General features: G+C 72.1%; 44 protein-coding genes and 1 pseudogene (1 of these 45 running past the window's edge). 17 read left to right on the top strand and 28 right to left on the bottom strand.

The window, feature by feature from the left end:
* The 7 genes from E1262_RS10795 to E1262_RS10765 all read right to left on the bottom strand — a co-directional run.
* Window positions 1-3149: the 5' portion of a ThuA domain-containing protein gene (locus tag E1262_RS10795; protein WP_132103141.1), read on the bottom strand. The gene continues 2878 nt to the left of window position 1, outside the view; the window shows 3149 of its 6027 coding nt (coding positions 1-3149); the start codon lies at window positions 3147-3149; its stop codon lies beyond the left edge, outside the window.
* An 85-nt stretch (window positions 3150-3234) separates the two neighbouring features.
* On the bottom strand, window positions 3235-4098 hold the full coding sequence (locus tag E1262_RS10790) for a sugar phosphate isomerase/epimerase family protein (RefSeq protein WP_132103140.1): 864 nt from the start codon (window positions 4096-4098) through the stop codon (window positions 3235-3237).
* 88 nt (window positions 4099-4186) lie between these two features.
* Window positions 4187-5416, bottom strand: coding sequence for a substrate-binding domain-containing protein (locus tag E1262_RS10785; RefSeq protein ID WP_132103139.1), 1230 nt, complete (start codon window positions 5414-5416; stop codon window positions 4187-4189).
* 69 nt (window positions 5417-5485) lie between these two features.
* Window positions 5486-6538 (bottom strand): ABC transporter permease, encoded by a 1053-nt coding sequence (locus tag E1262_RS10780; protein ID WP_132103138.1) that lies wholly within the window; start codon window positions 6536-6538, stop codon window positions 5486-5488.
* Window positions 6535-7752: an ABC transporter permease gene (locus tag E1262_RS10775; protein WP_132103137.1), complete on the bottom strand. Its 1218-nt coding sequence runs from the start codon at window positions 7750-7752 to the stop codon at window positions 6535-6537. The genes E1262_RS10780 and E1262_RS10775 overlap by 4 nt, the downstream gene beginning before the upstream one ends.
* Window positions 7749-9296, bottom strand: a complete 1548-nt coding sequence (locus tag E1262_RS10770; protein WP_132103136.1) for a sugar ABC transporter ATP-binding protein — start codon at window positions 9294-9296, stop codon at window positions 7749-7751. The genes E1262_RS10775 and E1262_RS10770 overlap by 4 nt, the downstream gene beginning before the upstream one ends.
* Window positions 9293-10435, bottom strand: coding sequence for a Gfo/Idh/MocA family protein (locus E1262_RS10765; RefSeq protein ID WP_132103135.1), 1143 nt, complete (start codon window positions 10433-10435; stop codon window positions 9293-9295). Before E1262_RS10765 ends, E1262_RS10770 begins: the two co-directional genes overlap by 4 nt.
* Before the next feature lie 111 nt (window positions 10436-10546).
* Between E1262_RS10765 and E1262_RS10760 the strand changes: the two genes are divergently transcribed.
* On the top strand, window positions 10547-11782 hold the full coding sequence (locus E1262_RS10760; protein ID WP_203453752.1) for an ROK family transcriptional regulator: 1236 nt from the start codon (window positions 10547-10549) through the stop codon (window positions 11780-11782).
* An 18-nt stretch (window positions 11783-11800) separates the two neighbouring features.
* Here E1262_RS10760 and E1262_RS10755 read toward each other — a convergent pair whose 3' ends face one another.
* The 5 genes from E1262_RS10755 to E1262_RS30290 all read right to left on the bottom strand — a co-directional run bounded on the left by E1262_RS10755 (window position 11801) and on the right by E1262_RS30290 (window position 15980).
* Window positions 11801-12436 (bottom strand): FMN reductase, encoded by a 636-nt coding sequence (locus tag E1262_RS10755; RefSeq protein ID WP_132103134.1) that lies wholly within the window; start codon window positions 12434-12436, stop codon window positions 11801-11803.
* Window positions 12433-13599, bottom strand: a complete 1167-nt coding sequence (locus E1262_RS10750; RefSeq protein ID WP_132103133.1) for an LLM class flavin-dependent oxidoreductase — start codon at window positions 13597-13599, stop codon at window positions 12433-12435. The genes E1262_RS10755 and E1262_RS10750 overlap by 4 nt, the downstream gene beginning before the upstream one ends.
* A 98-nt stretch (window positions 13600-13697) precedes the next feature.
* A complete protein-coding gene (xylB, locus tag E1262_RS10745) occupies window positions 13698-15086 on the bottom strand; it encodes a xylulokinase (RefSeq protein WP_132103132.1) in 1389 nt (462 codons plus the stop codon).
* A 50-nt stretch (window positions 15087-15136) separates the two neighbouring features.
* Entirely contained in the window at window positions 15137-15787 is a 651-nt protein-coding gene (locus E1262_RS10740; RefSeq protein ID WP_132103131.1) for a DsbA family oxidoreductase, read from the bottom strand.
* Between the two features lie 52 nt (window positions 15788-15839).
* A complete protein-coding gene (locus E1262_RS30290; protein WP_162605860.1) occupies window positions 15840-15980 on the bottom strand; it encodes a hypothetical protein in 141 nt (46 codons plus the stop codon).
* Between the two features lie 66 nt (window positions 15981-16046).
* Here E1262_RS30290 and E1262_RS10735 point away from each other — a divergent pair, with 66 nt between their 5' ends.
* Window positions 16047-16718 carry an RraA family protein gene (locus E1262_RS10735; RefSeq protein WP_132103130.1) on the top strand — a complete coding sequence of 224 codons (672 nt, stop codon included), beginning with the start codon at window positions 16047-16049 and terminating at the stop codon, window positions 16716-16718.
* Between the two features lie 123 nt (window positions 16719-16841).
* Window positions 16842-17183 carry a hypothetical protein gene (locus E1262_RS10730; RefSeq protein WP_132103129.1) on the top strand — a complete coding sequence of 114 codons (342 nt, stop codon included), beginning with the start codon at window positions 16842-16844 and terminating at the stop codon, window positions 17181-17183.
* A 21-nt stretch (window positions 17184-17204) separates the two neighbouring features.
* Here E1262_RS10730 and dnaG read toward each other — a convergent pair whose 3' ends face one another.
* Entirely contained in the window at window positions 17205-19139 is a 1935-nt protein-coding gene (gene dnaG / locus E1262_RS10725; RefSeq protein WP_132103128.1) for a DNA primase, read from the bottom strand.
* A 71-nt stretch (window positions 19140-19210) separates the two neighbouring features.
* On the opposite strand from dnaG, the gene E1262_RS10720 reads away from it, so the two are divergent.
* Window positions 19211-20011, top strand: coding sequence for an Fpg/Nei family DNA glycosylase (locus E1262_RS10720; protein WP_132103127.1), 801 nt, complete (start codon window positions 19211-19213; stop codon window positions 20009-20011).
* Window positions 20012-20043: 32 nt separating this feature from the next.
* On the opposite strand, the gene E1262_RS10715 is transcribed toward E1262_RS10720, so the two are convergent.
* Window positions 20044-21270 (bottom strand): deoxyguanosinetriphosphate triphosphohydrolase, encoded by a 1227-nt coding sequence (locus tag E1262_RS10715; protein ID WP_132103126.1) that lies wholly within the window; start codon window positions 21268-21270, stop codon window positions 20044-20046.
* Between the two features lie 80 nt (window positions 21271-21350).
* On the opposite strand from E1262_RS10715, the gene lhgO reads away from it, so the two are divergent.
* Window positions 21351-22556: an L-2-hydroxyglutarate oxidase gene (lhgO, locus tag E1262_RS10710; RefSeq protein WP_132103125.1), complete on the top strand. Its 1206-nt coding sequence runs from the start codon at window positions 21351-21353 to the stop codon at window positions 22554-22556.
* 200 nt (window positions 22557-22756) lie between these two features.
* Here the strand turns inward: lhgO and E1262_RS10705 are convergent, their stop codons facing one another.
* The 7 genes from E1262_RS10705 to dusB form a co-directional block, all read right to left on the bottom strand.
* Entirely contained in the window at window positions 22757-23485 is a 729-nt protein-coding gene (locus tag E1262_RS10705) for an LPXTG cell wall anchor domain-containing protein (RefSeq protein ID WP_132103124.1), read from the bottom strand.
* Window positions 23486-23642: 157 nt separating this feature from the next.
* Complete coding sequence (locus tag E1262_RS10700) at window positions 23643-24404, bottom strand: LPXTG cell wall anchor domain-containing protein (protein WP_162605859.1); 762 nt, start codon at window positions 24402-24404, stop codon at window positions 23643-23645.
* 136 nt (window positions 24405-24540) lie between these two features.
* Window positions 24541-27249, bottom strand: a complete 2709-nt coding sequence (gene ppdK / locus E1262_RS10695) for a pyruvate, phosphate dikinase (RefSeq protein ID WP_132103122.1) — start codon at window positions 27247-27249, stop codon at window positions 24541-24543.
* 227 nt (window positions 27250-27476) lie between these two features.
* Window positions 27477-27725 (bottom strand): hypothetical protein, encoded by a 249-nt coding sequence (locus E1262_RS10690; protein WP_132103121.1) that lies wholly within the window; start codon window positions 27723-27725, stop codon window positions 27477-27479.
* A 161-nt stretch (window positions 27726-27886) separates the two neighbouring features.
* Window positions 27887-29383 (bottom strand): glucoamylase family protein, encoded by a 1497-nt coding sequence (locus E1262_RS10685; protein WP_132103120.1) that lies wholly within the window; start codon window positions 29381-29383, stop codon window positions 27887-27889.
* A 31-nt stretch (window positions 29384-29414) separates the two neighbouring features.
* Window positions 29415-33758, bottom strand: a complete 4344-nt coding sequence (locus tag E1262_RS10680; RefSeq protein ID WP_132103119.1) for a ThuA domain-containing protein — start codon at window positions 33756-33758, stop codon at window positions 29415-29417.
* Between the two features lie 359 nt (window positions 33759-34117).
* A complete protein-coding gene (dusB, locus tag E1262_RS10675; protein ID WP_132103118.1) occupies window positions 34118-35260 on the bottom strand; it encodes a tRNA dihydrouridine synthase DusB in 1143 nt (380 codons plus the stop codon).
* A 65-nt stretch (window positions 35261-35325) separates the two neighbouring features.
* Here dusB and E1262_RS10670 point away from each other — a divergent pair, with 65 nt between their 5' ends.
* The gene (locus tag E1262_RS10670) at window positions 35326-36225 is read left to right on the top strand and encodes an ABC transporter ATP-binding protein (protein ID WP_132103117.1); all 900 of its coding nucleotides are present in this window, start codon (window positions 35326-35328) and stop codon (window positions 36223-36225) included.
* Window positions 36222-37058 carry an ABC transporter permease subunit gene (locus tag E1262_RS10665; protein WP_132103116.1) on the top strand — a complete coding sequence of 279 codons (837 nt, stop codon included), beginning with the start codon at window positions 36222-36224 and terminating at the stop codon, window positions 37056-37058. The genes E1262_RS10670 and E1262_RS10665 overlap by 4 nt, the downstream gene beginning before the upstream one ends.
* A gap of 9 nt (window positions 37059-37067) precedes the next feature.
* On the opposite strand, the gene E1262_RS10660 is transcribed toward E1262_RS10665, so the two are convergent.
* The 3 genes and pseudogenes from E1262_RS10660 to E1262_RS32035 form a co-directional block, all read right to left on the bottom strand.
* Window positions 37068-38447 carry a glycine--tRNA ligase gene (locus E1262_RS10660; RefSeq protein ID WP_132103115.1) on the bottom strand — a complete coding sequence of 460 codons (1380 nt, stop codon included), beginning with the start codon at window positions 38445-38447 and terminating at the stop codon, window positions 37068-37070.
* Window positions 38448-38481: 34 nt separating this feature from the next.
* Window positions 38482-39708, bottom strand: coding sequence for a YibE/F family protein (locus E1262_RS10655; RefSeq protein ID WP_132103114.1), 1227 nt, complete (start codon window positions 39706-39708; stop codon window positions 38482-38484).
* Between the two features lie 149 nt (window positions 39709-39857).
* Window positions 39858-40130: pseudogene (locus E1262_RS32035) on the bottom strand (antibiotic biosynthesis monooxygenase family protein); the annotation flags it as partial.
* A gap of 110 nt (window positions 40131-40240) precedes the next feature.
* On the opposite strand from E1262_RS32035, the gene E1262_RS10645 reads away from it, so the two are divergent.
* The 5 genes from E1262_RS10645 to E1262_RS10625 all read left to right on the top strand — a co-directional run bounded on the left by E1262_RS10645 (window position 40241) and on the right by E1262_RS10625 (window position 45128).
* On the top strand, window positions 40241-40651 hold the full coding sequence (locus tag E1262_RS10645; protein ID WP_132103112.1) for a DUF6703 family protein: 411 nt from the start codon (window positions 40241-40243) through the stop codon (window positions 40649-40651).
* A gap of 98 nt (window positions 40652-40749) precedes the next feature.
* The gene (locus E1262_RS10640; protein ID WP_132103111.1) at window positions 40750-41790 is read left to right on the top strand and encodes an iron ABC transporter substrate-binding protein; all 1041 of its coding nucleotides are present in this window, start codon (window positions 40750-40752) and stop codon (window positions 41788-41790) included.
* Between the two features lie 118 nt (window positions 41791-41908).
* Window positions 41909-43378, top strand: coding sequence for an ABC transporter permease (locus tag E1262_RS10635; protein WP_132103186.1), 1470 nt, complete (start codon window positions 41909-41911; stop codon window positions 43376-43378).
* On the top strand, window positions 43375-44427 hold the full coding sequence (locus E1262_RS10630; RefSeq protein WP_132103110.1) for an ABC transporter ATP-binding protein: 1053 nt from the start codon (window positions 43375-43377) through the stop codon (window positions 44425-44427). The genes E1262_RS10635 and E1262_RS10630 overlap by 4 nt, the downstream gene beginning before the upstream one ends.
* Before the next feature lie 5 nt (window positions 44428-44432).
* Entirely contained in the window at window positions 44433-45128 is a 696-nt protein-coding gene (locus tag E1262_RS10625) for a DUF3626 domain-containing protein (RefSeq protein ID WP_203453749.1), read from the top strand.
* A 180-nt stretch (window positions 45129-45308) separates the two neighbouring features.
* Here the strand turns inward: E1262_RS10625 and E1262_RS31695 are convergent, their stop codons facing one another.
* The 3 genes from E1262_RS31695 to E1262_RS10610 all read right to left on the bottom strand — a co-directional run bounded on the left by E1262_RS31695 (window position 45309) and on the right by E1262_RS10610 (window position 51862).
* Window positions 45309-47888, bottom strand: a complete 2580-nt coding sequence (locus E1262_RS31695; protein WP_132103184.1) for an AMP-binding protein — start codon at window positions 47886-47888, stop codon at window positions 45309-45311.
* Between the two features lie 220 nt (window positions 47889-48108).
* Window positions 48109-51192 (bottom strand): exo-alpha-sialidase, encoded by a 3084-nt coding sequence (locus E1262_RS10615; protein WP_132103109.1) that lies wholly within the window; start codon window positions 51190-51192, stop codon window positions 48109-48111.
* A 259-nt stretch (window positions 51193-51451) separates the two neighbouring features.
* Window positions 51452-51862 carry a Fur family transcriptional regulator gene (locus E1262_RS10610; protein WP_238992896.1) on the bottom strand — a complete coding sequence of 137 codons (411 nt, stop codon included), beginning with the start codon at window positions 51860-51862 and terminating at the stop codon, window positions 51452-51454.
* A gap of 144 nt (window positions 51863-52006) precedes the next feature.
* On the opposite strand from E1262_RS10610, the gene E1262_RS10605 reads away from it, so the two are divergent.
* The 5 genes from E1262_RS10605 to E1262_RS10585 all read left to right on the top strand — a co-directional run bounded on the left by E1262_RS10605 (window position 52007) and on the right by E1262_RS10585 (window position 56899).
* Entirely contained in the window at window positions 52007-53020 is a 1014-nt protein-coding gene (locus tag E1262_RS10605; RefSeq protein ID WP_132103107.1) for a metal ABC transporter substrate-binding protein, read from the top strand.
* Between the two features lie 13 nt (window positions 53021-53033).
* Complete coding sequence (locus E1262_RS10600; RefSeq protein WP_132103106.1) at window positions 53034-53789, top strand: metal ABC transporter ATP-binding protein; 756 nt, start codon at window positions 53034-53036, stop codon at window positions 53787-53789.
* A complete protein-coding gene (locus E1262_RS10595) occupies window positions 53786-54775 on the top strand; it encodes a metal ABC transporter permease (RefSeq protein WP_132103105.1) in 990 nt (329 codons plus the stop codon). The genes E1262_RS10600 and E1262_RS10595 overlap by 4 nt, the downstream gene beginning before the upstream one ends.
* A 37-nt stretch (window positions 54776-54812) precedes the next feature.
* Window positions 54813-56057 carry an RNA polymerase sigma factor gene (locus tag E1262_RS10590; protein WP_132103104.1) on the top strand — a complete coding sequence of 415 codons (1245 nt, stop codon included), beginning with the start codon at window positions 54813-54815 and terminating at the stop codon, window positions 56055-56057.
* Window positions 56058-56440: 383 nt separating this feature from the next.
* Window positions 56441-56899: a MarR family winged helix-turn-helix transcriptional regulator gene (locus tag E1262_RS10585; RefSeq protein WP_132103103.1), complete on the top strand. Its 459-nt coding sequence runs from the start codon at window positions 56441-56443 to the stop codon at window positions 56897-56899.
* 11 nt (window positions 56900-56910) lie between these two features.
* On the opposite strand, the gene E1262_RS10580 is transcribed toward E1262_RS10585, so the two are convergent.
* The coding region (locus E1262_RS10580; RefSeq protein ID WP_203453747.1) for an isoprenyl transferase at window positions 56911-57671 on the bottom strand (761 nt) is incomplete at its 5' end.

The raw sequence follows: 57671 nt of genomic DNA, 5'->3' as shown, positions 1-57671 counted from the left end.
GTGGTCGCCGCACCCTTGCCGTCGGCCTCGACGAAGTTCAGCCGCCGCTCGCCGGCACCCGGGAACACCGCGTAGAGCGTGAAGCTCTCGCCCGGGTCGTCCACGTCGACCACCACGTCGGCGTACGCGCCGGCTCCCGTCGCCGGCACCTGGCCGGTGCCGAGCAGCGGGCCGTCGGGTGCGTCGCGGCGCAGCTCGATCGGGCCGCCGGCCACCGACGACGCCCGCAGGACGAGCGCGTCGACGTTCAGGAGGTTGACCGGGTCGAACGACGCCCAGGCGCCGTTCTGGCCGGCGATCGCGGTGCCGTGCCCCTCGATGTCACGCGACGAGCCGGTGGTGATCCCCTCGGCGTCGTCGTAGAACTCGGCCTCGCGCTGCCGCGGGAACAGCAGCGACGTGTCCTCGCCGGTCAGCGGCGGGATGCCGCCGCCGGCGCCGCCGTCGGTGTAGCGGGCGTTGAGGATGTAGAAGACATTCATGTCCTCGCTGTGCCCGCCGCCGAGCGCCGTCTCCAGCGAGCCGGTCCGCCCACTGAGCGGTTCGGCCGGGTGCGGGTGGTCGTCGTGGCCGAGGGCCGGCTGGATGACGACGTCCTCGTCGGCGATCTCGGTGTCCTCGACGTCGGTGACCTCGACGTTCCACTCGACGGTGTCGCCGAAGTCGAAGAACGCGCCGTCCGGCGGCAGGTCGAAGTCCACCTCCGGGCGGGTGTTGCCGACGGTGATCGGCACGGTGGTCGTGCCGGTCTTGCCGTGCGGGTCGGTCACCGTGAGGCGGGCGTTGTAGACGCCGTTCTCGGTGTAGGTGAACGACGCCTCGGGCTCGGTGGAGTCGACGGTGCCGTCGTCGGTGAAGTCCCACGCGTAGGTGAGCGCCTCGTTCTCCGGATCGCTGCTGCCAGAGCCGTCCAGCTGGACGGTCAGCGGTGCGTGGCCGGAGTCGGGCGTCGCCGTCGCGTGCGCCACCGGCGAGCGCGAGCCGGACACGTAGTCGACGCGGTACAGCCCGGAGTTCGGGTTGTCGCGGCCGAAGCCGCCGCCCCAGTCGAGCACGTACAGCGAGCCGTCGGGACCGAACGTGGAGTCGATCGGCGCCATCCACTGCTCACCGGGCAGGAACGGGTTGATCTTCTCCAAAGCACCCGACTGCTCGTTGAGGTCGATGGAGTACATCTTGTTCTTGGACCACTCGTAGAAGAACGGCTTGCCGTCGTAGTACTCCGGGAACTTCGTGTCCGACTCCAGCGCCGGGTCGAAGTCGTAGAACGGGCCGCCCATCGGCGCCAGCCCGCCGCCGGCCGGGATGACCGCCGGGACCGACGAGGTCTGATAGCCGTACCACATCGCCGGCTGCTGAGCCGGCGGCAGCTGCGTCAGGCCAGTGTTGCGGACGGAGTCGTTGACCGGGTTGGCGCAGTCGAAGTAGTCGCCGACCGTCACCGGGTTGGTGCGGTAGTCGACGTCGCGGTACGGCTCGTTCGGGCCGATGCACAGCGGCCAGCCGTAGAAGCCGGGCTCCTTGATGAGGTTCCACTCGACCATGCCGGCCGGGCCGCGGTTCGCGTTCGCCTGGCTGTTGTCCGGGGCGTAGTCGGCGACGCCGAGCGCGCCGGTCTCCGGGTCGATGGAGAACCGGAACGGGTTGCGGAAGCCCATCGCGTAGATCTCCGGGCGGGTGCCCTCGGTCCCCGGCGGGAACATGTTGCCCTCGGGGATCGTGTAGCCGCCGTCCGGCTGCGGGGTGATGCGCAGCACCTTGCCGCGCAGGTCGTTGGTGTTCGCCGACGTCGCACGGGCGTCGTGGAAGGTGCCGTCGCGTTCGGACAGCGGTGCGTAGCCGCCCGACGGCTCGGAGTGCGGGTTCACGTCGTCGCCGACGCCGAGGTACAAGTTGCCGTTCGCGTCGAACTCCAGGCCGCCGCCGGTGTGGCCGGGCTCGTCCGGGAGCCGGCGGGCCGGCACCTCGAGGATGACCTCCTCCGACGCGGGGTCGATCTGCGAGTTCGGGCCGACGGTGAACCGCGACAGCGTGCTGATGAAGTTCGCCGGGTCGGAGTCGTTGGCGCTGGCCTTCGAGTGGTAGACGTACAGGTGCCCGTTCTGCTCGAAGTCCGGGTGCAGTGCGATGCCCAGCAGGCCGTCCTCGCCACCGGAGTAGACCGGGATGGTGATGGCGGTCGACGTGGTCTGGGTGGCCGGGTCATAGACGCGGATCTCCCCGCGGACCAGCTCGGTGAAGAAGACGCGGCCGTCCGGTGCGACGTCCATCGCGAACGGCGCGCTGGTGTTCTGGTCCAGCGGCACCCGCTCGAACTGCTCCCACACCGTGCCGCCGCAGTCGCCCTCGGCGACGCCGGCGGCCCACTGCACACCGCCGACGATGTGCTGGACGAAGTCCGCCTCCTGCGTGTAGTGGGCACCGAAGTGGCCCATCGCCGTCACCCAGGCGCGGCCGCCGTCGTACGGCTTGCACCACGAGATCGGGTGGTCGTAGCCCATGGCGTTGCTGCCCGGGTTGTACGTCGTCTCGTCCATGGTCGCCAGCACGTGCGCCGTGCCGCGGACGTTGGTCGAGAAGTTGTACCACTCGTCCGCGCGCTGCCATCGCTGCGGCAGGTGCGTCGTCGACGGGTGGGTCTGGTCCTCGACTCGGACCGTGCCGGGCAGGCCCGGGCTGGTGCCGGTGGCCGCGTGGCCGGGCATCAGGGACCCGATGAGGGTGTCCCACCAGGCGTAGTTGCCGCGCATGTCCGCGGCGTTGTGGATGGCGACGATGCCGCCGCCGGCCTGCTGGTAGCGCTCCATGGCGGCCTTCTCCTCGGCCGTCCACGGGTCGCCGGACGCCTGGAACATGACCAGCGCGTCGAAGTGGGCGAGGTCCTCGTCGTTGAATATCGAGGAGTCCTCGGTGTGCTCGGAGGTGATGCCGGCGGCCTCGAACGCCGCCTGCAGCACGGGCACACCCTGCGTGATCGCCTCGGTGTGCCGGAACTGGGTGGTCTTGGTGAAGATGAGGACGTGTGCCGCCTCGCCGTGCTCACCTTCGTGAGCCGACGACGGTAACGCGGTGAGTAGTGGTATCGCTAACAACGCGGCGAGCGGCACGGCCAGGAGCCGGGCCCATCGCTGGCGTAGAGCCACGAACATCAGGGGTTCCTCCAGGGAAAGAGCGACGATGCTTCTCGAAACCCCGCGGCGTGCCGGCGCCGGCGGTCGTACGTGTGTGGTTGGTTCAGGCGTGCTGCGGTACCACTCCCCTCAGGAAGGACAGGCCGTCGACGGCGATCGCGTCCTGGCTCGCGGCCAGCGGCCGCCAGATGGAGGCCGCCGTGGCGATCGTCGCGTTGTCGGCGGTGAAGGACTCGATGACCAGCGGGCCGGTGTAGCCCGCCGCATCCAGCGCGGCGACGATGCCGGGCCAGTCGAGGTGGTCCGCACCCGGCGCGCCGCGGTCGTTGGCGCACACCTGGACGTGTGCGATGCGGCCGGCCGCCCGCCCGATCGCGCCGGTGATGGACTGCTCTTCGATGTTCATGTGGTAGACGTCCAACGCGAGGCCGATGCCGTCGGCCGGCAGCCCCTCGAGCGCCTCGAGCGCCTGGTCGACTGTGTTGATCAGGCTGGTCTCGTACCGATTCAGGGGTTCGACGGCTACGGTGACGCCGGCGGCCCGGGCATGCTCGACCACCGGGCCGAGGCCGTCGCGCAGCTCGGCGTACCGGGCGGCGCGCTCGGCCGGGGTCATCCGCCAGGTCCGCCCGACCGACGCGTACGCCGGCCCGGCGATGGCCGGCGCGCCCACCGTCGCGGCGACGTCGACGACGTGCCGCAGGTAGTCACGGGTGCGGGCGACGGTGTCCGGGTCCGTCTCGACCAGCTCGCGGCCGTCGCCCATCACCAGGGCGACCGCCGCCGACAGGCCGTGGTCGCCGAGGACCTTCGCCGCCCGCGCGGGGTCCCAGTCACCGGGGTTCTCGACCGGCAGCTCGACGACATCGAACCCCCAGCCGCTGATCCGCGGCGCCAGCTCGGCCAGTGCGGCGTCGGTGAGCGGCGACGTCCACACCCAGGTGTTGACCCCGAAGCGTCGGGTCATCGATCGGAGCTCCTCTCCCCGCCGTGCCCGCCGACCGTGGGCTGCGGCTCCACGGTCGGCGGGTGGCGGTGTCAGGCCGGACGATGTGTCAGCGGTCCTGCCACGCCGACGGGAAGCCGGGCAGGTCCTCGCCGCCGAACTTCGCGTAGTGCAGGCTGGGCATGTCGGCGTTGCGGTCGAGGAAGTCGTCGCGGTCCTCCTCGGTGATCGGGTCCTGCGGGAGCACCCACTCCGAGGGCACCTGCTCGCCGGCCCAGATCATCGTCGCGGCGAGGATCGGCGTGCGCCACTGGAAGTTCGAGTAGACCGGCGCGATCGCCGTCATGCCGGTCTCCTGCCACTTGCGCAGGAAGCTCAGCTCGTCCTCGCCGACCATGACCGGGTAGTCGTTGCCGGTGTCCTCGAACGCCTCGACGGCCGCGACGGCGCCGTCACCGGCGTCCATCCAGATGCCGTCCACCTCGCCACGCTGCAGGTACTGCGTGACGATGTTCTTGATCTCCGCGCCGTCGCCGCCGGTGAACTCGTCACCGAGCACCTCCAGCTCGCTGTCGGCGAAGATCTCCTGCGCCGCCGCCCACCGGTTCTCCAGCACGTCCACACCCGGCAGGATGCGCAGCGCCAGCACCGTCGAGCCCGGCTCCAGGTTCTCGGCCAGGAACTCCGCGCCGTCGGCGCCGTAGGCGTAGCCGCCGATCGGGTGGATGAACGTCACCATGCAGTCGGTGTTGACGCCGCGGTCGAACACGATGACCGGCACGCCGCTCGCGCAGGCCGCCTCGACCGCGGGGGTGAGGGTGGCCGTCGTCGACGGCGAGATGATGATCGCGTTGCAGTCGCCGGCGTCGATGAACGCCTGGATGTCGGAGATCTGCTTGTTGTCGTCGTCGGCGGCGTCGGATACTCGAAATTCACCGATCTCGCCGGCCGCTTGCAGCACCTCGACCTGCTGCTGCATGGTGATCCAGCCGGTGACCCGCCACGGGTTGCTGACCGAGGCGTTGGAGAAGCAGAGCGTGTTGCCGTCCTGCGCGTACTGCGCGGTGTCGACGTACTCCGGCTCGATCGCCTGCAGCCACGGGGTGGCCGGATCGCCTTCCGGCTCGACGTCGCGCTGGGCCAGCTGACGGTCGAAGTCGGCACGGACGAAGAACTCGCCGTCGGCCGTCTCCTCGTCCTCGCCCTCGGCGCCCGGCTGCTCGCTGGCGGCCGCCGTCTCGTCGGGCGCCGCCGTGTCGGACGGCTCGTCGGTCGTGCAGGCCGCTAGCAGCAGCGCTGCGGCCGCCGACGCCGCCAGTAGAGCGCGCGTTGTGCGCATCGTTCCCCCTCCTTGGGTGACGATCACAGTGACATTGCCGCCTCGGCTGAGAAGCGTGCCTCGGCGGAGTCAGGCTTCGTTCGGTTGCGGTTGGGACGGGACTTCCTGGTGGTGACGGGGACGCGCCCTCTCACGGGCCGCATAGGCGACGGCCGCGATGATGATCACGCCTTGCACCGCCGGCCGGATGGTCGACGGCATGCTGAGCTGGTTGAACAGGACGAACAGGGCCTCGAGGGTGAGCGCGCCGGCCATCGCCGCGACGACTGAGCCGCGGCCGCCGCCGAGCACGACACCACCCAGCACCACCGCTGTGATCGCGGTGAACTCCAGACCCTGGCCCACCTGGGCCGTGACACCGGCGTAGCCGCCGATGAGAATCGCGGCGAGCGTCGCCAGCACACTGGAGACGACGAACGCCAGCGTGCGCACCCGCCAGACCCGGACGCCGGAGAATCCCGCGGCGCGCTCGTTGTCGCCGGTGGCGACCAACGTGCGGCCGTACGAGCTGCGCATGACCGCCACGGCGACGATGACGACCCCGACGAGGATCATCAGCGCCCATGGCAGTTGCCGCACGACCGCCATGTCGATGCCGCCGCGCCCGGGCTGGCGGAACGCCTCGGACAGGGCGCCGGTGGGAGCGCCGCCGGTCCACAACCGGATCGCGCCGTAGAGCACCAGCATCATGCCGAGCGTCGTGATGAACGACTGCACCTTGAGCAGCGTCGTGATCAGCCCGTTGACCAGGCCGACGAGGATGCCGAAACCGACCATCAGCAGGATGACGGGGACCGTGCGGCCCTCCTCGCCGTCGATGAGCGCAGCGGCGATGACCACCTGAGCGCCCACCAGCGACCCGACCGACAGGTCGAACTCGCCGGACACGATGACGAAGTACTGGCCGATGGCCAGGATCATCAGCGGCGCGGCCTGCTTGAGAAACGCCATCAGCGATGGCGGCTCGGCGAAGCTCGGGTTCACGATGAAGATGGCCGCGAACACGACGATCAGCAGGGCGAACACGGTGGCGCTGCCGCCGCCGAAGACCCGGGAGAGCAGGTCGCCGGCGCGGGAGCCGGCGCTGCGCTGCGGCGTGGGCCGCGGAGCCGTGACGGTCATCGCGCACCTCCGGTTCCGTCGAGGTGTCGGGCCGGACGATGGCCCTGCTGATCTGCGGGTCCGCTGTCAGCTGCGACCGACGGCTCGCGGGAGCCTCCGGCCCCCGGTCGCCGGTCGGTGTCGTCCGGCCCTCCGGGGCGGTCGAGCTCGGGTGCCGGCTGGTCGGGTCTGGGCTCGGGTGGCGCGGAGCCGCCGCTGCCGCCGTCACCCCCGAACCTGATGCGGCTGGCCTTCCGGTCGATCTGCCGGCGGGCGTAGATGGCGACGGCGGCGACGATGATGGTGCCGCGCAGCACGTCCTTGAAGAACGGGTCGACCGCGAGGATGTTGAAGACGGTGTCCAGCACGGCCAGGATCAGCACGCCGGCGATCGTCCCGCCGATGCCGCCGCGGCCGCCCATCAGCAGCGTCCCGCCGAGCACCACGGCCGCGATCGACTCCAGGTCGTAGCCGGAGTTGTAGACCAGCGCGCTGCCGGTGCCGAACCGGGCGGCGATGAGCAGGCCCGCGATGCCTGCGGCGATCGAGCAGAGCACATGCGCGGTGACCAGCACCCGGCCGGTGCGGACGCCGGACAGCCGCGCGACGTCCGCGCTGCCGCCGACGGCGAACATGTGGTAGCCGGTGCGGGTCTTGCGCAGGAACAGGATGCCAGCGACCGCGACGGCCAGCATGACCAGCGTCGACACCGGCACCGGGCCGATGCGGCTGAAGCCGAACTGCTGGAACGAGCTCGGCACCTCACCGGCCGGGCCCTGGTACTCGGTGTCGAGGTAGCCCTTGATGATGAGGCCGACGCCGAGGGTCGCGATGAACGGGTTGACCTTCAGCACCGTCACGATGAGGCCGTTGCACAGGCCGATCGCGCCGGCCACGAGCAGCACGGCACCGATCGCCAGCGGCACCCGGGCGGGGTCGCCGTTCATCGTCGTCGCGGCGATCAGGCTGCTCAGCGCCATGACGTAGCCGACGGACAGGTCCAGCGACCGGCACAGGATCACCAGCGTCTGCCCGATCGCGACGAACCCGAGCAGGCTGGACCGGCTCAGGATGTCACGGGTGTTGGCGATGCTGAACAGGTTCTGGTCGTCCAGCGCCACGAGAACGGCGCCGATGACGGTGACCCCGACCAGCGCCAGCCACACCAGCTCGGTGGCGCCCAGCCGGCGGCGGGTGGTCCGGCCGGTGCCGGCGACGGCGACTGCCCGGCTCATGGCTGCGCCCCTTCGGCGTCGTGGCCCGTGGCAAGAGCCATCACGGTCTCCTCGCCAATGTCCCCAGGGCCGCCGGTCAATTCACCCGCGATGCGGCCGTCCCGGAGGACGACGATGCGGTCGGCCATCCCGAGCACCTCGGGCAGCTCGGACGAGATCATCAGGATCGCCACGCCCTGCGCGGACAGCTCGCGCATCAGCGTGTAGACCCGCTCCTTCGCGCCGACGTCGATGCCGCGGGTGGGCTCGTCGAGCACGATCACCTTCGGTTCGGTGGCCAGCCACTTGGCCAGCACGACCTTCTGCTGGTTGCCGCCGGACAGGAACCGCACCTCCTGGCTGCTGCCTTGCGAGACCAGTTCCAGCGACGACAGGATGCCGGGGATCTTGCGGGCCCGCTGCGACGCGCGGCGCGGCAGGACGGCGTCGAGCACCAGCCGGGCGTTCGCGCCGATCGTCTGGTTGAGCACCAGGCCCTCACCCTTGCGGTCCTCGGTGACCAGCGCCAGACCCGCCCGCACCGCCTGCCGCGGCGTCCGCGCGGTGAGCGGGCGGCCGTCCAGGTTGACCGTTCCGCGGGTGAACCGGTCGACGCCGAACAGGGCGTGCGCGATCTCGGTGCGCCCGCTGCCCTGCAGCCCGGCCAGCGCGACGATCTCGCCGCCGCGGACCCGCAGGTCGATGCCGTCGAGCTGCTCGTTGCCGCCGCCCTGGATCTCCAGGCGGACGTCACCGGGCTCGGTGCCGGGCAGTTTGTCGGGGAAGAAGCTGGAGATCGGCCGGCCGACCATCCTGCGCACCAGCTCGTCGGAGGTGATGTCCGCGGTCGGGACGGTGCCGACCAGCGTGCCGTCCTTGAGGATGGTGACCCGATCGGAGAGGTCGAAGATCTCCTTGAGCCGGTGCGAGACGTAGAGGATGGCGACACCGCGCTCCTTCAGCTTCGCGACGAGGCGGTAGAGCAACTCAACCTCCTCGTCGGCCAGCGCGGCGGTGGGCTCGTCCATCGAGATGATCCGCGCGTCGTAGGACAGCGCCTTGACGATCTCGACGATCTGCTGGCCGGCCACCGACAGCGAGCTGACCCGGGTCTCCGGCCGCAGCCAGGTCAGACCGAGGTCGTCCAGCAACGCGGCGGTGTCGGCGTTCATCCGGCCGGCATCGACCAGCCGGTTGCGGCGCGGCTCACGGCCGAGGAACACGTTCTCGGCGACCGTCCGCTCCGGCAGCAGGTTGAACTCCTGGAAGACGGTCGACACGCCGGCCTGCTGGGCCTGCAGGGGGTGCTCGAACCTGACCTGGGTGCCGTCGAGCTCGACGGTGCCGCCGTCGGCCTGGTAGACGCCGGCGAGGATCTTCATCAGCGTCGACTTGCCGGCGCCGTTCTCGCCGATCAGTGCATGCACCTCGCCCGCGCGCAGGTCGAGGTCGACGCCGTGCAGGACCTGGACGCCGAGGAACGACTTCTCGATGCCGCTCATCCGCAGCAGCGTCGTGGCGGGGCCCGCTAGCGCGGCGCCCGCGGGGCTCGGCTCGGCGGTCATTCCGGCACCTCCACCCATTCGCGCTCGCGGGCCGACGTCATGACGGCCTCGGCCAGCCGGGCCGCGCGCAGGCCGTCGTCGAACGTAGGCAGGCCGTCGGGGACATCGCCGCCGATGGCCTCCTGCGTGTCCGCGACGAACGCGTCGAAGCAGTCCTGGTAGCCCTGCGGGTGTCCGGCCGGGACCCGCGCGTACCGGGCGGCCGGCGAGCTGAGCGTCTCAGGGTCGCGAACCAGCTGGCTGCTGCGCTCGCGGCCGCCCCACCACAGCTGCTCCGGATTCTCCTGGTCGAAGGCGAGCGAGCCGCGGGAGCCGGACACCTCCAGCAGCAGCCGGTTCTTGCGCCCGGCCGACACCTGACTGACGACGACCGAGCCGATCGCGCCGCTCCCCGTGGCGAACTGGACGATCACGACGTCCTCGGTGGTGACGTCGCGCAGCGTCTCGACCCCGCGTAGCTTGTTCACCGTCGACGACTGCGCCGAGAGCCGGGCGATCCGCTCCCCCGTCACGAACTCCATCAGGTCGCACCAGTGCGAGCCGATATCGCCGAAGGCGCGGGTCGGGCCGCCGAGGTGCGGGTCGACCCGCCAGTTGTCGTCGGTCGGGTGGAGGAGCCAGTCCTGCAGGTAGCTGCCGTGGGCAACGAAGATGGTGCCGACCTCGCCGGCGCGGACCCGCTCGCGGGCCTCACGGACCATCGGGTGGAAGCGGTAGACGAACGGGACCGCGGCCACCCGGCCGGCCTCCCGCGCGGCGGCCGTCATCGCCTCTGCGGCGGGGGTGGACGTCGCCAGCGGCTTCTCGCACACGACGTGCTTGCCGGCGGCGAGCGCGGCGAGCACGACGGGCTCATGCAGGTGGTTGGGGGTGCACACGTGCACGATGTCGACATCGTCACGGTCGAGCAGCTGGTCGAGGTTCGCGTAGACCGCATCGGCCTGCAGCTCGCCCTGCGCCGCCGCGGCGCGCTCCGGGCTGGAGCCCACGGCTCCGACCACCCGGCCGCCGGCCACCTGGACGGCTCGCGCGTGCACACGACCCATGAAGCCGGTCCCGACGATCGCCGCCCGGTATCCCGCCGCGGAAACGGGTTCTTCGCTGCCGGCCTCGCGGTCTGTGATCGGAGTCACTGCCATGGCAGAGGAACTTAGAGGCACTTTTGCATGTACGTCAAGCAAAAGTTGCACGGCTGTTACCGCATCTGCGGATGTTGCACAGAAGGAAGTCTGGTGTGTTTCACTAGTGTCATGCTCGAAGGCGTAGGCGTTACGACGTCACGGCCGGCATACGTCCAGCCAGACGGCACGTCGATGTACTCGGCGGGGTCGCTGTTCCAGCTGCTGCGCGACGGCCGGCCGCGCACGCGCGCCGAGCTCGCGGCCGAGACCGGATTGGCCCGCTCGACGGTCACGCAGCGCGTCGACGCCCTGCTGGCGAGCAACCTCATCGGACCGGCCGACAAGGCCGCCTCCACCGGCGGCCGGCCGCCCACCCGGTTCGCGTTCAACCCCAACGCGCGGTACGTGCTGGCCGCCGACATCGGCGCCACGCACGCTCGGCTGGCCCTCACCGACCTCGCCGCCGAAGTGCTCGCGCAGTCCGCCGACGACCTGCTGGTAGCCGCCGGCCCCGAGATCGTCCTCGACTGGGTCGACCGCGTCGGTCACGACCTCATCCGCCAGGCCGGACGCGACCCCCGCGACCTGCTGGGTGTCGGCATCGGCCTGCCCGGCCCCGTCGAGCACTCCACTGGTCGCCCGGTCAGCCCGCCGATCATGCCCGGCTGGGACGGCTTCGACGTGCAGGGCTACTTGCAGGACCGGTTCGGCGCGGTCGCGCTGGTCGACAACGACGTGAACATCATGGCGCTGGGCGAGCACAATGTGGCGTGGAGCGACGCGCCGCACATGATGTTCGTCAAGGTCGCGACCGGTATCGGCAGCGGCCTGATCAGCGACGGCCGGCTGCACCGCGGCGCACAGGGCGCCGCCGGCGACATGGGGCACCTCCAGCTGCCGCACGGCACCGACGTCGTCTGCCGCTGCGGCAACACCGGCTGCCTCGAGGCCGTCGCCAGCGGCGCGGCCATCGCCGCCAAACTGGCCGCCCGCGGCATCGAGGCCTCCACCAGCTTCGACGTCGTTGCGCTCGCCCGCGGCGGCAACATCGAGGCGCTGCAGCTGCTGCGTCAGGCCGGCCGCGACATCGGCGAGGTGCTGGCGGCCGCGGTGAGCCTGTTCAACCCTTCGGTCATCGTCATCGGCGGGTCGCTCTCGCAGGCCGGCGAGCACCTCATCGCCGGCGTCCGCGAGATCGTCTACCGGCGGTCGCTGCCGCTGGCCACCCAGGATCTGCGGATCGTCCAGTCCAGCACCGGCGACCGCGCCGGCATCATCGGCGCGGCCGTCATGGTCATCGACCACGCGCTGGCACCCGCGCAGGTCGACCTGCTGATGTCTGCCGCGCCCGCGGCGATGAGCTGAGGGTCGCGCCGCCGGGCGTCAGTTCTCGGCCAGGAGCTGCTCGAACGGCGTCGGCACCGCGAACGGGTCGGCCGTCTGACGAGGCTCGCGGCCGGTCACCAGCTCGGCGAACTCGCGCGCGCCCCGCTCGATCCGCCGCGTCAGCCCCGTCGGCGCGCCGTCGCCGTCGCCGGCGTCCTCCGCACCCCAGTCGGACGTCGCCGCGTACACCGCTGTCGGCACGACGATCGCGTGGAGGTAGGTGAACAGCGGCCGCATCGCGTGCTCCAGCGCCAGCGAGTGCCGCTCCGTCCCGCCGGTCGCGCCGAGCAGCACGGACATCCCCTCGAGTGCGTCGGCGTCGACCACGTCGAAGAACGTCTTGAACAGGCCGCTGTAGGAGGCGGTGAAGATCGGCGACACCGCGATCAGCCCGTCGGCCGTCGTCACCGCCTTGATCGCCTGTTCCAGCGAGGCGCTCGGAAACCCGCTGAGCAGGTGGTTGGTGAGGTCGTGCGCGTGCTCGCGCAGTTCGACGACGCGCAGGTCGACGTCGACGTCGCGGGCGGCGAACTGGCGGCCGGCCGCGTCGGCGATCCGGTCGGCCAGCAGCCGCGTCGACGACGGCTGGCGCAGCCCCGCCGACACGACCGCGATGCGGCGCGAGGTCGTCATCGGGCGGCCTCCGCGTTCTCCGTCGCCGCCACGTTCTCGGCCGTCCGGCCGGTGACGTCGTCGTCGGCGTGCACGGTCGCGTCGCGCGCTCCGCCGGCCGCCGCGACCAGCGACGCGTGCGTCGGCGCATCGGGGATGTGCTCCGGCCGGCCGATCGCCATCTCGCGGCGCAGCACCGGCACGACCTCGGTGCCGAGGATCTCGATCTGCTCGAGGACGATGTCCAGCGGCAGGCCCGCGTGGTCCATGAGGAACAGCTGGCGCTGGTAGTGGCCGACGTGGTCGCGCATGGCCGCGTACCGGTCGATGACCTGCTGCGGGCTGCCGACCGTCAGCGGAGTCTGGTCCATGAACTCCTCCAACGAGGGGCCGTGACCATACACCGGCGCGACGTCGAAGTAGGGCCGGAACTCGCGGATCGCGTCCTGCGAGTTCGGCCGCATGAACACCTGCCCGCCGAGCCCGACGATGGCGGTGTCGGCCGGGCCGTGGCCGTAGTGCTCGAAGCGGCGGCGGTAGAGGCCGACCATCTGCTTCGTGTGCGACATCGGCCAGAAGATGTTGTTGTGGAAGAAGCCGTCGCCGTAGTAGGCGGCCTGCTCCGCGATCTCCGGACTGCGGATCGAGCCGTGCCACACGAAGGGCGGGACGCCGTCCAGCGGCCGCGGGGTCGACGTGAAGCCCTGCAGCGGGGTGCGCAACCGGCCCTGCCAGTCGACGACGTCCTCGCGCCACAGCCGGTGCAGCAGCGCGTAGTTCTCGACGGCCAGCGCGATGCCGTCGCGGATGTCCTTGCCGAACCACGGATAGACCGGGCCGGTGTTGCCGCGGCCCATCATCAGGTCGACCCGGCCGTCGGTGAGGTGCTGCAGCTTGGCGTAGTTCTCCGCGATGAGCACGGGGTCGGTGGTCGTGATCAGCGTCGTGGCGGTCGAGAGGATGATCCGCTCGGTCTGCGCGCCGATGTAGGCCAGCGTCGTCGTCGGCGCTGAGGCGATGAACGGCGGGTTGTGGTGCTCGCCGGTCGCGAAGACGTCGAGGCCGACGTCCTCGGCCTTCTTGGCGATCGCGACGGTCGCCTTGATCCGCTCGTGCTCGGTGGGCGTGCGCCCCGTGGTGGGATCGGTGGTCACGTCCCCCACCGTGAAGATCCCGAACTGCATCTCGCGTCACTCCCTCTCGCCGACTGTTGACGTGTCAACCAAACTATCCGCCACAACCGGCCGGTGTGTGCCCGTATTCCAGGGTCGCACGCCCCGGATCAGCCGTGCAGTCGTGTGCGAGCGTCCGCGTAGGCCTCGCGAACGCGGGCGCTGCCGCCGTCGCCGCTCGGCTCGACCGTCGCCTCGACCTCGAGCGGCCAAGCGGGCGGCGTGGCGGCGCCGGACAGCGCCCAGGCGGCCTGCCGGGCGGCGCCGAGCGCGACGTACTCCCCCGGCGCCGGCACGACGACGGGCGTGCCGAACACCTCGGGGGCGACGGTCCGGACGGCGGCGGACTTGGCCGCGCCGCCGATCAGCAGCACGCGGCGGACGGTGACGCCTTGCGCGGCCAGCGCGTCGACTCCGTCGGCGAGGCCGCAGAGCATGCCCTCGACGGCGGCCCGGGCGAGGTTCCGCCGGGTCATCGCGGCGCGGGTGAGGTTGACCAGCGAGCCGGTGGCGTCGGGCAGGTCGGGGGTGCGTTCGCCGTCGAGGTACGGCAACAGCACCAGGCCGCCGGCGCCGGACTCGGCCTCGAGGGCGAGCCGGTCCAGACCGGCGAGGTCGGTGCCGAGCAGCGACGCGGCGGCGGTGAGCACGCGGGCGGCGTTGAGCGTGGCGACCAGCGGCAGGTGCCGCCCGGTGGCGTCGGCGAACCCGGCGACGGTGCCGGTGGGGTCGGCGACCGGCGACTCCGAGACGGCGAACGCCGTGCCACTCGTGCCGAGCGAGACGACCACGTCGCCGGGCTCCAGCGTCAGGCCGAGTGCAGCGCCCATGTTGTCGCCGGTGCCGGGCGCGATGGCCGCACCTGACGCCGTCGACCCGGTCACCTCGGCCGGCGCGGCGACCCGCGGCACGCCGATGGTCCGGCCGAAGCCGAGTTCCAGCAGGTCGGGGCGGTACTCGTTCGTCGTGGCGGACCAGTAACCGGTGCCAGAGGCGTCGCCGCGGTCGGTGACCGCCTCGTCCGGCCGGCCGGCCAGCCGCCAGCTGAGGTAGTCGTGCGGCAGCATGACCCGCTCGACGCGGGCGGCGTTGTCCGGCTCGTGCCGGGCCAGCCACCGCAGCTTGGTGACGGTGAAGCTGGCGACCGGGACCAGTCCGACGGCCTCGGCCCACGCCGCAGGGCCGCCCAGCTCCGCCGTCAGGTCGCGGGCGGCGCCGGCCGAGCGCGTGTCGTTCCACAGCAGCGCCGGGCGCACCACCTCGCCGGCGTCGTCGAGCACGACCATGCCGTGCTGCTGCCCGCCGACGGCGACCGCCGCGGCCCGGTCCAGCAGCCCGTCGCCGGCCCGTTCGAGGGCGTCCCACCAGGCACGGGGGTCGACCTCGGTGCCGTCGGGATGGTCGGCCCGCCCGGTCTCGACGACGGCGCCGGAGTCGGCGTCGACGAGCACGACCTTGCAGGACTGGGTGGACGAATCGATGCCGGCGACGAGGGTCATGCCCGCATCATGCCCGGCCGGAGCCGGCCGGCGCGACGGCGGGCTCGTCTTTACTGCACAGGCGCGGTCGCCCGGCGGTAGGCCTCGGCGAGGGCGCCGTCGAACACCTCGACCGGCTGCGCGCCGGAGACGCCGTGCGTGCGGCCCATCACGAAGAACGGGACGCCGCTGGCGCCGAACTGGCGGGCCAGGTCGATCTCGGCCCGTACGTCGTCGGCGTAGTCGTCGCCGTCGAGCACCTTCTGCGCCTCGTCGGCCGGCACGCCCACCTCGGCGGCCAGCCGGACCACGTTCTCCGGCGTGCCCAGATGCACCGACTCGACGAGATGCGCGCGCATGAGCCGCTCGTGCAGCTGCGGCCCGACGCCGTGCTCACGGGCCAGGTGCGCCACCCGGTGTGCGTCGAACGTGTTCGCGACCCGCGCGGTCTCGAGGTGGTACTCCAGCCCCTCGGCGGCGGCGAGCGTGGTGACCCGCTCGTTCATCTGCACGACCTGCTCGGCGCTGACGCCGTACTTCGTTCGCAGGCTCTCCGACACCGGGCCGTCCGCGCCGGGCGGCGTGGACGGGTCGAGCTGGAAGCTGCGCCAAACGATTTCGACGTCGCCGGCGTGCTCGAACCGGCTCAGCGCGGTCTCCAGCCGCCGCTTGCCGATGTAGCACCACGGGCAGACGAAGTCCGACCACACCTCGACCAGCACTGTCGTGTTCTCCTCGTTCGGGGGTTGGTTGCGTCCGCGGCGTCTGCGCGGCTCAGAGGGCGCAGAAGCCGTCGGCGCACTCGCCGGCGTCGGCGTCGGCCGCGCCGTCGGCGGTGCCGAGCACGATCAGCCCGGCCGGGGCGCTCTCCGCAGGATCGGCCGGTGTCGTCGTGGTGTCTCGGGGGTCGCTCATGATGGTTGAAGCGTCAACCGGTCGCGTCGCATTCCCCACGCGGCGCGATGTGATGGACAATCCACCGTGCACACGGCAGAGCAGCGAGCAGAGATCCGCCGGCGGTTCGCCGCCGTCGGCACCTCGAACGTCGCCGACGTCCTCGACGACCTCGGCCGGCCCGACCAGGGCCTGGCGCCGTCACTGGCGGCGGTGTCGGGCGAGCGGCTGGCCGGGTGGGCGTACACCATCCGCGGTCAGATGCGCCCGTCCGAAGGCACGGGCGACGCCGCGAAGATGCAGGCCTGTCAGGGCATCGGCCCCGACGAGGTCGCCATCTGGGCCGGCGACGGTCACGGCGTCTGCTACTTCGGCGAGCTGATCGCGCTGGGGCTGCGCGAACGCGGCTGCGTCGGCGCCGTGGTCGACGGCGGGGTGCGCGACCTGCGCTGGCTGCGGCAGCACGGCTTCCCGGTGTTCGCCCGGTACCGGACGCCGGTGCAGTCGATCGGCCGGTGGGCGGTGACCGGCTGGCAGGAGCCGGTGTACCTCCGCGGGGCGACGGCGGCATGGGTGCGGGTGCACCCGGGCGACTTCGTCCTGGCCGACGAGGACGGCGGCGTGGTCGTCCCGGCCGCGCTGGTCGAGGACGTGCTGACGGCGGCCGAGCGGCTCACCGCCACGGAGGTGTCGATCCGGGCGGCGCTACTGGAGGGTCTCTCGCTGGCCGAGTGCCTGGCCCGCTTCGGCCACGTCTGACCCGCTGCCCTGTCCACAGGTCCGGCCAGTTCCGGACGTTGTCCACAATGTCCGATTCGTCCCCGTCGAGCTGCGCCACGATCCGCCAGGGTCGTACCATGACGATCCACGAAGGAGCGGTGCATGGACGACGCGCAGACCTGGACGCTGATCGGCGGCTTCATCGCCGTCGTCAGCATCATGTTCACGATGCTGCTGCGCCTGGTCGACGCCAAGATCGGCGGGCTCGAGAGCCGGTTCGACAGCCGATTCGACACCATCGATCACCGATTCGCGGCGATGGACGAGAAGTCCGAGGCCCGCTTCCAATCCATGGAGGCGAGGTTCGGCGCCATGGACGCGAAGTTCGATTCCATGCGCACCGAGCTGAACACGCGGTTCGACGTCGTCGACCGCCGCCTCGATCACCTCGACGGCGACGTGCAGGCGCTGACGCGGCACGTGTTCCACCGCGAGGACGGCTGATCCCGCGGCATCCGCGCGGCGTCAGCCGGCGGCGCCGATACCCCGCTCACGCAGGTCGCGGCGGTGCTTCTCCAGCGCCATCAGCTCGCCGAACAGCCGGTTGTAGACCTCGACCTGCGCGGACGGGTCGGTGCGCTGCAGCTTGGCCTTCAACGCGACCAGCTGTCGCGACACCCAGACCTCGTGCAGCCGCAGCACGACCGAGTCGACGTAGCGCTGCACGGCGTTCTCGTCGACCGGCATGGCCTCGACGGCGAGCTGGGTGACGATGTGCCGGGCGGCGTCGTCGGGCGCGACGGCCAGCAGCGCCTCGACCCAGTCGTGCCCACCTGCCTGGGTGGCGCAGCCGCCGGCCTTGGCGACGGCCTCGCGGACGGCGCGGTAGGCGGGCGACAGGAACGCCTCGGGTGCCAGGTCGTCGAAGGTGGGGCCGGCCAGGGCGGGCCGCTGGACGGCGACGCGCAGTGTCGCCCGCTCCAGCTCGAGCGTCTGCGGGTCGACGTTGCCGTGTACCGGCACGCCGAGCGCCTGCTGCCCCTCGAACGGCGGCGCGGCGCCCCGGCCCCGTCCGCCGGCGGCCGCACCCCTGTCGGGCACCCCGGCCGCGGCCCGCACCCTCCGTACAACGGTGTTCTCCCAGTTTCCTTCGCCGGCTCCAGGCGGTGAACCCACCCATCCAGCCAACTGAGCCGCGTATTGATCCCTTGAGCCGCGATCTCTGATCCGGGCGATGTATGGGATCGCCTTGTCCAAGGCGCGCGATCGGCCATCGCTGCTCGACAGGTCGAACTCTGCGACCATCGTGCGGATCGCGAACTCGAACAGCGGCCGGTGCCGCGCGACCAGCTCGCGCACGCCGAGGTCGCCGGACGTCTGCCGCCGCTCGCACGGGTCCAGGCCGTCGGGGTCGATGGCCACGTAGGTCTGCCCGACGAAGCGCTGGTCGCCCTCGAACGCCCGCAGCGCCGCCTTCTGCCCGGCGGCGTCGCCGTCGAAGGTGAAGATCACCTGGCCGCGGTACTCGTCCTGGTCGCGCAGTAGCCGGCGCAGGATCCGCGCGTGGTCCTCGCCGAACGCCGTCCCGCACGTGGCGACGGCGGTGGTGACGCCGGCCAGGTGACAGGCCATGACGTCGGTGTAGCCCTCGACGACGACGGCCTGCGACGTGCGGGCGATGTCCTTCTTGGCGAGGTCGACGCCGTACAGGACGTGGCTCTTCTTGTAGATGGGCGTCTCGGGGGTGTTGAGGTATTTCGCCTCGATGCGGTCGTCGTCGTACAGGCGGCGCGCGCCGAACCCGACGACGTCGCCCATGAGGTCGTGGATGGGCCAGACCAGCCGGCCTCGGAAGCGGTCGTACGGCGCGTTGCGGCCCTGCGCGACCAGCCCGGCGGTGATGAGCTCGTGGTCGCTGAAGCCCTTCTGCCGCAGGTGCTTGCGCAGCACCTCGCCGCCCTGCGGGGCGTAGCCGACGCCGAACCGCTCGGCGGCGGTCTGGTCGAACCCGCGCTCGTCGAGGAACTGCCGGCCGGCCACGGCCTCCGTCGACCCTGCCAGCGCCTCGGCGTAGAACTCCGCCGCCACCCGGTGCGCCTCGACCAGCCTGGTGCGCTCCTCACGGCTCTGCCGCGGTCCGGTTCCAGACCCGGTCTCCTCGTACCGCAGCTGCAGCCCGACCTTGTCGGCCAGCCGCTCGATCGCCTCGGTGAACGAGAGCTGGTCGATCTTCTGCACGAAGCTGATGACGTCGCCGCCCTCTGAGCAGCCGAAACAGTGAAAGAATCCGCGGGCGGGCGTGACGTGGAACGACGGCGACTTCTCGTCGTGGAACGGGCAGAGCCCCTTGAGCGATCCGCCGCCGGCGTTGCGCAGCGCCACGTACTCGCCGACGATCACATCGATCCTGGCGCGCTCGCGGATGGCCGCGATGTCCTCGTCCCGGATTCGACCTGCCACGCGCAGAGTCTACGACCCGCCGGCCCGCCCGCGGCCCATGCGACCGGCGGTCCGTGGGTACGGACCCCGATATGCCGGAACTCCCCGACGTCGAAGGGTTCCGCCGGGTGCTGCGGAAGGCCGCCGGCCGGACCATCGACCGCGTCGACGTCCTGGACGCGGGCGTCCTGCGCGGCGTCGACGCGGGCGAGCTGCGCGACGCGCTCATGGGAGCGACGTTCGCGGCGCCGCGGCGGCACGGCAAGTGGCTGGTCGGGCCGGTCCGGGCCGGGCGCCGGCATCGCCGGGACGAGCCGAGCGTGGTGTTCCACTTCGGGATGACCGGCTCGCTGACGTGGAGCAGCGCCGACGCCGAGCGCCACCGGCACGACCGCGTCACCGTCGGCGCCGGGTCCCGCGAGCTGCGCTACCGCGACCTGCGCAAGCTCCAGGGCATCCGGCTGCTCCCGGACGACGACGCCGTCACGGACCTGCTCCACGATCTCGGGCCCGACGCCGCCGACGTGGACGACGTCGAGCTCGGCGAGCGGCTCGGGCGCCGCCCGCGCCGGCTCAAGCCGGCTCTGATGGACCAGACCGTCGTCGCCGGTCTCGGGAACCTCCTGGCCGACGAGATCCTCTGGCAGGCGCGGATCCACCCCGGCCGCGGGACCCGAGACCTCACCGACGCCGACCGCCGGCGCCTGTACGACCGGCTCCACGCCGTGCTGCGGCGGTCGACGCGCGCCGGCCGGGTACCCGGATGGCCCAGCTGGCTCACCGGACACCGCGATGGGCCCGACGACACCTGCCCACGCTGCGGCGCCCACCTGCGGCGCACGCGGCTGGGCGGCCGGACGACCGTCTGGTGCCCCCGCTGCCAGCCGACCTGACCGGCCGGCGGCGACCGACGCCGCCAGGCGGATCAGCGGGTCAGGCTGGCGTGCAGAGCGACGGCGGAGTCGTCGGTGAGCGAGGCGACCTGGTCGACGATCACGCGCAGCCGCGCGGCGTCGTCTGGGGCGTCGGCCCAGGACTCCTGGAAGGCCGGCTCCAGCGACTCCGGGGCACGCAGCCGCAGCGCCGCCACCAGCTCCTCGATGAGCTCGCGCTGACGGGCGTAGATCGGCGCCCGGTCCGACGCCGTCATGACGTAGACGGCGGCGAGGCCCTTCAGAACGGCCACCTCGACCCTGGTCGGGCGCGGCACGACGAGGTCGGCGGCGTAGCGGGTGAGCCGCCCGCCGCCGTAGGCAGCGTGCGTCGCCCGCTCGGCGTCGTCGCAGAAGCGGCCGATGAGCTGGCTGGTCATGTCCTTCAGGGCGGCCAGGGAGCGCAGCCGGCCGTCGTAGGAGGCGACCCAGTAGGGCAGGGCGCGCAGCCGGTCCAGCGCCTCGGTGATCTCGTCGGCCGAAGCGTCGGGCAGATACCAGGAGCGGGTCAGCTCAGCCACCCGTGCGCGCTCCCCCGCGTCGTCCAGCCGCGCGCCGGGCTGCAGCCAGCCGCTGACGATCGCGTCCTCGACGTCGTGGACGCTGTAGGCGACGTCGTCGGAGAAGTCCATGACCTGTGCCTCGAGGCAGCGGCGCTCGTCGGGGGCGCCGTCGCGCAGCCAGCCGAACACCTCGGCGTCGTCGTCGTAGACGCCGAACTTGCGGCCATCGCGCTCGCCCCGCCGCCACGGGTACTTGGTCGACGCGTCGAGGCTGGCGCGGGTGAGGTTGAGCCCGGCCGACCGACCGTCGGGGTGTGCGGCCTTGGCCTCCAGCCGAGTGAGCAGGCGCAACGTCTGCGCGTTGCCCTCGAACCCGCCGATGCCAGCCGCGATCTCGTCGAGCACCTGCTCGCCGTTGTGCCCGAACGGCGGGTGCCCGAGGTCGTGCGCGAGGCAGGCGGCGTCGACGACGTCGGGGTCGCAGCCCAGCTCCTTCCCGAGCTCCCGGCCGACCTGCGCCACCTCGAGCGAGTGGGTGAGCCGGTTGCGCACGAAGTCGTCGCTGCCTGGCGCCACCACCTGGGTCTTGGCCGCCAGCCGCCGCAGCGACGCCGAGTGGACGACGCGGGCGCGGTCGCGCTCGAACGCCGTGCGCACCGCCCGCTTCGGGGGCTCGGCCGCCCACCGCTCGCGGTCCGCGTCGTCGTAGCCGCTCATCACGGCCAGAGGTTACGCTGCCCGGTGCGCCGGCGCGTTCGGTACCCTGGCGCCACTGTCACCCGGGGGGAAGTGGCTGCATGAGCGTCCCGTCCAGCTTCGCCGTCGTCGGCGGCGGCATCGTCGGCTCCGCCATCGCGCGCGCCCTGGCCCGCTCCTCCGACGGCGCCACCGTCACCGTGCTGGAGAAGGAACCCGAGCCGGCGCTGCACCAGACGCGGCGCAACAGCGGCGTCGTCCACGCCGGCATCTACTACACGCCTGGCTCGGCGAAGGCTCGATTCTCGCGCCGCGGCGTCGGCCTGCTGCGCGCCTACTGCGAGGAGAAGGGGCTGACGTACGACGAGTGCGGCAAGGTCATCGTCGCCCTCGACGAGACGCAGCGCAGCCGCCTCGACGACCTGCACAAACGCGCCGTCGCCAACGACGTGCCCGGCGTGCGGATGCTCGACGCCGATGGGCTCGCCGAGCTGGAGCCGCACGTCCGCGGCGTCGCCGGGCTGCACTCCCCCACCACGGCGATCGTCGACTTCGCCGCCATCGCCGCGGCGCTGCTGGCCGACGCCGCCGACGCCGGCGGAACGGTGCGCACCGGCTTCGAGGTCACGGGGTTCCACCAGTCGAACGACGAGGTGCGGGTCACCGGCGCGTCCGGCGAGACGCTCGCCTTCGACCGCGTCGTCGTCTGCGCCGGGCTGCAGTCCGATCGGCTGGCGCGACTGGCCGGCGACGACCCGTACCCGCGCATCGTGCCGTTCCGCGGCGAGTTCGCGCTGCTTCGCCACGACAAGCGGCACCTCGTCAACGGCCTCGTCTACCCCGTGCCGGACCCGCGCTACCCGTTCCTCGGCGTCCACCTGACCAAGCGGGTCGACGGCGAGGTGATGGTCGGCCCGAACGCCGTCCTGGCGCTGGCCCGCGAGGGTTACCGCAAGCGCGACATCGATCCGGCGGAGCTGATCAGGCTGGCCCGGTGGAGCGGATTCCGCCGGTTCGCCTGGGCCAACCGGCGCACGGCGGTCCAGGAGCTGTACGGGTCGATGAGCCGGCGCCGGTTCGCCGCGGCCGCCCGGCAGTACCTCCCCACCCTCACGGCCGACGACCTCGTGCCGGCGCCGGCCGGCATCCGGGCGCAGGCGATGGACGCCGACGGCACGCTGGTCGACGACTTCCGGTCCAGCCGGTGCGGCAACGTCCTGTGCATCCGCAACGCGCCCTCGCCGGCCGCGACCGCGTGCCTGGCCATCGCCGACGACGTGGTCGCCGAGCTGCTCGGGAGCGATTGACGCCGACCATGTCCGGGGCACGTCACGACGTTTTCTGGAGCATCACTACGCCTGCAATCGTGGTGACGCTCGCGTAATCCTGGTGATGCAGGCGATCCTTGATACTCGCCCCGTCCGCCTGGTCGCTGCCCGTTCTTGCCCCGAAATGGCCGGGCGCCCGGCCCCGTGCGGGACCGAGCGCCTGACGGGTGGAGCGGGTGTTACGGCTTCACGAACCGGTGCCGCAGCGCGAGCAGACCGGCGACCAGCAGCCCACCGGCCAGCGCCAGCAGGGCGGCCGGCGATCCGCCGGTGTCGGGCAGCTCGCCCTCGTCATCGGTCGGCGACGGCGACGGGGTGTCGCTGGGCGAGGCGGTGGGCGACTCCGACGGCGACTCACTCGGGGACTCCGACGGGGTCTCGCTCGGCGTCTCCGAGGGCGACTCGCTGGGGGTCTCCGACGGCGTCGGCGTGGGCGTCTCGGTGGGCTCCTCCTTGGTACCGCACACGAACCAGTGGCTGATCGCCGGATACTTCAGCCCGCCTGCGGTGAGTGCCCCGAGGTCGACCTCCGGCTCCCAGCCGATCGGCGGGGCGTGCAACTCGGTCCACGGCGGCTCGAGGTACACGGTGTAGTTCGGCGCACCCTTCACCACGACGGCCGTGATGGTGTAAGAGTCGTCGAGCAGCTCGACGTCCAGGAACTGGTTGTCGTCGCCGTAGATGGTGCCGCCGATGACGTCTTCCTGGCCCTCGACCGCCTGGTCGTCCTCCGAGGAGTACAGCATCATCCCGGGAGCGTCGACATCTTCGCAGGTCGTCGCATTGCCGGGATAGTAGTTGTGGGTGTGGTCGTCCGGGTGGTCGACCTCGTTCTCAGCCGCTGCTGGGACGGCAGCCCCCAGCGCGATCGCCGTGCAGGCAGCGGCGATGAAGGTGATTCGACGCACGATATGCCCCTCGAATTTAAGTATTCACTGCATGACAAAGGCCGCTGCGGAGGCAGACGGAACATATCGGACGCCGCACGGTGCTGGCAACGTGCTCCCACATGACACGCCGGGCGCACGACCTGGGAGGCCGTGCGCCCGGCGGCGTCAATGATCGTTACCGCTTGACGAACCGGTGCCGCACCGCGACCAGACCGGCCGCGACCAGCACTCCGGCCGCCATCAGCAGGACGGTCGGCGAACCGCCGGTGTCGGGCAGCTCGCCCTCGTCATCGGTCGGCGACGGCGACGGGGTGTCGCTCGGCGTCGCTGTGTCCGACGGGCTCGGGGTCTCCGACGGGGACTCGCTCGGGGTCTCCGACGGGGACTCGCTCGGGGTCTCCGACGGGGACTCGCTCGGGGTCTCCGACGGGGACTCGCTCGGGGTCTCCGACGGCGTCTCGGACGGCTCGTCCGTCGGCGGCTCCGTGGGCTCGTCCGTCGGCGGCTTGGTTGGCTCGTCCGTCGGCGGCTGGGTGGTCGGCGGCTCGGTGGGCTCGTCGAAGTGGACCTTGCAGATCGTGTAGTTGCTGATCTGCGCGGGCTTGCCGGAAGCGTTCTCCGGCGCGTGCAGGTGGGTCAGGTCCGGCCCCAGGTACAGCGCGGTGTCCGGGCCGCCCTTGACGAGGACGACGAGGTCGATGCCGCTGGCCTCACCCTCCGGCGTGAGGACGACGTCGAGCCACTGGTAGTCGTCGGACAGCGTCACCTCGAACCACCGGTGATCGATGATGTCCGGGACGTCGGCACTCTCCTCCCAGACGACATCGCCGTCGACGATGCCCTCGCAGGACTTGACGTTCCCGTCCAGGATCTGGTCGGGCTCGTTGTGGTCGGCGGTGGCGGGAAGGGTGCCCAGCAGTGCGGCACCGATGGTCATGGCAGGTAGAACGGCAGCAAGGTACGCAAGACGGCGCATGATGCCTCTCGATGTATTAAATCGCGCTAATTCGACACAAGCGGTCGGAGATTATCCGATCCGCCCGCTTGGTCGCAATGCGCCTCGCGTGTCCGTTTCAGCGGCTGTCGCTACCCTCCGTGACCAGGGCGGCGCGACCCGCTTCCAGCCGCGCGACCGGCACCCGGAACGGGGAGCAGGACACGTAGTCGAGCTTGATCGACTCGAAGAAGTGGATGGAGTCGGGGTCGCCGCCGTGTTCGCCGCAGACGCCCAGCTCCAGATCCTCCCGAGTCTCTTTGCCCTCCCAGGCGGCGATCGAAACCAGCCGGCCCACACCGTCCGCGTCGATGGACTCGAACGGGCTCACCCCGAACACGCCGCGTTCGAGGTAGGCCGGGAAGAACGTCGCCTCGACGTCGTCGCGGGAGAAGCCCCACGTGGTCTGGGTGAGGTCGTTGGTGCCGAAGGAGAAGAACTCGGCCGCCTCGGCGATCGCGTGCGCCGTCATCGCAGCGCGCGGCAGCTCGATCATCGTCCCGATCGGGAACCGCAGGTCATTGCCGGTCTCGGCGGCGACCTCGGCCACCGTCGCCTCGGCCATGTCGCGGATGGCCTCCAGCTCCTGGACGGCGGCGACCAGCGGCACCATGATCTGCGGCTGTGGGTCCAGCCCCCGGGCCAGCAGCGACGCGGCCGCCTCGGCGATCGCACGCACCTGCAGCTGGAACAGCCCCGGCACGACGAGTCCGAGCCGCACGCCGCGCATGCCGAGCATCGGGTTCTGCTCATGCAGGCGCTGCACCTCGGCCAGCAACTCGGCGGCCGACGCGTCCGGCGACCCGGTCGCCTCGGCCACCGCCACCCGCACCGACAGGTCGGTGATGTCGGGCAGGAACTCGTGCAGCGGCGGGTCGAGCAGCCGGATCGTCACCGGGTAGCCGTCCATCGCCTCGAGGATCTCGGTGAAGTCGGCGCGCTGCAGCGGCCGCAGCTCCTCCAGGCCGGCGTCGCGCTGCTCCGGAGTGCGGGCGAGGATGACGCGCTCGACGATCTTGCGCCGCGCGCCGAGGAACATGTGTTCGGTCCGGCACAGCCCGATCCCCGCGGCGCCCAGCTCGCGGGCCCGGCGGGCGTCCTCACCGGTGTCGGCGTTGGCGCGCACCTCCATCCGGCGGCGGTCGTCGGCGTGCCGCATGAGCCGCAGGACGGCGTCGACGACCTCGCGGCGGGCACCGTCATCGGACACCGCCGCGGCGGCCGCCGCGTCCCCGTACAACGCGTCGACCACCGCCGACGGCACCACCGGGACCGAGCCGAGGAAGACCTCGCCGGTGCCGCCGTCGATGGAGATGACGTCGCCCTCGGCGACCCGCGTGCCGTCGGGTGTGGTGAACGCGCGTGCCCGCGGGTCGACCCGCAATGCCTCGACGCCGACGACGCAGGTGCGGCCCATGCCGCGGGCGACGACGGCGGCGTGCGACGTCTTGCCGCCGCGCGAGGTGAGGACGCCGCGCGAGGCGACCATGCCGCGCAGATCGTCGGGGTTGGTCTCGCGCCGGACGAGGATGACGTCATCGCCGCGCTGGGCCCACTCGACCGCCGTCGCGGAGTCGAACGCGGCCTTGCCGACGGCGGCGCCGGGGCTGGCCGCCATGCCGCGGGCGATCGGCGTCCGCTGGGCGGCCGGGTCGAACTGCGGGAACATCAGCTGCGCCAGCTGCGCGCCGGTGACCCGCGAGAGCGCCTCGTCCTCGTCGATGAGACCCTCGTCGACCAGCTGGCCGGCGATCCGGAACGCCGCGGCCGCCGTCCGCTTGCCGACCCGGGTCTGCAGCATCCACAGCTTCCCGCGCTCGATGGTGAACTCGATGTCGCAGAGGTCGCGGTAGTGCTTCTCCAGCGTCTCCATGATCTCGAGCAGCTGGTCGTACGACGTCTTGTCCAGCCGCTCCAGCTCCGCCAGCGACAGCGTGTTGCGGATGCCGGCGACGACGTCCTCGCCCTGCGCGTTCGGCAGGTAGTCGCCGTAGACGCCCTGCTCACCGGTGGCGGGGTCGCGGGTGAACGCGACGCCGGTGCCGGAGTCGGGCCCGAGGTTCCCGAACACCATCGCGACGATGTTGACCGCCGTGCCGAGGTCGTCGGGGATGCGCTCCTGACGGCGGTAGATGCGGGCCCGCTCGGTGTTCCACGAGTCGAAGACGGCACGCACGGCGAGGTCGAGCTGCGCGCGCGGGTCCTGCGGGAACTCCGTACCGCTCTCGTCGCGCACGATGCCTTTGAACTCGGCGACGAGGTCACGCAGGTCGTCGACGGTGAGGTCGACGTCGGACTCGGCGCCGCGGTCCTTCTTGCGCGACTCCAGGGCATGGTCGAACCGCTCGCCGTCGACGCCGAGCACCGTCTTGCCGAACATCTGGATCAGCCGGCGGTAGGAGTCCCAGGCGAACCTATCGTCGCCGGCGGCCGCGGCGAGCCCGGACACCGAGATGTCGGTGAGGCCGACGTTGAGGACGGTGTCCATCATCCCGGGCATGGAGAACTTGGCCCCGGAGCGCACCGACACCAGGAGCGGGTCGGTGGCGTCGCCGAGCCGCTTGCCCAGCTGAGCCTCCAGCCCCGCCAGGTGCCGCTCGACCTCGTCGGCGAGTCCGTCCGGCTCGCGTCCGGTCGTCAGGTACGTCCGGCACGCCTCGGTGCTGATGGTGAAGCCCGGTGGGACGGGAAGCCCCAGGGAGGTCATCTCGGCGAGGTTGGCACCCTTGCCGCCGAGCAGGTCGCGTTGGTCCTTGCTGCCCTCGGTGAAGTCGAAAACGTACTGCACAGGCCGGCCCTCCGTGTCGCGTACGGCATCCAACGTGCGAAGTTGCGCGGAGCCTAATGACGCGCGCCGAGCGGCCGCCTGGACCACTTCGGGACCAATCGCACCGGAACGCGAGCCCGCCGGCGTTCCACGTTCCCATGACCGCGTCCGACCCCTCTGACATGGTCGTGGGCGCGTGACGCACGGCACACGCGCTGGTACGGACCTCTCCCTACCAGTGGACGGCGTCAGTCCGGTGCCGAAGTGCTGCCGGGGAGGTCTTCGCCGATGGTGTCGCTGAGCTGGTCGACGTTGAAGACCAGCCACACGAAGATGCCGGCCGCGAGCGCGGACACGATGATCGTGCCCAGCGAGAACTTCGACTGCACGGCCTTGTAGATGACGAACACGATCGCGACGGTGACGGCCACCGTCCGCAGCACGGGCTGCAGGTCCACGGCCGTCGTCGAGGCCCAGTCGAGGATCCCTGCCTGCATGCCCCGAGGATACGGGCGGCCCCTCCACTCACGCTCCCCTTCGCCCAACTCGCGGACGGCGGGCGGGGGCGGGGATGCCGGCCTGGGTAGGCTCGGGCGTCCGAGCGAGGGACGAGCGAGGCGGGCGGGGCCGGCATCCCCGGCCCCGCCCGCAGCACCCGTCAGCGGTAGTTGGTGAACTCCTCCATCGCGACGACCGGCCGGACGCCCGCCTCCAGCTCGGGCGTGACGAACGCGTCGCGCAGCAGGTCGTCGGCCAGGGCGTTGCCGATCGCGGCCATGATCATGCCCTGGTCGAGGGAGAGGAAGTACTCGTCGACGGTGCCGGTGTCGACGTTGACGGTGTCGCGGAACCCCCAGTCGGAGTAGATGTCGAAGTCGCGCTCCAGGTTGGCGAGGTTCTCCATCGCCTCCTCGGGGGCGTAGCGCAGCGCGAGGAAGGACGCATGCGGCGTGACGATGCCGTTGGTGTAGTCCTCCGGGCCGGGCAGCGGCTGGGCCGGCCGGTCGCAGAAGCCGTAGTCGACCAGGGTGGCGTCGTTGTTGGACGGGTAGCCGTTGGGGTCCATCCCGATCGCGTCCACGCCGTAGACGCGGTAGCCGCCCTCGGTGTCGTTGGCCGGCGAGAAGCCCCAGTACCCGTACTGCGCCTCCTCCAGGCCGTGCTCGATGTGCGCCCGGACGTAGAGCGGGTGGTTGACGGCCCAGCTGCGCCGTCCCCAGGCCTCCTCGGGCACGAACAGCGTCGGCATCAGCGCCTCGAACATGCTGCCGCCCCAGGCCGGGACGATCTCCATGCCCCGGTACCGGTAGGCGCCCTCCCAGACGTCCTGCCGCAGATAGCTGCGCCACTCCCCGACCGGCCGCTGTTCGTGCCAGTTCCAGTCGCAGGTGCCCGGGAAGCTGCGCCAGGTGCCGAAGTAGGTCTTGCGCGGCAGCTCGCCCTTCGCGATGCCGATGTAGCTGGCGATGCGGCTCTCGCTGACGAGGGTGTCGTAGCAGCACGGCGCGGCGCCGGTGCTGGGTGCGTAGTGGAACAGGATCCGGTTGACCTCGGGCCGGTAGTAGAACCCGAAGTCCATGCTGTCGAACAGCTCGCCGGCCGGCTCGGCCAGCTCCGGCACCGCCTCGCGGACGACCTGCAGGCCGGTCGCCAGCCAGCCGTTGTCCACCGACGACAGGTGCGGGACGACCGTGCTGCCGTCGTCCGGCCAGATGGTGATGACCTCACCCGTCCGGTGGTCGTACCAGTTGAAGAACTGGCCGCTTCCATCGTGCCGCTCCAGCCCGGCCAGCGTGTCGAGGGTGGCGGAAAGCCGGTCGACCAGCTCGTCGCGCTCGATGATGCCGAGCTTCTCGGCCACGACCGCGCTCCACATGTAGGCGCCGATGTTCGTGGTCGACGTCTGCACGCTCGGCGTGCCGTCAGCCTTCAGTTTGTCCGCGGGCATCCCGCTGGCCTCGTCGGTCATCGCGACGAACGACGCCCAGGTGTCCTCGGCGTAGCGCTGCAGCGTGGCGCGGTCGTCCTGCGACAGGCCGCCGCCGGGGCGCGCGGCGGGCGCCGGCGACGCGGCCTGGGTCGGCAGCGCCAGGCCGGCCACCAGCACCGTCGCGACGGCCGCCGCGACGGCCTTCGCTGTCGGTCGTAGTTGCATGGCAGTCCCTTTCCGGGGTTGGTGGACGGGGTCAGCGGCCGCCGGGCGCGCTGCGGCCGGCGGCGGCGATGATGGCGTCGCGCTCGGCACGGGTGAGCACGCCGTCGTGCACGAGGTGCTGGGTCACGCTCCGGACGTGCAGCATGAACCGGCCCTGGCTCGGCCACTCGATCTCGTCCTCGATGAGGTCCTCGACGGTGCAGCCGTCCTCGCGCTCGTCGTTCGTCACGCCGGAGTCCACGTCGCGGATGACGACTGTCGGGCTCTCGTCGGAGTCCGGGCAGGCGTCCGGCGGCTCGGACTCCAGCACGTGGAAGTGGTCGAACGCGACGGTCGTGGCCTGGGTCTGCTCCTGCCCGAACGCGTAGACGCCGACGTCGGCGGTCGCCAGCCGGTCGTTCTCGATGACGCCCACCTGCTGGAAGTCGACGCCGTCGGAGCTGTAGTAGCCGGTGTAGGTCGAGCCGGTCTTCTCCAGCCGCAGCCACCAGGTGGTGACGCCGTCGGGCAGGGTGACCTCGGGGAACGCGGGCTGGAAGATGTCGTCGATCTCGTGCCGCATCTCGATCTTGCGGGCGCACGGCTCACCGACCGGCGACGTGCCGACGTAGTCGAGCTTGAGGAACGTCTGGTCGCTCTCGTAGACCAGCAGGCCGCCCTGCTGCCAGCGTTCGCAGACCGGACCGGACACCTTCGTCTCGACCACCCAGTCGCCGGCCGGCATCGTCTGCAGCATCAGGTTCGGTGCGTTGTTGTGCTGGTCGAACAGGTTGGTCGGGGTGGTGTCGATCTTCAGCTGGCCGCCCTCGACGCGGAACCGGTTGAGGTCGGGCCGGACGACGGCGTCCCAGCGGCACCCGTCCAGCCGGTCGCCGTCGAACTCGTCGTCGGGCGGCGGGTCGCTGCCCGGGTCGGCGCACTCGATCGGCGGCGACGCCTCCGGCACGGCCTCGACGCGGACGGAGTCGTGCGCCACCGACCCGGCGGCGTCGGTGACGGTGACCGTCGGCCGGTAGACGCCGGACAGCTCGTAGGTGTGTGTGACCTGCGCGCCGGTCGCCGTGGTGCCGTCGCCGAAGTCCCAGGTGTAGGTGAGCTCCCGGCCCTCCGGGTCGGTGGCCTCGGCGCTCAGCGTCACCTCGTACGGCAGCTCGCCGGACGGCGGCGTCGCCTCGACCGACCAGATCTCCGGCCGCGCGTCCACGGACACGCCCTTGCCGCGGAACTTCAGGTAGTTGAGGTTGAACAGGCCGGTCGAGCCGGGCTCGTGCCGGAACACGAAGAACAGCTCGCGGGTGCCGCCGGGGTCCTCGATCGGGACCGTGACGTCGGTCCACGACTGCCAGCCGCCGGTCGGCGGGATGAAGCCGCTGTCGGAGACCAGCGGGCCGTCGGGCGCGCCGGCGCGGACCTCGATCCGGCCGCCGCTGCCGCCCGACGCGAAGCGATAGGTGATGCCGTCGATTCCACTCAAGTTCATCGGGTCGAAGGAGATGTGGTCGCCGTCGTCGATGAAGCCGATGTTCTGCCGGCCGCCGCGCGGGTCGCTGGTCGCCTCCAGCTGGACGCCGCTCTGCGACTGGTAGTGCTCGGCCTCTTTCAGCTTGGGCTGCAGGACGTGCAGGTCGCGGCCCGTGAGCGAGCCGACGCCGTCGCCGCCCCGGTCGGTGTAGCGGGCCTCGAGCACCCAGAACAGGTCCTCGCCGGCCGGGTGCCCGGCGTCGGTGCTGGTGGCGACGGTGCCCTCGCAGCCAGGGAGCACCTCGACGGGGTGCGCGTGGCCGGCGTGCCCGAAGAGCACCTGCAGCTCGACGCCGTCACAGGCGATGGTGCCGTCGGCGGTCGAGCCGTCCTCGGCATCGGTGACGTCGATGCCGTAGGCGAGGTCGTCGCCGAAGTCGAAGAAGCCGCCGTCGAGGGGTGGGTCGAGCGTCACCTCCGGCGCGGTGTTGCCGGCGGTGATCTGGACGGTCTGCGAGCGGGTCGCGCCGTCCTCCGCCGTCACCGTCAGCCGGGCCGAGTACTGGCCGGCGACGGTGTACGTGTGGGTGGGGTTCGGGTCGGTCGACTCCGCGCCGTCGCCGAACGCCCAGTGGTACGTGACCGGCAGGCCGCTCGGGTGGCCGGAGCCCTCGCTGCTGAACTGCACGGTCAGCGGCAGCGCACCCGACGTCGGGTCGGCGGCGGCCTGCGCGACCGGCCGGGTGCCGCTGCCCGCGTACTCGATCCGGTAGACGCCGGAGTCGGCGTTGTTGCCGCCGAACCCCGTCCCCCACTCGATCAGGTACAGCGCGCCGTCGGGCCCGAACGTCATGTCCATCGGGCGCAGGAACTGCATGCTGCTGAGCAGCGGGTTGATGTCGTGGATGCCGCCGGCACCGGCCTCGTCGAGGCGGAACTCCCAGACGTCGTTGCCGAACGGCCGCACGTAGCCGTCCTCGGTGTTCGTCCACTCGTAGAACAGCGCGGCACCGTCGTAGTAGGCGGGCCACTTGACGTCGGAGTCCAGCGCCTCGTCGTAGCGGTAGACGGGGCCGGCCATCGCGCCGCCGCCGGTGCCCATTTCCGGCCAGTTGGTGCCGGTCTCGGAGCGGCCGTAGTAGACGTCAGGCGCCGTGACCGGCGGGAGCTGGGTGAGGCCCGTGTTGTTCGGCGAGTCGTTGACCGGGTTCGCGCAGTCGAACGGCGGGCCCGCGGTCTGCGTCGCGAAGTCCCAGTCGCGGAACGGGCCGGCGCCGTGGCAGTACGGCCAGCCGTAGTTGCCGGCGGCGGTGATGCGGTTCCATTCGACCTGGCCCTCGGTGCCGCGGTCGGGGTCGGCCTGCGGGGCGTCGGGACCGTAGTCGCCGACGAGCAGCGTCCCGGTCGCGCCGTCGACCTCGATGCGGAACGGGTTGCGGAAGCCCATCGCGTAGATCTCGGGGCGGGTCTGTGCTGTGCCGGGCGCGAACAGGTTGCCGTCTGGGATCGTGTAGGTCCCGTCGGGCTCGGGGTGGATGCGCAGCACCTTGCCGCGCAGGTCGTTGGTGTTGGCGGAGCTGCGCTGGGCGTCGTAGGAGGCCCGGCCCGGCCGCTCGTCGATCGGCGCGTACCCGTCGGACTCGAACGGGTTGGTGTCGTCGCCGGTGGCGAGGTAGAGGTTGCCGCTGGCATCGAAGCTCAGGGAGCCACCGGCGTGGCCGGAGACCGCCCGGTCGACCGGCACCTCGAGCAGCTGCATCTCGCTCGCGAGGTCGAGCGTCGTGCCGGTGAGCGTGAGCCGCGACAACCGCTGCTCGGCTTCGGTCCCGTCCGGCGAGTAGTAGAGGTAGATCCAGCCGTTGGTGACGAAGTCAGGGTCGAGCGCGATGCCCAGCAGCCCATCCTCGCGCTGTGTGTACACGTCGAGCGTCCCGACGACGGTGGTCTGGCTGGTCGCGGGGTCGATCATGCGGACCTCGCCGGCCCGCTCGATGTAGAACACCCGCCCGTCCGCCGCGACGTCGAGCTCCATCGGGTTCGCGGTGCCGGTGTCGAGCGGGACCTTGTCGAAGGTGTCCCAGACGGTGCCGCCGCAGTCGGCCGCCGTCACACCGGCCACGGTCTCGATGCCGCCGAGCAGGTGCTGCAGGAACGCCGGCTCGGCGTAGCTCTCGATGGTGTGGCCGCCCGCTGTGTACCAGGCGCGGCCGCCGTCGTAGGTGTGGCACCAGGCGATCGGGTGGTCCAGGCCCATCGGGTTCGCCTCGGGGTCGTACGTGCCCTCGTCCAGGCTGGCCAGCACGTGCACGTCGCCGCGCGGGTTGGTGCGGAAGCTGTACCACTCGTCGAACCGCTGCCACTGCGCCGGGAGGTGGGCGGTGGACGGGTGCGTGCGGTCGGCGACCTGGATGGTGGCGTCCTGGTTGCGCGGGTGGCCCTTGAAGTAGGCGCCGACCAGCTCGCCGTACCACGGCCAGTCGTACTCGGTGTCCGAGGCGGCGTGGATGCCGGCGTATCCGCCGCCTGCCTGGATGTAGCGTTCGAAGGCCGCCTGCTGTTCGTCGTTCAGCACGTCGCCGGTCGTGGAGAGCCAGACGACCGCGTCGTACTGGGCGAGGTTCTCGTCGGTGAACGCGGCGGCGTCCTCGGTGGCCGTGACGGAGAACTCGTGCTCGGCGGCCAGTTGCTGGATCGCGGCGATGCCGGCCGGTATCGAGTCGTGCCGGAACGCGGCCGTCTTCGAGAACACCAGGATCGAGTAGCCGCCGTGGCCCGGATGAGCGGCGGCTTCGGGTGCTCGGGCGGCCTGCCCGCCGACGACGGTCAGCAGGCCGGCCAGCATCCCGACGACGCCGGCGAGGGCGGCCGGAAGTCGGCGTGCGCGCCGAAGGGGGCGCGGTCCGGGCTGAGTCATGCGCGGTTCCTCTCCGTCGAGTCCCCCTGGCCCCCGTTGTGCCCGGCCTCAGCCCTGATTTCGTCTGGCCGCCCGCCGAATGTAACCGGTATCAGTAACCGGTTACGAAGAGATTTCCGTACCAAATGTCCGGTGTCAAGAGGTCGGCAGGTAGATCGACCGAGCGCGGCCGGCACCACATCTTGATCGGCGCTGGCGGCGTGTCAGCGACCGTGCACGCACGTGATCACGACGATCACGGCCCAGCGTCCATGATCATCGGCGATTGCTGGCGTTCTGGCAGGGTTGATCGCCGATGATCATGGAGAAACCAGGGTTCCGGCACCCTGGGAACCCCGACTTCTCCATGATCAACGTACTCAGCCGCCGGAGATGTCGAGCTCGGCGGCGGCGAGGTCGTCGGTGACGCCGTCGGTGTCGTCGAGCCAGCCGGCCGGCAGCGCGACCTTGCGAGGACTGCCCTGCCGCCCGCGCGGCTGGCCGAGCTCGGCGACCGGGTACGGCTGGGCCGGGTCCAGCTCGCCGAGCAAGCCATCCAGCTCCGCCAGCGACGAGACCATGCCGAGCGACGCCCGGACCTGCTGCCCGGCGACGAAGCCCTTGAGGTACCACGCCATGTGCTTGCGAATGTCGCGCAGGCCGCGGTCCTCGCCCATGAGGTCGGCGAGCAGCTCGGCGTGCCGGCGCATCATCGCGACCACCTCGCCGAGCGTCGGCAGCGTCGGCGGCGGCGAACCCGACAACACCGCGGCCAGGTCCCGGAACAGCCACGGCCGCCCTAGGCAGCCACGGCCGACGACGACGCCGTCGGCGCCGGTGGCCTCGAGCATCCGCACGGCGTCGGCGGCCTCCCAGATGTCGCCGTTGCCGAGCACCGGGATCGACACGTGCTCCTTGAGCCGGGCGATGGACGTCCAGTCGGCGGTGCCGGAGTAGTGCTGGACGGCGGTCCGGCCGTGCAGCGCGATGGCGGCGCAGCCGGCGTCCTCGGCGATGCGGCCGGCGTCGAGGTAGGTGATGTGGTCGTCGTCGATGCCCTTGCGGGTCTTCATCGTGACGGGGATCCCGTATGGCGCCGCAGCGCCGACGGCGGCCCGCAGGATCCGCTCGAGCAGCCCGCGCTTGTACGGCAGCGCCGCGCCGCCGCCCTTGCGGGTGACCTTGGGCACCGGGCAGCCGAAGTTGAGGTCGACGTGGGCGACGCCGTAGTCGCCGGCGAGGATCTTCACGGCCTCGCCGACGTAGTAGGGGTCGACGCCGTAGAGCTGGACCGAGCGGACGTCCTCGACGTCGGCGAAGACCAGCATGTTCAGCGTCTTCTCGTCGCGCTCGACGACGCCGCGGGAGGTGATCATCTCGCACACGTAGAGGCCGGCGCCCTGCTCGGCGCAGAGCCGGCGGAAGGCGGCGTTGGTCACGCCCGCCATCGGCGCGAGCACGACGGGCGGGTCGATCTGCAGGGACCCCAGGCGCAGTGGGGCGACGGACAGCAAGGTGGTCATGGCGCCACCCATTGTCCACTATCCCCTCGACGGACCGGTAACGTCGGCAGCGCGGGGAGGCGCCCATGGCCGAGGCTCCACTCATCGAGATCAGGCAGCTCACGAAGCGGTTCGGCGAGCTGACGGCGGTCGACTCGCTCGATCTGACCGTGCGGGCCGGCGAGATCTACGGCCTGCTGGGACCGAACGGCGCGGGCAAGTCGACGACCATCCGGTCGCTCATGGGCTTCGTGCGGCCCACCGCCGGGCACGCCGGCCTGCTCGGCGGGACGGCGCACGACCTGGCGCTGCGGGCCAGGGTGGGCTACGTCGGCGGCGACGTCGTCCTGGACCGCGGGCTGCGGGCCGGCGAGCTGTTGCGGTGGTACGGGGACCTGCGCGGCGGCGTCGGTCGCGCTCGCGTCGGGGAGCTGTGCGAGCGGCTCGCCCTCGATCCCGGCCGCAGGATCGGCCAGCTGTCCAGCGGCAACCGGCAGAAGGTCGCGATCGTGCAGGCGTTCATGCACGACCCGGACGTCCTCGTCCTGGACGAGCCGACTGCCGGACTGGACCCGCTGCTGCAGCGCAGCGTCCTCCAGCTGGTCCGCGACCGCCGCGACGCCGGCGCCGCCGTGCTGTTCTCGTCGCACCTTCTGCCCGAGGTCGAGGACATCGCCGACCGGGTCGGCATCCTGCGCACCGGCCGCCTCGTGCGCGAGGACACCATCGCCAACCTGCGCGAGATCGCGCGCCACCGGCTCGAGCTGCGGTTCGCCACCGACCTGCCGCCCGGCCTGCTCGACGGCGTCGACGGAGTCGCGGCGGTCGAGGTCGACGGCCGGACGGCGCAGCTCGTCGTCGACGGCAGCGTCGCCGAGTTGGTGCGCCGCGTCGCGGGATACGGCGTCGAACGCATCATCAGCCACGACGACGATCTCGAGGACATCTTCTTCACCTACTACCAGGCGGAGGAAGACGCCCGATGAGCAGCGTGACGACCAGGCCCGCGTTGCGCGTCCGGCCGGGGATCGTGCTCCGGCAGATGCTGGCCGAACGCCGGCGCACCCTGGCGTGGTGGTCGGTGTCGATCGCTGCCCTGGCCGCGATCATCGGCGCCAGCTACCCGACCGTCAAGGACTTCGGCAGCCAGCTCGAGGAGCTGTTGCGGCAGCTCCCCCGCGGCGTGATCGAGCTGATGGGCGCCGGCGGCGGCCTCGTCAGCCCTGAGGGCTACCTGAACAGCAGGTTCTACTCCGGCCTGTTCCCGATCCTGCTGCTCGTCTTCGGGATCATGGTGGCGGCGTGGACGGTGGCCGGCGCGGAGCGGGAGGGGACGCTGGAGCCGCTGCTCGCCAACCCGGTCAGCCGCACCCGGGTGGCGCTGGAACGCTTCGCCGGCACGGCGGTCCTCCTGGCCATGCTGACCTTCGTGGGCACCGCGGTCTTCGTGGTGCTGCGCGGCCCGTTCGAGTTGACCTCGCTCGGCGTCGGCCGGCTCGTCGCCGCCGGAGTGGGCGTCTTCCTGCTCGCGATGGTCTTCACCGCGCTGACGTTCGCCACCGGCGCGGCCACGGGGAACAAGGGCGCCGCCATCGCCGCCGGCGCCGGTGCGGCCGCGGCGACCTACCTCGTCTTCGCGCTCGCCGCGTTCGTCGAGTTCTTCGGAAACCTGCGCTGGCTGTCGCCGTGGGACTGGTTCCTGTCGCCGTCGCCGCTCACCGACGGCTGGACGGCGTGGGCCGTCTGGCCGCCGCTGCTCGTCATCGCCGTCGCCGTCGCGCTGGGCACGGCGCTGTTCGCCCGCCGCGACCTGCGCTGACGGCGTGCTTCAGCAGGTGGGCAACCGCTCGGCGAGGTAGGCCTCGACGCGGTCCAGGCCGATGCGCTCCTGGTGCATGGTGTCGCGGTCGCGGACGGTGACCTCGTCGTCGTCGAGGGTGGCGAAGTCGACGGTGACGCAGAACGGGGTGCCGATCTCGTCCTGACGGCGGTAGCGGCGGCCGATGGCGCCGGCGTCGTCGAACTCGACGTTCCACCGTGACCGCAGCCGGGCGGCGAGGTCGCGGGCCTTCGGCGACAGGTCGGCGTTGCGCGACAGCGGCAGTACGGCCACCTTGACCGGCGCCAGCCGCGGGTCGAACCGCAGGACGTGGCGGGTGTCGACGCCGCCCTTGGCGTTGGGCGCCTCGTCGACGTCGTAGGCGTCGAGCAGGAACGCGAGCACCGAGCGGGTCAGCCCGGCGGCCGGCTCGATGACGTACGGCGTCCAGCGCTCACCCTTCTCCTGGTCGAAGAAGCTGAGGTCCTGGCCGGAGTGCTTGGCGTGCGTCGTCAGGTCGAAATCGGTGCGGTTGGCGACGCCCTCGAGCTCGGCGAACTCCGTCGCTCCGAAGCCGAAGCGGTACTCGATGTCGACTGTCCGCTTCGAGTAGTGCGACAGCTTCTCCTCCGGGTGCTCGTAGAGGCGCAGGTTGTCCTCGGACAACCCCAGCCCGACGTACCAGTTCCAGCGCTCCTGCAGCCAGTATTCGTGCCAGTGCTCGTCGGTGCCGGGTGCGACGAAGAACTCCATCTCCATCTGCTCGAACTCGCGGGTGCGGAAGATGAAGTTGCCCGGCGTGATCTCGTTGCGGAACGACTTGCCGACCTGCGCGATGCCGAACGGCGGCTTCTTGCGCGACGAGTTCATGACGTTGACGACGTTGGCGAAGATGCCCTGCGCGGTCTCGGGCCGCAGGTAGTGCAGCCCCTCCTCGGACTCGACCGGGCCGAGGTACGTCTTGAGCAGGCCGTTGAACATGCGCGGCTCTGTCCAGGAGTCCTTCGCGCCGCACGTGGGGCACGGCACCTCGGCCAGCCCGCCGGCGACGGGGAGCCCGCTGCGCTCGGCGTGCTCCTCCTCCAGCTGGTCCGCGCGGTAGCGGCGGTGGCAGGACTGGCACTCGACCAGCGGGTCGACGAACTCCTCGACGTGCCCGGACGCGACCCACACCTCGCGCGGCAGGATGACCGCGGAGTCGAGGCCGACGACGTCGTCGCGCTGCTGCACCATCGAGCGCCACCACTGCCGGCGGACGTTCTCTTTCAGCTCGACCCCGAGCGGCCCGTAGTCCCAGGCCGAGCGCGTACCGCCGTAGATCTCACCCGTCGGGAAGACGAAACCACGGCGCTTGGCGAGGGAGACGATGGCGTCGACGGGCGCAGGCACGGTGGTCACTCCATTCGGGGTCTCGGCGTCCGGGTCAAGGTTCGAGGGTAGACGACACCGGCTTGCGGCGTCGGCCAGCCGGCCGGGCCGGTCGTCCCCGCACCGCCAGGACCGCCAAGGCCGTGGTCACCGGCACCGCGGCGATGATGCCGAGCCCGCCGACCAGCGCCCGGACGATCTCCTGCGCCACCGCCTCCGTCGTGATGACGTCGGTCACACCCTGGCCCGCGACGCTGAACAGCATCAGCAGCGGCAACGCGGCGCCGACATAGGCCAGGACCAGCGTGTTCACCGTCGCGGCGACGTGCTCGCGGCCGATCCGCAGTCCGGCGCCGAGCAGCGACCGCCGCGACGACGACGGGTCCGCGGCGGCCAGCTCCCACACCGCGGCGCTCTGCGTCACCGTGACGTCGTCGAGCACTCCCAGCGCGCCGATCACCAGCCCGGCGAGCAGCAGCCCGCGCACGTCGATCTCGGTGTTGACGGTGCCCAGGTACGACGCCGCATCGCCGGCCAGCCCGGTGAAGTGCGCCACCGACGTGAACAGCGAGCCCAGCAGCCCGGTGAGGGTGAGGCTGACCAGCGTCCCGATCAGCGCCACCGACGTGCGGACGGACAGCCCGTGCGCCAGGTACAGCGTCACCATCATGATGAGCGAAGCCCCGACGACGGCGACCGGCAGCGGTGACTCCCCCGTCAGCAGGGCCGGCAGCACGAACACCAGCAGCACCACCAGCGAGACGGCCAGACCGCCGAGCGCGGCCAGCCCCTTCCAGCCGGACAGCACGACGACGGCGACGGCGAACAGCCCGGCCAGCCACAGCAGCGGCGCGTCGCGCTGGAAGTCGAGCACCTCGTAGCGGCTCTCCAGCGGCGCGTCTGGCAGCGCGCTGAGCACGACCTCGTCGCCCTCGTGGAACTCCGGCGCGCCGATGCCGAACGGCAGCGGCACGACGGTCTCGACGCCCTCGTCCGGCCCGGCGTCGACTCGGACCCGCGCCTGCAGACACTCGCCGGCGGTGTCCTCGCCCTCAGGTGTCGGCGGCGCCTCGACGACGTCCTCGCACGGCTCGATGGCGAGGATCGTCCCGTCGGTGCGCACACCGGCCTCGATGCTGGGCGGGTCGCCATCCGGCCAGAGCAGGATCAGGCCGGCGATGGTCGCGAGGACCAGCGGGATCAGCACCGCCAGCACCAGCCGGCGCACGTGCGGCCCGGCCGGCGGGGCGGGTTCGGTGCCGTGCAGGTGGACGGCGCTCACGGTTCGCCACGATCGGAACCGGCCGAAGTACGCTTCTCAGCTGAGGCCGCATCGAAATCGGTGGGCACGACGGGCGCGGCGGCGTGGCCGAGCCCCACCTCGTCGGCGTCGGACGCCCGCGCGCTCGGCGCCGCACTCTCCACCGTCGCGACGATCTCGAACGCCGTAGGCTCGTCGACCGCGAGCGACAGCAGCGGCACCGCCTCGAGCTTGGCCTCGTACGACGACAGCGCGCGGCGGTAGGAGCCGACGTTCTCCCACTCACTGCTGACCACCCACAGCTCGGGATCGTCGGCGGCGCGGCCCACGTGTCCGCCGCGCCAGCCGGGCTTGGCCGCGAGCACCTCGAGCGCCCGCCGGGCGCGGTCGCGGAACGACACCGCATCCGCAGGCGGGACGCGGTACCGGGTGACGACGAGCATCGTGATCCTTTCGAGGCCGGCGGCCGCTCGACTCTGTCGGAGCCATGCAGCAGTATGTCGACCATCCACCGTACGATGCTCGGTGATCAGTCCGTCCCGAAGGATCTCCAGTGCCGCAGAACCGCCAGCCACGCCGCAACCCGAACCGCCGGCCCGCCGCGCCGGGCGCCGGGTCGCGTGCGCCGCGGTCCGGCGGCAGCCGCCGCCCCGCCCCGGCCGGCCCGCCGCCCAAGTCGAGCCTGCGCGCCCGCATCGAGGCGGTCAGCTACCCGATGCTGGTCAAGCTCACCGCGGCGCCCAAGTGGCTGCTCGGCGTGGTGACGGCGGCGGTGCTGCTCGGCGGCCTGCTGGCGCCGTCGCCCATCGGCCCGGCACTGCTCGGCCTGGTGGTGCTGTTCCTCACCTGGCTGCTGGTGCTCGCCTGGCCCCGGCTCTCCGCCGGCCAGCGGCTGAGCCGCGGCTTCATCGTCGTCGCGCTCGGCGCCCTCGTGGTCGCCCGCGCCGGCGGCTGGCTGACCTGAATCCGTCGTTCCTGGCGCCACCCGATCCGTGTCGAGGTGCGTGGGTTAGGTTAGGCTATTCTCGCCTCGCCCATCGGAACGCACCCATCGAGGACACCATGACCCGCCGCCGCCCTTCGGCCGTGATCGCCGCCTGCCTGGCCGCCGTCGCACTCGGCCTCACCGCCTGCTCCGACGACGGCGAGGAGGACCCCGTCGCGTCCGCCTCCGACGACGCCCTGGTGATCTACAACGCGCAGCACGAGCAGCTCACCGAGGAGTGGGCCGACGCGTTCACCGCAGAGACCGGCATCGACGTCGTCCTGCGCAACGGGAACGACGCCGAGCTGGGCAACCAGCTGGTGCAGGAGGGCGACCAGTCGCGGGCCGACGTGTTCCTCACCGAGAACTCCCCCGCGATGTCGCTGGTCGAGAACGCCGGCCTGCTGGCGCCGGTCGACCAGGCCACGCTGGACCAGGTGCCGCAGCAGTACCGCCCGTCGTCGGGCCTGTGGACCGGCATCGCGGCGCGCTCGACGGTGTTCGTCTACAACCCGGACGAGCTGCCCGAGGCCGAGCTGCCCGCATCGATCATGGACCTCGCCGGACCCGAGTGGAAGGGCCGCTGGGGCGGGGCACCCGGCGGCGCGGACTTCCAGGCCATCGTGTCGGCCATCCTCGAGCTGACGGGTCCCGACGCGACCAGCGCGTGGCTGGACGGGATGAAGGAGAACGCGACCGTCTACCAGAACAACATCGCGACGATGAAGGCCGTCAACGCCGGCGAGGTGCCCGGCGGCATCATCTACCACTACTACTGGTTCCGCGACCAGGACGGCACGCAGGAGAACAGCGGCAACACCGCGCTGCACTACTTCCGCAACCAGGATCCGGGCGCGTTCGTCAGCGTCTCCGGCGGCGGTGTGCTGGCCTCCAGCGAGAACCAGGACGAGGCGCAGCAGTTCCTCGCGTTCCTCACCGGCGCTACCGGCCAGGAGATCCTCGGCACCGGCTACAGCATGGAGTACCCGGTCGCCAGCGGTGTCCCGGCCGCTCCGGCGCTGCCCACGCTGGATTCGCTGCAGGCTCCGGCCGTCGACCCGTCGAACCTCAACAGCGTCGAGGTCACCGATCTGATGACGGACGCGGGGCTGCTGTAAGGGCCGGTTCGTGGCCGCCACCGACTCTCTCCAGACACCGCCGCGACGTGCGGACGCGGGTTCCGGCGCACCGCCACCCGTCACGCTGGTCGTGGTGGCGGTCGCGCTCGCCGTCGTCATGCTGGTGCCGCTGGGCTACGTGGTGTCGGTGGTGGTGGACGTCGGCTGGGGCACGCTGGAGCCGCTGATCTTCCGGCCGAGGGTCGGCGAGCTGCTGGTCAACACCGTCCTGCTGGTCGTGCTCGGGGTGCCGCTGACAGTGCTGCTCGGCGTCGGCGGGGCGTGGCTGGTGGAGCGGACCACGCTGCCGGCCCGCCGGTTCTGGGCGGTGGTGCTGGTCGCGCCGCTGGCGATCCCGGCGTTCGTCAGCAGCTACGGCTGGGCCAGCGCCGTCCCGTCGATCAACGGGCTCAGCGGCGGGCTGCTGGTGTCAGTGCTGGCGTACTACCCTCTGGTCTACCTGCCGGCGATGGCGGCGATCCGCGGGCTAGACCCGGCGCTGGAGGAGTCGGCGCGCTCGCTCGGGCTGGGCTCGTGGGCGGTGTTCGGGCGGGTCGTGCTGCCACAGCTGCGGCTGGCGATCCTGGGCGGCGGGCTGATCGTCGCGCTGCACCTGCTGGCGGAGTACGGCGCGTTCGCGTTCATCCGGTTCGACACCTTCACCACGGCGATCGTCGTGCAGTACCAGTCGACTTTCGCCGGCCCGGCGGCCGGCGCGCTGGGCGTCGTGCTGTCAGTGCTGTGCCTGACGTTGCTGGTCGCGGAGGCGGGCGCGCGCGGCCGGGCGCGGTATGCACGGGTCGGCGCGGGCGCGGCGCGGGCCGCGGTCCCGCAGCGGCTGGGGGTTCTGACGCCGCTGGTGCTGCTGGCACTGACGGCCCTCGGCGTCGCCGCCGTCGCCATCCCGCTCGCGAGCGTGGTCCGCTGGCTCGGCCGGGCCGGTGGTGGTGCCGCCTGGTCGCAGCCGGAGCTGCCGCAGGCGCTGACACAGACGGTGCTGCTGGCCGGCGGTGGGGCGCTGACGGCGGTGCTGGTGGCGCTGCCGCTGGCCTGGCTCACCGCGCGGCATCCCGGACGACTCAGCCGGCTGCTGGAGGGCACGTCGTACGTCGCGGCCAGCCTGCCCGCGATCATCGTCGCGCTGGCGTTGGTGACGGTGACGCTTCGGGTGCTGCCCGGGCTCTACCAGACGGCGTTCACCGTCGTCCTCGCCTACGTCATGATCTTCCTGCCGCGGGCGCTGGTGCCGCTGCGCTCCGGGATCGCGCAGGCGCCGGTCGTACTGGAGGAGATGGCCCGCTCGCTCGGGCATCCGCCGCTGGTCGCACGGCTGCGGGTCACCCTGCCGCTGCTGGTGCCGTCGATCGCCGCCGGTGCCGCCCTGGTGGGGCTCGGCGCCGCCAACGAGCTGACGGCGACCCTGCTGCTCGCGCCGACCGGCACCCGCACGCTCGCGACCCAGTTCTGGTCGCAGGCGTCGGCGATCGACTACCCGGCCGCTGCGCCGTACGCCCTGCTGCTGATCCTGCTGTCGGTGCCCGCGGTCGCGCTCATGTTCGCCCAGTCCCGGAGGTGGGGGACCCGATGACCACCCTGTCCCTGACCGGCGTCGCCAAGTCGTTCGGCCGCGTCCCGGTGCTGCGGGACGTGTCGCTGACCGTGCCCGCCGGCACCCGCACGGCCGTCGTCGGGGCGTCCGGGAGCGGGAAGAGCACGCTGCTGCGGTTGATCGCGGGGTTCGAGCACGCCGACGAGGGCGAGATCACGCTCGGCGGGACGACGCTGACCGCGCCGGGCCGGTTCGTCGCGGCGCACCGTCGCGGCATCGGCTACGTCGCCCAGGACGGCGCCCTGTTCCCGCACCTCACCGTCGAGCAGAACGTCCGGTTCGGGCTGCCGCGCCGGCGGCGCGACCCCGCTCAGGTCCGCGAGGTGATGGAGCTGGCCTCGCTCGACCCCGCGCTGGCCGGCCGGTATCCGCACCAGCTCTCCGGCGGGCAGCAGCAGCGGGTCGCGCTGGCCCGCGCCCTCGCGCCCGGGCCCGAGGTCGTGCTGCTCGACGAGCCGTTCAGCGCCCTCGACACCGGCCTGCGCGAGCAGACCCGGCAGGCGGTCGTCGAGGCGCTGGAGGCGAGCGGCGTCACCACCCTCCTCGTCACCCACGACCACGACGAGGCGCTGTCGTTCGGCCGGCAGATCGCCGTCATCGCCGGGGGCCGGCTGGTGCAGTCGGGGCCGCCGTCGGCGGTGTTCGACAACCCGGTCAGCGCCGAGGTCGCCGCCTTCCTCGGCGCCGCTATCGTGCTGCCCGCTTGGGCCGGCTCCGCATCCGATGGCGTCGACTGCGCGCTCGGCCGCGTCCCCGTCCGGCACGACCGCAGCAACGGCAGGCCCGGCGCCCGCCTGCTCATCCGGCCGGCCCAGCTGGAGCTGAGGCCCGTCGACGGCGCACACAACGCCGTCGTCGAGGACGTCCGTTCGCGCGGCTCGCACGCCGAGGTGCTGCTGCGGACCGCGGGCACCTCTTCGGTGCTGATCCCGCTGCGGGTGCCCGCCCATGAAGGGCCGGCCTACCGTGCCGGCATGCCGGTCTCGGTGACCGTCGCCGGCGGCGGGGTGCTCTACCCAGCAGACTGAGCGTCGTGGTGGACGACGGGTTCGCGGACGCGGTGGCGCGGGTGCGCTCGCTTGCCTGCGGCGACGGCGTGCTCGCGGCGGACCTGCGGGTGACCGTCCACTTCCAGCCCGACCTGCCGGTCGGCGGCGCCGACGTCATCACGGCGCTGGCCCGCGACGGCGTGTATCGCTCGCAGTTCGAGACCGGGGTGAGCAACGGCGGGCTCACCGCCTTCCGCGGCGGTGACCGATGGCGCTGGGAGAGCCGGCTGTTCGGCCGCTTCTACGACGACCGTCGGGCGGCCGACCGTCCGAAGTACGGATCGCTGAACCACCTGAGCGACGCCTACGGCGGGTCCCCGCGGTTCGGGTCGGCGCACCTGCGGCTGGCCGCGCACGTCGCCGAGCGGACGACGTTCGCCGTGCCGGACAGCGTGTTCGACCCGTCGCACTTCGGCACCGCCGACCGGTTCGCGCTGCTCGAGATGCTGGAGCGGTACCCGTTCGACGACGTCCTCGACCGGTACGTGGAGGCGCATGTGCACGGCCCCATCGACCTGCGCCGCGACGTCGAGGCGATCGTGCTCGACCCGTCATACCGGGGAACGGGGGTGGAGCGAGCGGCGGGCGAGCTGGGCTGTGCGGTGGAGTGGCATCCGGGCTACGGGGTCGCCCTGGAGGTCCTCGCGCGATTCGGCCGGCAGGTCGGGCCCACGCCATGAAGATGATCATGGAGAAACACCCCCCTTTGAGCGCCTCTGAAGGGGGAGTTCTCCGTGATCAACCCGGTAGCGTGAAGGGACGAGCGACGAGCGACTCGCGCGACCCCGTCGACCCGCTCGAATTCCCCATGTACGACCCTGCGCCGTTCGGCTCATGGGGCCCGGGCGACGCCGACCTGCTCAGACGCGACCAGGAGTCGTACCCGCGCCCGCCCGGGCGGCTCCCGGCCTGGCACCCAGCCCGCTGACCAGCGCCGTCGCCCGGCCGGCCAGCCACCAGACGGCGGCACCGGCGGCGAGGGAGGCGGCGACGGCGAGGGCGGGGTGGATGTCATCGAGGTGGGGGTAGACCTGCCAGTGGGTGAGGTAGACGTACAGCGAGCTGCTGGCCAGCACGCTCACCACCCGGTGTGACGGCGCCGGGAAGGGCACGGCGACCAGCCACAGCAGCAGCGCGATCCCGGCGACGATGGCGACCTCGCGGGCGGAGTTGCCGAAGAACCCGGGCACCGTCACGGCCAGCACGAGCGTCAGCCCCAGCCGCTGCCACCAGCGCGACGCCCGCGCGGCCGCCCAGCCGAACGCGAACAGCCAGAACACCGGCATGGTGTGCGGGACGCCGAGGTCGACGACCTCGTACCGGCCCAGCAGGCCCCATCCCAGGAGCACGACCGGGAACATGAACGGGAACCGCCGCTCCAGCCGGTCCACGGATGGGACGGCGAGCAGCGCGGCCATGACGACCAGGACGTAGACGAGCACCTCGACGAACCAGAAGTGCCAGTCCGAGGTCCATGACGGCGGGCCGAGCAGGCCGTTGAGCAGCAGCACGTTGAGCGGGCCGTACTGGTTCGTCAGCAGCACGACGCCGCCGATCCAGAGCATGCTGGGGACCGCGATCCGGGCGATGCCGACGGCCTGCCGGCGCAGCCGCGTCGCCCGGTCGGCGGCGGTCAGCCGGAACCGGGCGAAGTTGAACCCGGCGACCGCCACCAGCACGTGCGCGCCGCCGAGCAGGGTGAACAGCCCGGCGTGCGTACCGACGACGCAGACGATCGCCAGCGCCCGCAGCGCCGCGCCGGTCTCGACCCGCCGCACCCGTACCAGCCCCCGGCCGCGGCCGGCCGGCGCGCCCGCCGCCGCCAGTTCGCGGATCGGCGTCACGTGCCAGTTCGCCGGGACGGTGCCCAGCTCGTCCTCGAGCCGGATCGACACCTCGACGAAGGAGAGCGAGTCGCCGCCGAGGTCGGCGAACGTGCTGTCCAGGGTCGCGTCGGGGCGGCCGAGCAGCTCGGCGTAGAGGGCCCGCAGCCGCTCGGGCGTCTCGGCGCCCTTGTCGTCCCGCTCCGGCTCCGTTCGAGGCGCAGCGGAGACCAACGCTCCCAGCGCCGGGTAGTCGATCTTGCCGTTGACCAGCCGTGGCGGCTCCGCCACGGCCGCGACGGTGACCGCGCGGGCGGGCAGGCCGTACCGGCCGGCGATCTCCTGGCGCACCGCGCCCGGTTCCGCACCGGGTCCGGACACGGCCACCAGCAGCTCGCCGTCGGCACCGGTGCACCGGACGTCCACCCCGGGCCCGGACAGCGCCGTCTCGAGGTGGTCGAGGTCGACCCGCAGGCCGGCGATCTTCACGAACCGGCCGCGCCGCCCGACGATCTCGACCAGCCCCTCCGGCGTGAGACGGGCCAGGTCGCCGGTGCGCAGCGCCGTCACCGTCCGCCCGAGCGCGAGGTCGGCCGGCGACGACGCGTACCCGAGCATCACGTTCGGGCCGTGGTAGACCAGCTCGCCGACGCCGGGTGCCGTGGCCTCGGGCGCCGGCTCGATGACGAACGAGCCGCCCGGAATCGGCACGCCCACCGTCGCCGGGTGCGCATCGGCCAGCTCCGGCGGCAGGTACGCCATCCGCGCGGTCGCCTCCGTCTGCCCGTACATGACGACGAAGTCCCACCCGGCCCGCCGCCCGAGCTGGGCGTAGCGGCGGACGTACGACGGGTCCAGGCGGCCGCCGGCCTGGGTGACGTAGCGCAGCCGCGGCAGCCGCATGCGGGCGAACCCGACACGATCGAGCAGGTCGAACGTGTGCGGGACGCCGGACAGAGTGGTGCCGCCCTCGGCCCGGAACAGGTCCCAGAAGCAGGCGTCGGCCACCGACAGGTCGGTGAGGACGACGGCCGCGCCGCGCAGCAGGTGGGTGTTCACGACGGAGAGCCCGTACACGTAGTGCATCGGCAGCGTCGTGACGGCCCGGTCGGTGTCCCGGATGCCGAGGAACCGCACGATCGACTCCGCGTTGGCCTGCACGTTCCGGTGCGACAGCCGGGCAAGCTTCGGCGACCCGGTCGAGCCGGAGGTCGGCATCAGCAGAGCCAGGTCCGGGTGCAGCTCGTGGGCGGGCACCCGGTGGCGCACGTCCACTTCGCCGCCGGGCAGCAGCACGGCGTCCGGGTCATAGGCGGCCGCGACGGCGCCGGCCTGCGCGGGCGGCACCAGCAGCGCGACGTGCCCGGCGGCCAGCGCGGCGAGGTACGTGACCAGCTGGCCGGGGTCGTTCGCGCCGCTGACCAGGACCAGCTTCCGGCCCGCGCCGAGCCGGGCCGCCGTCGTGGTGACCCGCTCGGCCAGCTCGCGGTAGGTCCAGCGGTCGCCCCCGGCGACGACGGCGAGCCGGTCGCCGTGGCGGGCGAGGTCGCGCGCGAACGGGACGACGGCAGGCGCGGCAGGCACCGGTCCTCGAGGCAGCGGCGACACCACCGTCATACCGCTCACGCACCGTCCGCACGGAGCCGCTGTTGCACAGCGACTGTTGATAAGGCGAGCCTTACCTTAAGGGCTGATGGACGGACATTTCAAGACGAGCGGGCGACTGGCGCTCGGCTCGGCGGCTGCCGACTGCCATCCTGTTGAGCCATTGCGAACGCAGGGGGTCGTCCGTGCAGCAACCACGCAGTGCTGACGCTGGGCTCCCCTGTCACGGCCATCACCCACCTGAGGTGGTCGCGACCACCGGGTCCGAGGCCTGGCCGGCCAGTGCGGGGCGGCCGGGGTCGGGCTCGGTGAACGCGTAGACGCGGAACTCGTACGCTGTCGACGGCGCCAGCCCGGTCACGTCGAGCGAGGTCGCGTCCGGTCCAAGCCGGCCGGCCAGCTCCCACAGTTCCGTGCCGGCGACCCGCCGCTCGACGTCGTAGCCGTCGGCGCCGTCGACGGGGGTCCAGCCGACCCGGACGGCAGATGCCGACGCGGCGACGGCGGTGACGCCGGTCGTCGGCCCCGGCACCGGGTCCCGGGTGACCATGACCGCGTCGGCGATGACGAAACCGTCGGCGGCGTTGGACAGCTCCACCCGTCCGGCCGCGCCCGCCTCGAAGCGGTACGCCCCGAGGCCTACCCACACACCCGGCCGCGCGTCGCCCACGACCCGCGCCTGTCCGCGCTGGTCGATCGGCACCATGGTGGCCCCGTCGGCGTGGTGAACGGTGAACGGCGCGTCGGAGGCGCGGTTGGCGTGTGCGACGGACCACGCGAGCACGTGGTACTCCCCCGTGACCGGGACATCCACCTGCCAGCTCACCGACCGCTCGCCGGAACCGGCCGGCGCGGACCGGTAGCTGACGCCGAAGTACGGGTGCCCGGCCTGCCCGGTGGCCCGGCTCCACGTGCCGGTCATGCGGAAGACGCCGACCGAGTCGTCGTCGACCACGACGTCGCGGTGCACCTCGTCCGAGGGGTGCTCGGCGGCGATCAGCGTGAGCTCGTCGGGCGCGATCGTGGTGCCGCGGAGCCGGCCCGGCTCCAGCAGCGTGAACCGGATCCGGTGCGGCCCGCGGTCGAGATCGACGGTGCCGTGCTGGTAGGTCTGGTAGGCGTCGCCGCTGTCCAGGCTCGGGTCGAGCACGCCGTCGGGCAGCACCTGGCCGTCGATGCTCACCTGGATCCGGCCGGCGTCCTGCCCGCGGGCGTACCGGACGGCGACCTCGAACGCGCCCTCCTCCCGGGCGAGCCGGAACGGCAACTCCAGGTAGTCGCCGGGGCCGGTCGCGGCGTACGTCAGCGCGGCGCCGCCACGGGCGTTCCCGTCGGCGACGGCGGCCGGCCGCGGCCAGGGCAGCCGCTCGCGGACGGTCTCGTCCAGCGGCAGGTGCACGACGGCGTCCCCGGCAGCCGGGGCCCCGGCAGCCCGCGACGACGCGAGCGCCGCCACCTCGTCCGCCGTCAGCACCCGGTCGTAGAGCCGCACCTCGTCGACGCCGCCAGTCAGCCGGTTCGCGCCGTCCGGCCGCTGCCCGACATGGATGCCCTCGCGGGCGCTGAACGCGAGGTCGCCGGTCGGGGACGCCGCCTGCGCGACCCGCACGCCGTCGACGTACAGCTCGATGGCGCCGCCGCCGCGGGTCAGCGCGACGTGATGCCACTGCCCGTCGGCGTACGCACCCGGCGCGGTCAGGGTGGCAGTGGCCAGGCCGGTGTCGATGAGCGCCTGGACCCGGTTGCCGCCCGGCTCGGCACGCAGCCACCACTGCGGCGTGGCCGAGCCCCACCCGTAGGCCCAGAGGATCGCCTGCGTGTCCGGGCGGTCGGTGCGGAACCAGGCCGACGCGGTGTACGTGTCGCCGGCGGCCCTGACCGCGTCGGTCGCGGGAATCTCCAGGTGGTCGTCGCCGTCGAGGACGAACCCGCCGTCGCCGGGGACCGGCACGCCACCGACGACGGCGTCGTTCCCGCCGGCGACGTCGGGGGTGACGGTCTGCGTGGCCGGCGGCTCGGCGGACGGCCGGACGACGGCACCCGCGGCGTCGCCCAGTTCGACCGCGTGCTCGGTGATCCCGGTCCCGTCGCCGGTGTCGCGGCCGTTCGTCAGCCAGGCGAGGTCGAAGCGCGCCATGACCAGCCGCGCCGGCGAGCCGAGGATCTCGCCGTCGCGGCCGTAGAACAGCAGGATCGTGCCGTCGGACAGCGTCGCCATGTCGGAGTAGTACGACGGCCCCGGGTTGACGATCGCGTCGTAGCGGTAGGTGGCGCCGTCGTCGTAGCTGACCGAGACGGTGAGGTTCTCGCGCCGGGCGGAGTCCGGCCGCGAGTGCAGCAGCCGGCCGACGCCGTCGGGGCCCTCGAACCGCAGGAAGCCGGCGTCGACGGCGTTGTAGCGGCCGGTGACCGGCTCGTGCACCGGGTCGGACCACGTCTCGCCGCCGTCGGTGCTGACGGCGCTGATCCGCAGCCGGTGCCCGCCCGCCGCCGACCGCCCGTTCACCACCAGCGCGCCGTCGCCGCGCTCGTAGACGCGGCTCTCGTTGATCGGGTAGTTGACGTCGACGGGAATCGGCTCGCCCGTGTGCCAGGTGGCGCCGTGATCGTCGCTGTAGATCATCGAGACGCCGTAGAGCCGCTCGGGCGTCGTGTGGCCGACCACCTCTCGGCGGTGCAGCACCTGCATGACCAGACGGCCGCCCTTCAGCTGGAGGCCATGGCCGGGCCCGGGACCGTGCAGCGTCCAGTCGTAGGGGTTGCCGGCGAACAGCTCGTCCAGTTCCACCGGCGCGGACCACGTGACGCCGTCGTCGGTGCTGCGGCTCAGGTAGATCTCCTGACGGTCGCCGGAGCAGCCGGTGTTGGCGGGGTCGAGGATCGAGAGGCCGAAGAACAGGAAGATCTCGCCGGTGTCGCGGTCGACGACGGGCGTCGGGTTGCCCCAGGACTGCCCGTCCACCGACGGGACGATTATCCGGCTCGGCTCCCAGCTGTCGCCGCCATCGGTGCTGCGGCGCAGCACGATGTCGCGCGGCCCGGCGTCGCAGACCTCGTGCCGGCCCTCGGTGAACGCCAGGATCGTGTCCGACGGCGTCACGGCCAGGCCCTGCACGTGGTAGCTCTCGTGCGGGCCGTCGGCGGCGGAGTCCCACAGCACGGTCTCGTCGAACTCCCCCGGCCGCTCGTCGGCAGCCGGGGCCGGAGCCGCCGGTTCCGCCGTCGCCGGCGGCACCACCCCCAAGGTCAAGGCGGCGGCCGTCGCCGCCGCCAGTACCCGCCAAGTCCGCCGTCGCGATCGCCCGGCCCTCAGCACGCCGCCTCCTGGACCCTAATACGTATTAGAGATGATGGCCTCGACGTTACCGGGACATTTCAGGCATCGGCAATGGTCTTCTCGCGCACCGAGCTGCAGCGCGCCGACCAGCGATCACCGCCCGCCGCCGACCAGATTCGCCATCCCCACCCGTTGATCTTGGAGTTGTTCGGCCATCTATCGGACATTCCAGGCAGTAAAGCCGAAGAACTCCAAGATCAACTTTGATGTGGGGGTGCCAGGCGCGCCCGGCGGCGCGTCAGGCGGCGCAGCGCGGGCAGGTGCCGAAGATCTCCAGTGTGTGCGACACGTCGGTGTAACCGTGCTGGTCGGCGACGGACTTGGCCCATCGCTCGACCGTCGGGCCGGCGATCTCGACCGTGGCGCCGCAGGACCGGCAGACCAGGTGGTGGTGGTGCTCCTCGCGGACGCAGCGGCGGTAGACCGCCTCGCCGGCGTCGGAACGCAGGACGTCGACCCGGCCGTCGTCGGCGAGGGTCTGGAGGGTGCGGTAGACGGTGGCGAGACCGACGCCGGCACCGCGGGTGCGCAGCAGGGCGTGCAGCTCCTGGGCGCTGATGAAGTCCTCGGTCTCGTCGAGCACCTCGTCGACCGCAGCGCGCTGCCGCGTCCGGCGGTGTTCCTTGGCCGGCTGATCGCGTACCGTCACCTGAGTCGCCCGCTCCCTGTCGATTCTCATTACCAACTCAAGTCTAGCTCCGGACGACCGCCGGAGACGAGCAGCGACGCGAGCGATGTACCAGACCCGCGGCTGTTTTGACAATGGTTGTCAGTCTTGATGAGAATGTGTCCCATGAAGAACCGTCGTGCGGCAGCGGCCGCGCTGAGCTCCGTCGCCCTCGCCGGTCTGGCCCTCGCGGGCTGTGGCTCCGACGACGACCCCACGGCGAGTGGCGGCGACGGGCCCACCGTCGCCGCGTCGTTCTATCCCCTGGCGTTCGTGACCGAACGCGTCGCGGGCGAGAACGCCACCGTCGAGAACCTCACCCAGGCCGGCGGCGAGCCGCACGACCTCGAGCTGACCGGCCAGCAGGTCGGTCAGATCGCCGACGCCGACCTGGTCGTGTACCTGGCCGGCTTCCAGCCGTCGGTCGACGAGGCGGTCGAGCAGAACGCCGAGGACCGTGCCCTCGACGTCGCGGGCCTGGTCGAGCTGCTCGACGAGCCGGCGGGCGAGGACGAGCACGCGGAGGGCGAGCACGCGGGCGAGGGCGAGCACACTGAAGAGGAGCACGCCGAGGAGGAGCACGCCGAGGAAGAGGAGGGCCACGAGCACGGCGAGCTCGCCGGCGACCCACACATCTGGCTCGACCCGACGAACCTGGAGTCGGTCGCCGACGCCGTCGCCGACCGGCTGGCCGAGGCCGACCCGGACCACGCCGACGACTACCGGGCCAACGCCGACGCCCTGAAGACCGACCTCCAAGCTCTGGACGGCGAGTTCGAGACCGGCCTCGCGCAGTGCACGCAGCGGGTGATCGTCACCTCGCACGAGGCGTTCGGCTATCTGGCCGCCGCCTACGACCTCGAGCAGGTCGGCATCTCCGGCCTCGACCCGGAGGCCGAGCCGTCGCCGCAGCGGCTGGCCGAGGTGCAGGACGTCGTGCAGGCCGAGGGCGTCACCACGATCTTCTACGAGCGCCTGGTCAGCCCGGACGTCGCCGAGACGCTCGCCGGCGACCTCGGCGTCCAGACGGCGGTGCTCGACCCGATCGAGGGGCTCACCGACGACACCGCCGACCAGGACTACTTCAGCCTGATGCGAGGCAACCTGGAGGCACTGCGAACCGCCAACGGGTGTTCGTGAGTACGGTGACCTCATGAGAGCAGCCGTCGTCGACGTCCGCGGGCTGCGGATCGACCTCGACGACCGCCCGGTGCTGCACGGCGTCGACCTGAAGGTCGTCGAGGGCGAGGTCGTCACCCTGCTGGGAGCCAACGGATCGGGCAAGTCGACGCTGGTCCGCACGACGGTCGGCCTGGTGCCGGCCGTCGCCGGCGAGGTGCGGCTGTTCGGCACGCCGCTGAGATCCTTCCGCGACTGGTGGCGGGTCGGGTACGTGCCGCAGCGCACGACGGCGGCGGCCGGGGTCCCGGCGACGGTGCGCGAGGTCGTCGCCGCCGGACGGCTCGCCCGCCGGACGCTGTTCCGGCCCGCCCGCAAGGCCGACCGCGCGGCCGTCGACCACGCGATCGAGCTCGTCGGGCTGTCCGAGCACGCCGGCCGCAGCGTCGCCAGCCTCTCCGGCGGGCAGCAGCAGCGGGTGCTCATCGCCCGCGCCGCCGCCTCGGAGCCTGATCTGCTGGTCCTCGACGAGCCCAACGCCGGCGTCGACCACCGCAGCCAGGAGGCGTTCGCCCGCGCGCTGCGGACCTTCGTCGCGTCCGGCCGGACGGTGCTGCTGGTGCTGCATGACATGGGCCCGCTGGCGCCGCTGGTCGACCGCGGCGTCGTGCTCGACTCCGGCCGGGTCGTCCACGACGGCCCGCTGCCGACACCGTCGATGACGCTGACCGGCCCGCCGGACCACCACGACGACCACCGCGAGGACTACGGGGCGGGCCTGTTCGGATGAGCTTCCTCGACTACGACTTCATGCAGCGGGCGCTGGTCGCGGCCGTGCTCACGGGCCTGGCCGCGCCCGCCGTCGGCACCTACCTGGTGCAGCGGCGGCTGGCGCTGATGGGCGACGGCCTCGGGCACGTCGCGCTGACCGGTGTCGCCATCGGCCTGGCGACCGGCTGGGCGCCGGTGTGGACGTCGGTCGCGGTGGCCGTGCTCGGCGCGCTGGCCATCGACGTCGTGCGGGCCAAGGGCCGGGCGTCGGCCGACGTCGCGCTGGCGATGCTGTTCTACGGCGGCATCGCCGGTGGCGTACTCATCACCGGGCTGGCCGGCAGCACGGCGGCGACGCTCAACACGTACCTGTTCGGCTCGATCACGACGGTGTCCGCGGACGACCTGTGGGTGGTCGCCGTCCTGGCCGTCGTGGTCATCGCGCTGGCGGTGGGGCTGGCGCCGCAGCTGTTCGCCGTCTGCCAGGACGAGGAGTTCGCCCGGGTCAGCGGCCTGCCGGTGCGGCTCTACAGCATGCTGATCGCCGTCATGGCCGCGGTCACCGTCACCGTCGCCATGCGGACGGTGGGGCTGCTGCTGGTCAGTGCGCTCATGGTGGTCCCGGTGGCGACCTCGCAACAGCTCACCCGCAGCTTCCGGACGACGTTCGCGCTGGCGCTCGCGCTCGGCCTGGTCCCGTCGGTGGCCGGCGTGATGTTCTCGTACTACGTCGACGTCGCGCCGGGCGCGAGCATCGTCGTCGCGTCGCTGATCGGGTTCATCCTGGCCTGGCCGGTCGGCTCGCTGCTGCGGCGCCGGCGCGCCGCGAGCACCGCCAACGGCGAGGACCCGCGGGTCACCGGAGCGCACGTCCCCGCCGAGCGGCACCCGCACCAGCACGACCCCGAGTGCGGCCACCCGGCCGTCGAGCACGACGACCACACCGACTATCTGCACGACGGCCATCTGCACGCCGCGCACGGGCGCCACTACGACGAGCATTGACCGGACGCTGTCGGCGGCATGCCCCACAATGGGGCGAATGGACGGGGGAATCGAGGACCTGCTGCGCGAGCAGGCGCCGCAGGTGCTGGGTGCGCTGGTGCGCCGCTACGGGCACTTCGACGCCGCCGAGGACGCCGTCCAGGACGCGCTGCTGGCGGCCGCGGTCCAGTGGCCCGACGACGGCGTGCCCGACAATCCGCGCGCCTGGCTCATCACCGTCGCCTCGCGGCGGCTCACCGACCAGCTGCGCAGCGAGTCGGCCCGGCGCCGGCGGGAGGAGACGGCGGCCGCGCTGACCCCGTCCGACGGGCAGTTCGCCGCCCCACCGGCCGACGAGCAGCCGCCCGACACCGACGACACGCTGACGCTGCTGTTCATGTGCTGCCACCCGGCGCTGTCGGCGCCGTCGCAGGTGGCGCTGACGCTGCGCGCCGTCGGCGGCCTCACGACGACGCAGATCGCGCGGGCGTTCATGGTGCCCGAGACCACCATGGGGCAGCGGATCAGCCGGGCCAAGCAGAGCATCAAGACCGCCGGCGCCCGGTTCGACCTGCCGCCCGAGGAGGACCGCGCCGAGCGGCTGCGCGCCGTCCTGCACGTGCTCTATCTGATCTTCAACGAGGGCTACACGGCCACGTCCGGCGCCGACCTGCACCGGGTCGAGCTGACCGCCGAGGCGATCCGCCTGACCCGCCAGGTGCACCGGCGGCTCCCCAAGGACGGCGAGGTCACCGGGCTGCTGGCGCTGATGCTGCTCACCGACGCGCGGCGGGCGGCGCGCACCCGGCCCGACGGCAGCCTGGTGCCGCTGGCCGAGCAGGACCGCGGCCGCTGGGACAAGGCGGCCATCGACGAAGGCGTCGCGCTGGTCACCGACGCACTCAAGCACGGTGAGCTGGGGCCGTACCAGGTGCAGGCGGCCATCGCGGCGGTGCACGACGAGGCGCCGGCCTCCGACGACACCGACTGGCCGCAGATCGTGGCGCTCTACGAGGTGCTGGAACGGCTCTCCCCCAACCCGATGGTGACGCTGAATTACGCCGTCGCGGTCGCGATGGTCGACGGTCCGCGGGCCGGGCTGGCGCTGCTCGAGACGCTGGCCGGCGACAGCCGGCTGGCCGAGCACCATCGGCTGGAGGCGGTGCGAGCGCACCTGCTCGAGATGGCCGGCGACACCAACGCTGCGCAGGCCGCCTACCGGCTGGCCGCACAACGCACCACGAGCCTGCCCGAACAGCGCTACCTGGAAGACAAGGCCGCCCGGCTCGGCGCACCGGAATGATCAGCGTCGTCAATAGCAGCAGAAATGAGGTCGCCTATTTCAGCCCGTGGTTTCCCGCTACGCGTCACGAATGCGCTCGGCAGCCCCGCGAAGTACGCCGGTCGCCGTCCGGCCGGCCGATCCGGTGGCCGCGCCGCTGCTGGGCGCCGGTCGGTGGTTGCTGCGTCAATCGCGCGGACAACCCGATACAGAGCGGGCCGAGCGCACATAATCTGGACAGAGGAATGCCGCCGTCGCCGGCGAGAATGGGCCTGCCGAAGCGTTATCATGATGCGTTCGATCGGGGCGAGTGAATCATTCTCCGGTGCGCTGGCGGACATGCCTGTTAATTGGCGGGTGGTTGTACGAGTACAAGTGAGCTGTCGGTGCTCAGAGGAGCTGTCATGAACGCGTCGGAGGGGCCCGCGGAGCGGCACCCGATCGGGTACTGGCTCAAGCTGGTCGATCGCCTGATCGACCAGGGGTTCGACGCTGTCCTGGGCAGTGCCGCCGTCACGCCGCGGCACTGGCAGATCCTCAACCTGCTCGAGGCCGGTCCGGCCACCTACGCCCAGATCGACGACGAGGCGGCGCTCTACCTCGCGCCGCACATGCCCACCGTCCGCCCCGTGGTCGACGACCTCTGCAACCGCGGCTGGGCCACCCCGGTCGGGCCCGACCGCGTCGCGCTGACCGAGACCGGCGTGAAGGCGCTCAGCGACATCCAGTCCCGGGTCGCCACCGACCGGCAGCGGGTCACCGAGGGCATCACCGACGACGAGTACCGCGCCGCCGTCGAGGTGCTGGCGCGTATGGCCACGAACCTCGGCTGGCGCGAAGAGCGCGACATGGGCCCCATCTGACGGCACCCGGCTCAGACGGCGGGTGCGGCCGGGTCCGCTCCCCCGTACCGGCGGTCGCGCTTGGCGTAGATCTCGATCGCCTCCCACAGCCGGCGCCGGTCGAAGTCGGGCCACAGGGTGTCGAGGAACACCATCTCGGCGTACGCCGACTGCCAGAGCATGAAGTTCGACGTGCGCTGCTCTCCCGACGGCCGGACGAACAGGTCGACGTCGGGGAGGTCGGGGTTGTAGAGGTAGCGGCCGAGGGTCCGCTCGTTGACCTTGTCCGGCCGCAGCCGCCCGGCGGCGACGTCGGCGGCCAGCGCGGCGGCAGCGTCGCCGAGTTCGGCCCGTCCGCCGTAGTTGACGCAGAACTGCAGTGTGATGACGTCGTTGTCGCGGGTACGCCGCTCGGCGTCCTGCAGCTCGCTGATGACGCTCTTCCACAGCCGCGGGCGGCGGCCGGCCCACCGGATCCGCACGCCGAGGGCGTCCAGCTCGTCGCGCCGGCGGTGGATGACGGTGCGGTTGAAGCCCATGAGGAAGCGCACCTCCTCGGGCGAGCGGCGCCAGTTCTCGGTGGAGAAGGCGTACACGGACAGGCAGCGCACGCCGATCTCGATGGCGCCGTGGATGACGTCGAGCAGGACCGCCTCGCCGGCCTCGTGGCCCCGGGTGCGCGGCAGTCCGCGGGCGTTGGCCCAGCGGCCGTTGCCGTCCATGACCAGGGCGACGTGCGCGGGCACCAGGTCCGGCGGGATGGGCGGCGGGACGGCTCCGGACGGGTGCGGGG

The sequence above is a fragment of the Jiangella aurantiaca genome, from assembly GCF_004349105.1.
Lineage (GTDB): Bacteria > Actinomycetota > Actinomycetes > Jiangellales > Jiangellaceae > Jiangella > Jiangella aurantiaca.
This window is presented reverse-complemented; position numbering and strand designations above follow the sequence as displayed.

What these genes read in the sequence shown, in the direction of transcription:
- E1262_RS10790 (WP_132103140.1), bottom strand. Translation starts at nt 4,098, where the DNA reads ATGACCCGACGCTTCGGGGTCAACACCTGGGTGTGGACGTCGCCGCTC.
- E1262_RS10785 (WP_132103139.1), bottom strand. Translation starts at nt 5,416, where the DNA reads ATGCGCACAACGCGCGCTCTACTGGCGGCGTCGGCGGCCGCAGCGCTG.
- E1262_RS10780 (WP_132103138.1), bottom strand. Translation starts at nt 6,538, where the DNA reads ATGACCGTCACGGCTCCGCGGCCCACGCCGCAGCGCAGCGCCGGCTCC.
- E1262_RS10775 (WP_132103137.1), bottom strand. Translation starts at nt 7,752, where the DNA reads ATGAGCCGGGCAGTCGCCGTCGCCGGCACCGGCCGGACCACCCGCCGC.
- E1262_RS10770 (WP_132103136.1), bottom strand. Translation starts at nt 9,296, where the DNA reads ATGACCGCCGAGCCGAGCCCCGCGGGCGCCGCGCTAGCGGGCCCCGCC.
- E1262_RS10765 (WP_132103135.1), bottom strand. Translation starts at nt 10,435, where the DNA reads ATGGCAGTGACTCCGATCACAGACCGCGAGGCCGGCAGCGAAGAACCC.
- E1262_RS10760 (WP_203453752.1), top strand. Translation starts at nt 10,547, where the DNA reads ATGCTCGAAGGCGTAGGCGTTACGACGTCACGGCCGGCATACGTCCAG.
- E1262_RS10755 (WP_132103134.1), bottom strand. Translation starts at nt 12,436, where the DNA reads ATGACGACCTCGCGCCGCATCGCGGTCGTGTCGGCGGGGCTGCGCCAG.
- E1262_RS10750 (WP_132103133.1), bottom strand. Translation starts at nt 13,599, where the DNA reads ATGCAGTTCGGGATCTTCACGGTGGGGGACGTGACCACCGATCCCACC.
- xylB (WP_132103132.1), bottom strand. Translation starts at nt 15,086, where the DNA reads ATGACCCTCGTCGCCGGCATCGATTCGTCCACCCAGTCCTGCAAGGTC.
- E1262_RS30290 (WP_162605860.1), bottom strand. Translation starts at nt 15,980, where the DNA reads ATGAGCGACCCCCGAGACACCACGACGACACCGGCCGATCCTGCGGAG.
- E1262_RS10730 (WP_132103129.1), top strand. Translation starts at nt 16,842, where the DNA reads ATGGACGACGCGCAGACCTGGACGCTGATCGGCGGCTTCATCGCCGTC.
- E1262_RS10720 (WP_132103127.1), top strand. Translation starts at nt 19,211, where the DNA reads ATGCCGGAACTCCCCGACGTCGAAGGGTTCCGCCGGGTGCTGCGGAAG.
- E1262_RS10715 (WP_132103126.1), bottom strand. Translation starts at nt 21,270, where the DNA reads ATGAGCGGCTACGACGACGCGGACCGCGAGCGGTGGGCGGCCGAGCCC.
- lhgO (WP_132103125.1), top strand. Translation starts at nt 21,351, where the DNA reads ATGAGCGTCCCGTCCAGCTTCGCCGTCGTCGGCGGCGGCATCGTCGGC.
- E1262_RS10700 (WP_162605859.1), bottom strand. Translation starts at nt 24,404, where the DNA reads ATGACCATCGGTGCCGCACTGCTGGGCACCCTTCCCGCCACCGCCGAC.
- E1262_RS10690 (WP_132103121.1), bottom strand. Translation starts at nt 27,725, where the DNA reads ATGCAGGCAGGGATCCTCGACTGGGCCTCGACGACGGCCGTGGACCTG.
- E1262_RS10685 (WP_132103120.1), bottom strand. Translation starts at nt 29,383, where the DNA reads ATGCAACTACGACCGACAGCGAAGGCCGTCGCGGCGGCCGTCGCGACG.
- E1262_RS10680 (WP_132103119.1), bottom strand. Translation starts at nt 33,758, where the DNA reads ATGACTCAGCCCGGACCGCGCCCCCTTCGGCGCGCACGCCGACTTCCG.
- dusB (WP_132103118.1), bottom strand. Translation starts at nt 35,260, where the DNA reads ATGACCACCTTGCTGTCCGTCGCCCCACTGCGCCTGGGGTCCCTGCAG.
- E1262_RS10670 (WP_132103117.1), top strand. Translation starts at nt 35,326, where the DNA reads ATGGCCGAGGCTCCACTCATCGAGATCAGGCAGCTCACGAAGCGGTTC.
- E1262_RS10665 (WP_132103116.1), top strand. Translation starts at nt 36,222, where the DNA reads ATGAGCAGCGTGACGACCAGGCCCGCGTTGCGCGTCCGGCCGGGGATC.
- E1262_RS10640 (WP_132103111.1), top strand. Translation starts at nt 40,750, where the DNA reads ATGACCCGCCGCCGCCCTTCGGCCGTGATCGCCGCCTGCCTGGCCGCC.
- E1262_RS10635 (WP_132103186.1), top strand. Translation starts at nt 41,909, where the DNA reads ATGCTGGTGCCGCTGGGCTACGTGGTGTCGGTGGTGGTGGACGTCGGC.
- E1262_RS10630 (WP_132103110.1), top strand. Translation starts at nt 43,375, where the DNA reads ATGACCACCCTGTCCCTGACCGGCGTCGCCAAGTCGTTCGGCCGCGTC.
- E1262_RS31695 (WP_132103184.1), bottom strand. Translation starts at nt 47,888, where the DNA reads ATGACGGTGGTGTCGCCGCTGCCTCGAGGACCGGTGCCTGCCGCGCCT.
- E1262_RS10605 (WP_132103107.1), top strand. Translation starts at nt 52,007, where the DNA reads ATGAAGAACCGTCGTGCGGCAGCGGCCGCGCTGAGCTCCGTCGCCCTC.
- E1262_RS10600 (WP_132103106.1), top strand. Translation starts at nt 53,034, where the DNA reads ATGAGAGCAGCCGTCGTCGACGTCCGCGGGCTGCGGATCGACCTCGAC.
- E1262_RS10595 (WP_132103105.1), top strand. Translation starts at nt 53,786, where the DNA reads ATGAGCTTCCTCGACTACGACTTCATGCAGCGGGCGCTGGTCGCGGCC.
- E1262_RS10590 (WP_132103104.1), top strand. Translation starts at nt 54,813, where the DNA reads ATGGACGGGGGAATCGAGGACCTGCTGCGCGAGCAGGCGCCGCAGGTG.
- E1262_RS10585 (WP_132103103.1), top strand. Translation starts at nt 56,441, where the DNA reads ATGAACGCGTCGGAGGGGCCCGCGGAGCGGCACCCGATCGGGTACTGG.